Below are 57671 nucleotides of genomic sequence, written 5' to 3'. Positions count from 1 at the left end.
GCCACGTCGCGGTCAACTGGGGCCGGCACAACATCAGGAGCAACGGGGTCATGCCCGGCCTCGTGATGGGCGAGACCCAGGAGCGGCAGAACGACCAGCAACTTCAGCAGGCCTTCCTGACGTTCGGCAAGACCACCCGCCTGGGCAGACCCGACGACCTCGCCGGCGTGGTCAGCTTCCTGTTGTCCGACGAAGCGGAATGGATCACCGGCCAGGTCTGGTACATCGGCGGCGGTTCACACCTGCGGCAGTGACCCACAGCTGTGACTGCCACAACACTCGGGCGGCACACCGGCGTTTCCGGCCGAGTCGGCCGCCCCGGCCGTGGTACGGTTCGCTGCTGTGGTGTCGTCGCTGGTCAGCCTGGGTCGCAGCCCGAGTGGGGGCGTGCCCGGATCACGCGATCGATTGCGGCCGGGAAATGTCTGAGCTGAACCGACGCCGATTTCTCGGGTCGCTCGCCGTCTCCGCAGTGGCCAGCGTGGGTCTGGCCCGCTGCATGGTCGACCCGCAACCGCGAACGTTCGCCCAGACGCCGGCAGCTGCCGTGCCACTGCCCGCCGGTCCGACTGTCGCCGGCCTGCTGCCGCCGCCGCCCCCCAGTGCGCGCATCCGACTCCCCGGCGGGGGTGCGCTCAGCCAGCTGCCCGGGACCGGTGATCTGCTCGCCCTGACGGTCGACGACGGCACCAACAGCGAAGTGGTGCGTGCCTACACGCAGTTCGCCAAGGACACCGGTATCCGGATGACGTTCTTCGTCAACGGCATATACGACTCGTGGACCGACAACGTGGCGATGTTGCGGCCGCTGGTCGAATCCGGTCAGATCGAGCTCGGCAACCACACCTGGTCGCACCCCGACTGCACCTCGATCCCCCCGGGCGAGATCGCCAAGCAGCTCAGCCGCAACGACGAATTCCTTCGCAAGACGTATGGCGTTGGCGCCAAACCCTATTGGCGCCCGCCGTACGCCAAGCACAACGCGGCTGTCGACGCTGTGGCGGCAGACCTCGGATACACCGTGCCGGTGCTGTGGTCGGGTTCGCTGTCGGATTCCACGTTGATCACCGAGGAATACATCGTGAAGATGGCCGACCAGTACTTCACCCCGCAGTCGATTGTGATCGGACACCTCAATCACCTGCCGGTCACCCACGTCTACCCGCAGCTGGTCGACATCATCCGCGAGCGAAAACTACGCACCGTCACCTTCAACGACATCTTCCTGAAGACGCCGTAGCCTTTCCTGTCCACCCTCCCGCACACGGTCGCGGGGACAATTTCATGTCCATTGTCCTCGTCGGCCTCAGCACATGTGCGTATGCCGGTTAGCGGCGGATGCTGCAACATCGTCTGATCGATCAACAACACGTGGGGGCCGCACCAGAAGGCTGGGGCCGGCATCTTGCTGCCCAAACACGCTAGCCCGCAACGCATTCGCAAAGCCGTAGCGGCAACGCTGCACGACCCTCGCTACGAGCAAGCCGCCCGCAGTCTCGGGGTGGCGATCCGGCGCCGCGACGGAGCGCAGTTGGCAGCGGACGCGATCACCCAGTTCGCAGTGACATCGATGTCTCCCTGATCGGATCTCCAAATAGCTTGTCGGACAACAGCACCGTCACTGCGGGCTGATTAAGTTGTGCGAAGGGCACGCTCATGGGCGACCGAATCGAAAAGCCCACGACTCGGTGTTGAGTCGCGTCATCGACAAGAATGGCAAGAATGCCCGCTGCGACCCGGCTCACCACCCGAACTCCCGCCCATGAGTCGAATGAAAAGCGCCGGCAATAGATGGCTGAGAATGTGTTTCGACATCGACGCGCCGTAGGTTCGCTCGTCCTGGCTGGTTTGGCTGGCGCGACATCCCTGCTGGTCAGTTGCCAGGACCACCCGCCGGGACCAGGGGGCCAGCAGTCATCGCCGTCGCGCACCACGAAGCAGGCCGTGCACGGACCGGCCTTCCCGGAATGCGGTGGCGTCAGCGATCAGACCGTCGCGCAACTCACCAACGTGTCCGGCCTGGTCGTCACCGCTCGCAACCCGATGGGCTGTCAGTGGTTGCTGCACGGCAGCATCGACGGGCCGTGGTTCTCCTTCAGCTGGTTTCGCGGCAGCCCGATCGGGCGTGAACGCAAGAACGAGGACCTCACCCGCTCCACCGTCAGCGACGTCACCATCGACGGACACAGCGGCTACATCGCGGCAGGCACCGACCGGCTCGGCACCCGGTTGTGCGACGTTGCCGTCCAGTTCGGCGACGACTTCTTCGAATGGTCGATCCAGTTCACCAGGAAGCCGTTTCCCGATCCGTGCGAGATCGCCACTGAGCTGTCCCGCCGGACCATCGCGGCGGTGAAGTGACGGCGGCCGCCCGGGACCGTCAGCCCTCGAGCATCCCATCGATGATCAGGCGCAGCACCTGGCTGATCTCCTCGCGCGCCCGCTTCTGGTCGGCCGCCGTGGCGATCGCCATGGCGGCTTCGTCGAGTGCGCCGATCAACACGGTGGCCATCGGACGAACCGGTAGCGGTTGCAATTGGCCGGCCTCGATGGCCGCCGTGATCAACTGCTCGGTCATACCCAGGCTGTAACGCTGGGCAACGTCACGGAAGCCGGCCCAACCCAGCACAGCCGGCGCGTCCAGCAGGATCAACTGGCGCGCCTCCGGGTCCCCGGAGACCTCGAGCCAGGCGTCGACCGCGGCGCGGATCGTGTCGGCGGGCGTGGTGGCACCCGATGCAGCAACCAGCGTGGCCATCCGATTCATCAGATCCTGCTCCACCGCTTCGACGACGTCGCGGAAAAGCGCTGCCTTGTCGGCGAATTGGTGATACATCGCGCCTCGGGTCACGCCTGCTTCGCCGGCGATCTCCGGCGTACCGACGTCGGCGTAACCCCGCGATCCCCACAGCTTGCGGGCAGCCGAGACCAGCGCCGCGCGGGTTGCCGCGGAACGCTGTTCCTGAGTGCGCTTCTTGATTTCCATACACCCTGTTGGTAAATTACGAACAGACAGCCTGTTTGTAACATAGCGCGAGTAGGAGCTTGCCACGCCGACGATCGACATTAACGCCGGAACCATCCATTACGAAGCAACCGGACCCGCAGCCGGGCGTCCCGTCGTGTTCGTGCACGGATACCTGATGGGCGGCGAACTCTGGCGCGACGTCAGCACCCGCCTCGCCGAACAAGGACTGCGCTGCATTGCCCCCACCTGGCCGCTCGGTGCCCACACCCAAGCCCTGCGCGCCGGTGCCGACGCCACCATCACCGGCGTCGCCAGGATCGTCGCCGACACGCTGGCGGCGCTCGACCTCGACGACGTGGTCCTGGTCGGCAATGACACCGGCGGGGTGGTCACCCAGTTGGTGGCGGTGCACCATCCCGAACGGCTGGGGGCGCTCGTCCTCACGAGTTGCGATGCGTTCGAACACTTTCCGCCGCCGATCCTCAAGCCGGTGATCCTTGCCGCCAGGTCCAGGTCGTTGTTCCGCACCGCCATTCAAACCATGCGCGCGCCCGTCGCGCGCCGGCGCGCCTATGCGGGATTGGCCCACAACGACATTGACGATCTCACCGCGGTGTGGGTGCGCCCAGCGCTGTCCGACCTCGCGATCGCGGAGAACCTACGCCAGCTCTCGCTGTCGCTGCGCCCCGAGATCACCACCGGGGTCGCCGCACGGTTACCCGAATTCGGCAAACCTGCCCTCATCGCATGGTCGGGCGACGACAAGTTCTTCGACCTCGAAGACGGCCGACGACTCGCCTCGACGATTCCGAATGCCCGGCTCGAGGTCATCGAAGGGGCCCGCACCTATTCGATGGTCGATCAACCCGCGCGTCTCGCCGAGCTGTTGGCTACGGTCGCGGTGCCTGCGTAGCACGAGCGGTCCAGCCACGCTGGGCGCTCACCCGGCCGGGCCATGCGGCGACGGAGCTGATCGTCAGTGGCGGCCAGCACCCCAGCACCAGGTAGGCGGTGATCGGCAGGCCGTTGGTGGTGCGAGCGGGACTCACGGCGATCCGGTGAAGTACGGCAGCGTGACCTCGGAGTCGACCGCGTGGAATTGCACACGCACCCGCATCCCGATCCGCAGTGCATCGGCGGCCACGCCGACGATGTTGGTCAGCAGCTGATAACCCTCGTCCAAGGTGACAATTGCCGGCGCATAAGGCGGTTCGAATTCCGCGGTGACCGGCCTGTGCACGACGGTCCAACTGTAGATTTCGCCGACGCCACCGCCCGGTGTCCACCGCAGCTCGGCCGACAGGCAATGGCGACAGTGCTCGGTCGGTGGGAAGTTGGCCAGGCCACACTGTCCGCAGCGTTGGTAGCACAGTTCGTGACGACGGCATCCCGCCCAGAACGGCACGCTGAGGTGACTGCCAGCGTGCGGCAACGGGCCGGTCTGCGGCAATAGATTCATCGCGGTTCGTCCCCCAGTAGCAGCACTGTGGTGAACATCGCACCCGCTCCCCCGTTGCTGCACAACGCAATACGCGCGTCCGGCACCTGCAGTTCACCCGCCTCGCCGCGCAGTTGCTGCACGGCCCGCACGGCGCGCTGCATCATCTGCGGGTTGGCTCCCGCGTGACTGAACGACATGGTTCCTCCGTCCGTGGTGATCGGGTGACTGCCGCCGATCGCGATGTGACCTTCGGTGACGAACGGTCCGCCTTCACCGGGTGGGCAGAACCCGAACGCCTCCAACTGGCGGATGATCTCGAACGAGAACGGGTCGTAGAGCTCCAGCACGTCGACGTCGTCGCGGCGCAGACCCGAGTGCGCGAAGGCACGGTCGGCAGCCCGCCGGCCCACCACGCCGTTGACGTGATCGCCGCGGCGGCCGACCAGGTCCCACGCCGGCGGATGCTGATAGGACGGCCCGTGAAAGTCTGCGCCACTGCCCAAGATGTAGACCGCACGGTTGCGCGGGTCGACCTTGGCGAGGTTCGCCAGTACCAGCGCACAGCCACCCTCGGACGTGGTGGCGCAATCGAGAAGGTGGAAGGGATCGGCGATCAGCCTGGACGCGGTGATGTCGTCCGGGGTGAACGGACCACATTGGTGATACACGGCTTTCGGGTTGCGCGATCCGTTGTTGCGGATGGTGGCCGCCACGATGGACAGCTGCTCGCGGGTGGTGCCGTAGACGTGCATGTGCCGACGCGCGATCAGCGCGAATTCCGCGGCCGTGAACATGCCCCACGGCGCTACGAATTCGTTCTCCGGTCGCGTCCAGGGCGCGGTGGCTTCGTGGTCGCGATACTCACCGGCCTGGGCGGCGACCAGCACCACCACGTCGGCCATGCCGTGTTCGATAGCAGTGGCCGCCTCGGTGATCATGCCGACCCCGAAGCCCAAGCCTTGCCACGCCGGTCCGAGCCGCAGGTCATAGATCAGTGCGGTGGACTGTGGACCCGCGCTGATGCCGTCCACGTCGTGCAGGCTCAGACCGGCGTCGGCGAGGGCTCCTCGGATCGCAGTAATGGCCAGACTTCGTGAGGTCTCACCTTCCAGCCGGCGGCCCTGCGCGGTGTTGAACACCCCGACGATGGCCGCGGTGCGGTGTGCGCTCAATCCCACTCCACTCTGATGCCGTCAGTTTTCATCAGCGACGACTCTCGACGCCGGTAATGCGATGGCACGCAGTCAATTCCATCACCACCGAATCCTGCCGCAGCAGGAACCGCACGGGTGCGCACAAGTCACCGCAGCGAGGCGGCACACCCAGGGTGACGGCCATGCCACAGCCCTGCCGGTCCTGTGGCGCTGACGCCCGACCGGGAGAGATCCAGCAACTTCTCTGGGGTGCAATGCGATACATCCCGCAGCACTTCCTCCGTGTGCTGGCCGTAGAGCGGTGACACCCTGCCGATCCAGCGTCTCGGCTTGGCGGCGAAAAACCAGGTCAGCTGGCAAGTTCTAGGGTCATCCTTCTCACCAGGTCGCTCGGACGGACACGCTCGATTCTGATGCTATTAGTCTGCCAACAGACCGGATATCCGCGGGAGGGTGCGCTGGCGTGGACACCCCGTGCCACCATGTGGCAGGAGCAGCCCGGGAAGGTGACGCGTGAGCACGGACAAAAGTGTGCGACCCACCACCGCTGACGTGGCTCGGCTGGCGGACGTGTCGACCGCGACGGTCAGTTATGTGCTCAACAAAGCCGAGGGCCGCCGAATATCGGCCCAGACCCGGGACGCGGTCAATCGGGCCGCCAAACTACTCGGCTACCGGCCCAATCTGGCCGCGCGCAATCTTGCCCGCGGCAAGAGCGGAGTGGTGCTTTATGTGGTGCCACACGTGGCGGTGGGCGACATGCCGATGCAGGCCGGCAGCCGGATGACCACCGAGCTCGCGCGACTGGGTCTGTTGCAAGTGCAGATCTTCGAGACCGAAGACGACCACCACGTCGTCGATGCGATCGCCAATCTCGATCCGGTCGCGGTGACCAGCCTGTTCCCCCTCAGCGAAGCCGCCGCCGCGGCGGTGAGCGAGGCGGCCATTCCGCTGGTCGAAATCGGGACCCTGCCGGCGCTGGGTGATCCCCACCTCGCGGTCGGCGAGATGCGGGTCGCCCATCTGGTGTCGCGGGGCCACCGACAGATCGCGTTCGCCAATACGGGAATCGCGAAGTGGCGGGCGCTGGGCGAGTACTGGCTCGAAGGTGTCGTCCGCGCGACACAGGTACGCGACCTCCCGCCGGTGCCCGTCGCCGAAATTACCGTCGCCAACGCCGCCGACGTCGTCACCACGTGGGTGCGCGACGGCGTCACCGCGGTGTGCGCGCAGAGCGACGAAGTCGCCTGCCTGGTGCTGTACGGGATACACCTGGCGGGTCTGCGCTGCCCCGGGGACCTGGCCGTGATGGGCGTGGACGCCAGCACCATGGGCATGGTGAGCACCCCGCCGCTGACCACCGTGCAGTTCGACCCGAACGCGGTTGCCGACGCCGCGATCGCCGCGGTTTACGAACGGCTGGGCTACCCGCCGCCGCCGTCGCCGGATATCACCGACATCGCGCGTCTGATCGTGCGCTCCTCGACCTGACGTGCCCGCCTGCTGACCGAACGTCCCGTGGTTAAGCGCATCACTCGCGGTGACGTGCGGCTGATACTCGAGGAGGAGTACCGATCGCGCTCAGGCAGGTTCGTAGCGCAACATGGTCACGTCGTGCTCGGGATAGTCGAAGAACACCGGACGCACCCGCATTCCGACTTCGAGGTCACCCGGCTCGACGTTGACCATCTCGGTAGAAAACCTTGGGCCCTCGTCCCATTCGACGATGGCCAGCAGTTGTGGCACCGCGTCGGCGAAGTGCGGGCTGACGGGCCGGCGCGCCACCGTGAACGAGTACAGCGTGCCCATACCGGAGATCTCGCGCCATTCCAGATCGTCGGCCAGGGTGCGGGGCGCGCGCACCCGCGGGTAGAACACATAGGCCTGCGACGACGGCGAGTACTGGATCACCACCCGGTGTTCGGCCAGCGCATCCCAGAACGGCGCGGTGGTGGGCATCTTGACCGGCATCGGTCGGTCGAAGCTGATCGCCATGAATCCTCCTGCTGCTCAATCGCCTTCGAGGACCAGCGCGGTCTGTTCGGACAGGATTCCGCCGTTCCCCGACACGAAGGCCCGGTTGCAGTCGCTGACCTGCGCCGCACCCGCACGCCCCATGATCTGCCGGGTGGCGTCGCAGACATGATGCATGCCCCCGGCCAATCCGGCCTGACCGAACCCGAGTTGGCCGCCGGCGGTGTTCAGCGGGAAGTCGCCGCGGAAGGTCAGGTCGTGGCCGGCAACGAATTCCAGGCCCTTGCCCTTCGGGCAGAAGCCCGCGTCCTCCAGGGACAGCATCACGGTGATGGTGTAGCAGTCGTAGATCGAGACCATGTCCATCTGGTCCCGGGTCAAGCCGGTCATTCCGAATGCAGTGTCGGCGGCCTCGACCATCGGTGTCTGCAGCAGATCCTCGGCATAGGTGGGTGTCTTGAACGGCACGTTCTCACCGAACCCCCTGACCCACACCGGACGGTTACGGGCCCGCTTCGCGATGTCGGCGTTGGCGACGACGACGGCAGCGCCGCCGACGCAGGGCATCACGATCTCGAGCATGTGCAGCGGGTCGGCGATGACCGGACTGGCCAGCACATCGTCGACCGACAGTAATTTGTCTTTCCAGATCGCACCGTCGGTGTGGTTGGCGTTGACCCGCTGGTCGACCACGATCTTGGCCATAGCGCGCTCGTCGTAGCCGTAGACCGCGGCGTAGCGTTGCGCTACCTGGCCGTACGGGCCATTCTGACCCAGGTTGCCGTAGGGAATCTCGAATTCGGCTTGCGGAGAGCCGTATTGGTTGCTCGACGAGCCGAAGAACATGGCATCCACCAGCGGCCTGGGCTTCTGCTTCGACGACGGCGTGATGTAGCGGGCCGGCAGGGCACACAGCACCGCGTCACAGATTCCGAGCTCGATCGCCGCGGCGGCCCGCCACACCATGGCGGCGGCGCTGGCGCCGCCGAGATCCACCAGTTCGGCGAATCGGGCCGGCATTCCGAGGTATTCGGCGATGGTGGACGGGACGAAGATCTGTGACTCGGCAAGGTGGGACGTCACGATGCCGTTGACGACATCACCGGACAATCCCGCGTCCTCGAGTGCTGCCGCGGCCAGTTCTGCCCACTGCTCGATGACGAACGGCGCCGGTGCCGCTTTGTTGAGGCGCTCGGGTGGCAGCTCGACGTAGCCGACTATTGCGGCTTCTCCGCGTAATCCCATGTGCGTTCCCTTATTTCCGCGGCAGTCCGAGAATCATTTGAGCGATGATGTTGAGCTGAATCTCACGGGTGCCGCCGCCGATCAACTCCGCCGGCAACCGCAGGTACGGCTCCACTACAGCAGGTTGCGCAGCGGGATCGGGGTCGGCCACCATTGCCAGCCGTCCGGTCAGTTGCAGCGTGGCCGCAAAGGTGCGGCGCAGCAACACATTCATCGCGACCTTGGCGATGCTGGACGCCGGACCCGACGGCTGCCCGTCAAGCAAGCGGATGGTCTCCCGCACACCCAGCGCTTTGATCGCATTGGTGTATGCGTCGAGTTCGCCGAGCGCGCGCAGCGCGTCCGCACGGTCCGGGCCGTCCTCCGACGCCAACCGGCGCAGTGCGGCAGCGCGGTCGAATTTGACGTAACCGCTGATGGCCGAACGCTCTTCGGCCATGGTCGCGATCGCCAGATTCCAACCGCCGACCGGGTCACCGAGCAACATCGCGTCGGGCACGAAGACATCGGTGAGGAACACCTCGTTGAAATGCGCCTCGCCGGTGGCGGTCTTGATCGGCTGGATCTCGATGCCCGGGGATCGCATGTCCAGGATGAAATAGCCGATGCCGCGGTGCTTTGCGGCGTCGGGATCGGTGCGGGCCAGCAGCGCCCCGAAGTCGGCGCGGTGGGCCACCGATGTCCAGATCTTGTGTCCGTTGATCTGCCAGCCGCCGTCCACTTTGGTGGCGCGGGTGGTCAACGCGGCCAGGTCGGACCCTGCTCCCGGCTCACTGAACAGCTGGCACCAGGCGATCTCGCCGCGTTGGGTCGGCGGGATCAGTTTGTCCTGCAGCTCTTTCGGCGCAGCACGTAGCACCGAGGGCAGGATCCATTCGGCAATGCCGAGCGACGGGCGCACCAGGTCGGGCCGCTTGGCGAACTCGTCGTCGATGATGAGCTGGCGTAGTGGCCCGGCGTCGAGTCCCCACGGCGGCGGCCAATGCGGCGCGATCAAACCGGCTTCGGCGATCAGGGTGCGTTGCGGACCGGTCTTGAAGTCGTCGTAGTCACCTTGACGGCCGGGTTGGTCGTTGCTCAATTGCCGTGCCGCGTCCAGGGTCTGGGCCACCTGCGACCGGAACTCGGCATCCGCGTCGCCCAGGTCCACCGACATGTCACGCTGCTGGGTGCAGGTGAGCCGGCCCAGCCGCCGGGCCCAGCGATTCGCCGGACCGATCGATGCGGCCAGGCTGATTGCGCGCCGCCAGTACAGGTGTACGTCATGCTCCCAGGTGAATCCGATGGCGCCGAACATCGTGAGCGCATCCAGCACGAGATCGGGCACCGGCGACACCGCGATCAACGCGGCTCCGGCCGCGGCGATGCGGTGCTGATCGAGTGGCTCATCCACCGCCCGCACCGCGTCCCACGCCGCCGACGTCGCCAATTCGCTGCTGACCAACAGCATCGCCGCGTTGTGCTGCAGGGCCTGGAAGGTGCCGATCACTTTGCCGAACTGTTCCCGGATGCGCAGGTGCGCGGTGACCGCATCCACGCACCACTGCGTGATGCCGGCGGTTGTCGCGGCCACCAGTGCCAACACCACGCATTCGGCGCGTTCCGGCTCGATGCCGGTCAGCACGTCGGTCGCAGCGTAGTCGGTCAAACGCAGGATTCCGGCATCGGTCACCAGATCAGTGCCGTCTGCCGAATCGATTGCTGCCGCGGGGTTTTCGGTATCGACCGGAATCCATACCACGCCACTGTCCGCGGTCCGCACACCGACCAGGACCAGCCGCGCCGAGCACACCCCAGCGGTAACCTCCGAGGTCCCGGTCACCCGCCATCCCTGGCCGACCCGATCGACGCAAAATTCGCCGTTGCCCGGCAGGATGACCGCTGCCGGCGCACCGGCGGCAAGCTCACGCAGCAGCGACTCCGCCATCGGGGTCCGATCTGCCGACAGCGCGACCGCGCCGGTGGCGACCGTCGGCAGCAACGGCCCGGCCAACAACGCTGTGGCCGCGGCCTCGAGCACACATGCGCCGTCGACCAGCCGACCACCCTGGCCGCCGACCTCCTCCGGCAGGTGAACGGCGTGAAAGCCGTTGTCGACCAATGCTTCCCACCAGTCGGGCATCTTCCCGGCGGCGAGCGCGTCCAGGCTGTCCCGGGTGGCGGCAACCGGAGCGTGCCGTGCGGCGAATTGTCCGACAGCGGCGCACAACTCCTGCTGCTCGGCGGTCAGTCCCACGCTCACGACGGCGGCCCAGCCGTGGCAGCTGCGCTCGACAAACTCCACATGGGCGGCACCGGCTGCTATCCTCTCGCTTTACAAGACGAACCGTCTCGTCTTGCAGAGACTAACAAGGCGGACGCCGGAAAGTCGAACAGGACCACCTGACATGTCGACCGATCTCACGCCGCGCCGCCGCAGCGAGAAATCACGTACCGCAATCGTGACAGCAACGCGCGAGTTGCTCCTGGAACGCGGCTTCGATGCGCTGACCATCGAGGCGGTGGCCGCCCGGGCCGGGGTGGGCAAGCAGACCATCTACCGCTGGTGGCGCAGCAGGCCCGAGCTCGTCGCCGACGTCATGCTCGAGGACGCCGACAAGATCCTCGCCGCGATGAACCACACCGACGATCTGGCCGCCGATCTGGTCGAGTGGGTGGGCAAGCTCGCCGCGAGCCTGACCACCGCCCGTGGCTCGGCAATGCTGCGCACCCTGACCGTTGCCGGCATGGAACACCAGGACACCGCGGCCAGACTGCGCGACGGATTCAGTACGCCGCTGCACGACAGCGTCCGCACCCGACTGCTCGCCGCGGGGATCGATCCGGCGACCGCGGACTCGGCGGCCGATGCCGTCGTCGGCGGCGTCGTGTATCCGATTCTGTCTGCCGGACAAGCGTATCCACGACGGCGCGCCGAGCTCACCACCCGGCTCATCGTCGACGCGCTGACACTCAACCGCTAGGAGATCGAAGCTATGACTCGGGTCGACGCACCCCAGGCGGTCGGCGCCTGGAAGTTCTTCCAGCAGATGCTGGCCGACGTCACCACCATCGTCACCCAGGACGCCGAAACCGAACGCGAACTCCTCGAAGGGCTGCGGGTGATCGCCCGGGTGTTGTCGCTGTGTTCGCAGATGGCCGTCGAAGCCGACCTGAGCCGGCCGGTGTTCTTCGACATGTGCTCGCCGAACCGGATGGTCGGCGGCCCGAACCCGGACGGCAACTACTACCTGGCCATGATCCGCGGTGACCGTCGCTATCGGATCACCGGCGCCCGGGGTACGTCGGCCTACCTCGGGATGCAGATCCTGGCCGGCACCGGTCTGACCCCGCGACGCATGTCCGGCTATCTCCGTGACACCGAATTAGACTTGTGCTCAGGACAATTCGCGATCGTGCTGGCCGCACAGCAACCGGCGGACCTCGACGGGGCGCAGTGGTTGCCGATCCCTGGGGACGCGTCGTCGGTGGTGGTGCGGGAGTACATCGGTGACCGCGCCCGCGAGGAACTGGCCACCCTGCACATCGAGGCTCTGGACCCCGACCCGGTGACTGCGCTGACCGACGACGCGCTGGCCGAGCAGTTCACCGCGATGGCGTGGTCGCTGATGAAGCTCGCAACCCTGCACCGCACCATCAAGCCCGAGCTGCTCGATCAGCCCAACGCGCTGTTGACCGCCGAGGCCGCCGACCTGGGCGCGGCGGACACCACGCCGGACAACCTGTACATGATCGGCACCTACCGCCTGGAGCCGGGCCAGGCACTCGTGCTCGACATCGAGCCGCCCGACACCAGGTATTGGAACGTCACCCTGGAGAACATCTGGCACGAGTGTCTGGAACCGCGGCGACGGCACAGCTCGGTGACCAACCGCGGCGTGCAACCCGGCCCGGACGGGCGGGTGCGCATCGCGATCGGTGACCGGGATCGCGGGCTGGGCCACTGGCTCGACACCGGTGGCCGTCACCGCGGGTTCATCGTGCTGCGCTGGCTCGACAACCCGAACCCGCCCCGCGTCGAGGTGTCGGTACAGCGATGACGCCGCAGGAGCGTTTCCAGCCCGCACGTTTGATCGCCACGGCCTGCGCGGAAACCGGGCACGACGACTTCGGAGATGCCGCCCCGGGCTGGGAAGCCGGACTCGAACGGGTGGTGGACGGCCTACTCAACGAGGCCCGGCTGTCGGCCATCGGAGTCGAGATCGCCTATCTGGATCTGATGCGTGCCCTGAAGAACCGGCTGGACGTGATCGACTGGCGCAATCGCAACCCGCAGATAGCGACCGAGCCGGTCGAGGCGCCGATCTTCATCATCGGGCAACCCCGCACCGGAACCACCATCCTGTACGACCTGCTGGCCCAGGATCCCGCCCTGCGCGCGCCGCTGACCTGGGAAGTGGACGCGCCCTGCCCGGTTCCGCAACCGCAGACCTATCACGACGACCCGCGGATCGCCCTCACGCAGGCCAGCCTGGAGATGGCCGAGCAGATCATCCCCGGTTTCCTGAAGTACCACCCGATGGGCGCGCTGGTCGGGCAGGAGTGCGTCCGCATCACTGCCAGTTCCTTCGTCAGCATGATCTTCTCGGTGCAGTACCGCCTGCCCACCTACTACCGCTGGCTGCTCTACGACGCCGACCACGCCGCGGCCTACCGGTTCCACCGGATCTTCCTGCAGCACCTGCAGTCGGGCGTGCCCGGGCAGTGGCTACTGAAGTCGCCGGCGCACCTGTGGCAGCTCGATGCGCTGCTCGCCGAGTATCCCGACGCGCTGATCGTGCAGACGCACCGCGACCCGCTCAACGTCATCTCGTCGATCGCCGCCCTCACCCATCATCTGCGCCGGATGGGCAGCGACGAAACGATATCGGTGAGTGCGCGGCCCAGTCCTACGAGGAGATTGTGGTCGGTCTCGAGCGGGAGATGGCGCTGCGTGACAGCGGCAAGATCGCCGCCGACCGCATCATCGACGTCCACTACGCCGATTTCATTGCCGACCCTTGGACCACCATCGACGGCATCTACCGAAAGCTGGGCCGCGAACTGCGGCCGCAGGCGAAGCAACGCATGCGCGACTTTCTGGCTGCTCACCCGGGAGACGGCGGACGGGGCCGCTACACCTGGTCGGACACCGGTCTGAACGCCGACGAGGTGCGCGACCGGGTCCGCGGCTACCAGCAGCGCTACGCGGTGCCGACCGAGCAGCTGCGCTGAGGCCGCGAATCCGCGAAAAATGCGGGACGGATCTGTCCCCAAAATGTGATGAAGGACATAGACTTCCCGCTTGTGACGACCCCGTCGAACCCCTGGGGCGACGAACGACAGCGACTCGCGCAGCAACTGCAGCTACGCGGCCAGGTTCTCGGCCGCAGGCAGGCACGACGACTGAGCCGGCGCTTCGCAGCCGTCGGAGTGCATATCCCGGCGACCCGCCTCCGCCAGTTGTTCACCGGCTCCCCGGTGGCCGAACGGGAGATGACCAACGTCAATTTCGCGTTGATCGCCACGGAACTCAACCGCGAGAAACAGTCCGCCCGAGTCACACGGCTGCAGCGGCGCTGCAGGCACGCGCTGGTGTGCGCCGGGCTGGTCCTCATCGCCCTGAACTTCTTGTTCTGCCTCGCCTACGTCTTCTTCACCCTGGCCCACCAGGCCTAGTCAGTGGTAGGACTACCCGCCCGGAACGAGTAGTCCTACGCAGGTGCCGGCCCGCACCCACCAGCAATGCTGCAGGAATGACAACTTCCTCGGGCTTGCTGCGCTTTCCGAGCGCCCCTGAACTGGCCGCCACCACGCCGGTCGACCGCGACCGCGCCATCGACGTCATCCGCATCACCGCACTGGTCGGCGTGGTGATCGGCCACACCGTGATGGCGATCAGCACCATCCGCGACGGCGTGTTCATCTGGGACAACCTGCTCACCACTTCGACCGTGTTCCAGGCTTTGACCTGGATTTTCCAGATCATGCCGCTGTTCTTCTTCGCGGGCGCCGCGGCGTGCGTCTCGTCCTGGGGACCGGAGGTCAACTGGGGGGGTTGGCTGTTGAAGCGGTGCACCCGGTTGTTCCGGCCGGTCTTCTACTACCTGGCCTTCTGGGCCGTCGCGTTGGTAATGCTGTATCCCTTCCTGCCCCAACATGTGTACGAACCGGTCGCAGGCATCAGCATTCAGCTGCTGTGGTTTCTCGGCGTGTATGTGCTGGTGCTCGCGGCGATGCCGGCCTTGCGCCGGATCACCACGGCGACCCGCCTGGTCGGCGGCGTCGCCGCCGTCTACGCGATGGTCGCGGTCGTCGACGTGCTTCGGTTGCATTGGCCGGCACTGGCGCCGATCGGCTATCTCAACCTCGCTGCCTGGCTCATCCCCGGCATGTTCGGCGTCGCCTACCGCCGCCAGTTGCTCAGCGGTCGTGTCGCGTTGGGTGTCGCGGCGGCAGTGTTCACGGTCAACATCGCGCTGCTGCAGTGGGGTCCCTACGAGCTGAGTCTGGTCGGTATTGAGGGCCAGCAGCTGCCTAACATGAGCCCCCCCTCGCTGCTGCTCGCCGGACACGCGATCGTGCTCAGCGCCCTGGCGATCGCGGCCGCGCCGGCGATCAACCGCTGGGCGCAACGGCCGCGGGTGTGGTGGTTCACGGCGATCGGCAACTCCGGCGCAATGACGCTGTACCTGTGGCACATGCCGGCGCTGCTGGGCGTGCACCTGCTGTTCGACGCCTTCGGCCACCCGCGCTTCCCGGGTCAGCCCGACTTCCTGGCGATCAGCGTTGCGCAACTCGTCCTCATGATCGCCGTGGTGGCGGTGCTGTTCGTGGCGCTGCGGGTGCTGGAGAACACTCCGCTGCCCGGGTGGGACGGCGCCCCCGCCATTACGTCGGCGTGGCGTGGCGTCAGCGTCGGCGTGTTGCTGTGCGTGGCCGGGGCGGCGATCCTGGCCGCGGTGAAGTGGGGTCTCAAGGACGACGGGCTGGTCTGCGTCTCGGTGATGCTGGCGGCGTTGCTGGGCGCCCGGGGGGTGGCCGCCGTGCGACTGCCGAAGCGGGAAACGGCTGCCCGGGCGCGCCGGGCGCTCGGGCGCGCACTCGGTGTACGTGCGATGCGCTGACGTCTGCTCGGCGACTCAGTCCGACGCGGCCAGCCCCCGGACGCCACCGACACCATCTGGCGGTTCTTCGCCCGGCACCACTCGTAGCGGATCAGTCGCTGCTGAGCTCGCGGTGTCCGATCAGGTCGCGCGGGCCACCTGCGCCGAGACGCTCCCGGAAGGCCTGGGCGGTGTACCCCATCACCTTCGCATCGGTGCGCGCCCGCGCGGTCGCCGAGCGTGGCATGTGGAACAGCACGCCCATCTCCCCGAAGTAGTCGCCCGGCCCGACCACCTTGATCAATTCCTCACCGCCGTCGGCCAATTCATGTACCAGATCGAATTCGCCCTCGATCACCACGTAGATCAACTCACCCATGGTGCTCTGCTCGAACAACACCACTCCGGCCTTCAGTTCGAACAGCTCCGGCGACCTGTTGGTGTCGGCGAAATCCGGAGTCAGTTCGACGACCCGGTCCGCCATCGGCAGCATGCGGCTGTCGTGGGTTGCCACCACCACCACCCGGTCACCGTCGGCCAGTTCACGGATCAGCCGCAGCACCTCTTCGACTTGGATGAAATCCAGGTGTGCGGTCGGCTCGTCGGCCAGGATCAGCGGCGGATCCAGCGCGATCGCCCGAGCGACCGCCACGCGCTGCTGCTGACCGCCGCTCAGATCGCCGGGCCGGTGCTTGATCCGGTCGCCGAGGTTGACCCGTTCGAGCAACTCGGTGGCGCGCTTGCGCGAGGCCGCGCGTGACATCCCGGCGGCCCGCAACGGAATCATCACGTTCTCGAGGGCGGTCAAGCTGGGGACGAGATTGAACGCCTGGAACACGATGCCGACCTTGTCGCGCCGGTACTGCGCCATCGCCTTGCCGTCCAGTGCCGTGATGTCGACGTCGTCGAATTTGATGGTGCCGGACTTGGGCCGCAGGATGCCGCCGAGACAGGACAGCAATGTCGTCTTCCCGCAACCGCTCGGTCCCAACAGGATCACCAGGGATCCGGACGCCACATCGAGATTCAGTCCGTTGATCGGGCGCAGGGCATAGCCGCCGCTGTAGTACTCGACGACCAGATTCTGGATGCTCAGATCGCCCATGATCAGGGACCTCCGAACGCGAGCGCTGGGTCGATGGCGACCACCCGCCGCAACCCGGCCAGGCTGGCCAGCAGGCCGATCCCGGTGGCCACTACCGGTAACAGCACATAGGCGACGGACGGGACCGCGACGACCATCGGGAACAGCGGCGCCAGCAGCTTGGACAGGATCACCCCCACCCCCGCGGCCAGCAGGGAGACGACCAGCGCCTGCAGCGCCAGGCCGGCGAGGATCGAGCGCGTCGGGGTCCCGATCGCCTTGAACACCGCGAAGTCGCGGACCCGTTCCAACGCGGACAGGTACACCACCGAGCCGATGATCAGCACCGCCACCACCCACAGCAACAGCGCAACGATGGTGATGGAGTTCACCGCGACCTTCAACGGCCGGATCAGGTCGGCCACGGCGCCGTCCCGGTCATAGGTCCGGTAGCCGTTCGGCAGCGCCCGGGGGGTGCCGTCGATGCCGATCGAGGTGACCATCGGCTGCCCGTTGTACGCCAGTTGCTGCAAACCCTCGGTGGTCAGAAAAATGTTGGGGATCTTGGCGAGTGCGGTCGAATTGGGCACGATGCCTACGATCCGCAGCGTATGGGCGCCCACCTGCAGGGTGTCGCCCAGCCGGCGCCCCAGCGTGCTTGACGCCGCCACCTCGTCGGGCTTCGACGGGGCCCGGCCCTGCGAAACGGACGGCATGCCGGGACCACGCTCAGGTGCCCCGAAGGCAGTGACGTTCCGGGTCGAGTTGCCGTCCCTCATGATCGTCCCCACACAGCCCAGCGGTGCCGCGGCGGAGACACCCGGTTCGGCGCGCACCCGCGCCAAGTCGACGTCGGGAAATGGCGTCGACCCCAGAAAAGGTCCCGCCGCGCCGTCCTTGACCACAAATGCGTCGACCCCCATGGAATCCACGGTCTGCCGGGCTTCGACGCGAAACCCGTAGGCAAGTCCGCTCATCACGAGCGTCATCCCGAAGATCAGCCCGGTGCTGACGATGGCAATAACCAGGCGACGTTTTCGCCATTGCATATCGCGCAGCGCAGCAAAGAGCATTCGTAGACGCTATCAACCCCGCACAAGGCCTTGACCCCGTTGTGCACCACTGTCGGCGCACGCGGCGCAGGCCGGCCGGAAAAGCGATCGGCCGCCCGCGGTGGCAGAATGTTTACCCGGCGGAACGGTACCCGGCGGGTGTTTCGCGCGATGGCCTAGGATTGGCTTTCGTTAGCTGCCGCGGCGCTGCATTCGGCAAGCAAGTTCGTGGCGGTTTTCCGGCGGGTTGAATCCACAGCCCCGGCATGGCGTGGTTTTCTGAGCACTATTGTTGTCCCCCCGAGGACGGATTTGAGATAAAGCATGGTCGATCAACCCGGCGATCCAATCAACCGAACGGCTTTCGAAGTCGAGCAGTACCAGGCGGACGGTGCCGTGGTACTGGCCGTCTCGGGCGAAGTAGACATGCTGAGTGCTCCTCAATTGGCGGATGCGATGCACACGGCGCTGGCCGGCAAACCCCCGGCGCTCATCGTCGATCTGACGAAAGTGGAATTCCTCGCGTCTGCCGGGATGAGCGTGCTGGTCAACGGGCAAGCCGAATTGGCGCCGCCGACACGGTTGGCCGTGGTTGCCGACGGCCCGGCCACCAGCCGTCCACTCAAACTGATGGGTATCGACAGCGTGCTCTCGCTGCACCGCACCTTGGATAGCGCGCTGAACTGGATCACCGGTGCGTAGCACGGCATCGCCGGGGGTCGGCCAGACACTCTGATTCGGCACCCCGTGACATCCCAGAGCAACGATTGCCCGCGCTTCGTCCGAACCCAGATTGCCGCCGACGCATCGAATGCCACGCGGATTCGGGTCGAGTTTCGCAATTGGCTGAGTCGTCATTTCGCGCTCGACGCCGAGCAGTTCAGTGACCTGGTGCTGGCTGTCAGCGAGGCGCTGGCGAATGTCGCCGAATTCGCCTACCCCGATGAGTGCGGGACCATGGATGTGCGCGCCGCCTACGACCCCGGTTCGGACACCCTCGCGGTGAACATCATCGACCGCGGTCGGTGGCGCCAGCAGCCCAGCGCAGCGAATCTGGCCCGCGGGCGCGGCATCCCGTTGATGCGTGCCCTCGCCGACGAAGCGAGCATCGACGGAACCCCGCACGGCACCGCGGTGAAGTTGACCTGGAATCGCCTGACCGCATCCTGACCCGCCCGTCCGCGCGTCATTGACTCAAGCCACCGGGACGCCTACCGTCGATACATACGCTACTCACCGTAGCGAAATGATCGCACAGCCCTGATTCGCTGCCCTGGAGGCATCCATGTTCGACCTGAAAATCGTCGGTGGGACCGTCGTGGACGGCACCGGCGCGCCACGCTACCGCGCCGACATCGGCGTCAAGGACGGCAAAATCGTCGACGTGGTCCGCCGCGGCGCGGATTCTCCGGAGCTTGCCGGCGAAGCCGCCGAGACCATCGACGCGACCGGACATGTGGTGGCGCCCGGGTTCGTCGACATCCACACCCACTACGACGGGCAGGTCAGCTGGGACAGTTCGCTGGAACCGTCCAGCGGTCATGGAGTCACCACGGTGGTCACCGGCAACTGCGGCGTCGGCTTCGCGCCGGTGCGGCCCGGGACCGAGGACTGGCTGATCAGCCTGATGGAAGGCGTCGAGGACATTCCCGGCACCGCGCTGACCGAGGGCATCACCTGGGGCTGGGAGACCTACCCCGAGTACCTCGACGCCATCGGCAAGCAGAAGTTCTCGATCGACGTGGGCAGCCAGGTCGCCCACGGCGCGATCCGCGCCTACGCCATGGGCGAACGCGGTGCCCGCAACGAACCGGCCACCGCCGACGACATTAAGGCGATGGGTCGCCTGGTCACCGAGGCGATCGAAGCGGGCGCACTCGGATTCTCGACGTCGCGCACGATGGGTCACCGCGCAATGGACGGCGAACCGGTGCCCGGCACCTTTGCCGCCGAGGACGAGTTGTTCGGCCTCGGCCGGGCCATGGCCGCCGGCGGTCAGGCGGTCTTCGAGCTGGCCCCGCAGGGTTCGGCAGGTGAGGACATCATCGCGCCCAAGAAGGAACTCGAATGGATGCGCCGACTGGGCGCTGAGATCGACCGTCCGGTGTCCTTCGCGCTCATCCAGGTCGACGCCGACCCGGGCCTCTGGCGCGAGATGCTGGACCTCTCGGCGGCCGCACACTCCGACGGCAGTCGGCTGTACCCGCAGATCGCGGCCCGCCCGTTCGGCATGATGATCGGGTTCCAGGGCCACCACGGGTTCAGTCACCGGCCCACCTATCGCCGGTTGAAGGCCGAATGCAGCCGGGAAGAGCTGGCGCAACGCCTGGCCGCCCCGGCGGTCAAGGCCGCGATCCTGGCCGAGGACGACCTGCCGGTGGATCCGTCGTTGTTGTTCGACGGCATGTTCGCGCTGGTGCAGCATTCGCTGCACCGCCTCTACGCACTGGGCAACCCGCCGGACTACGAGCCCACCCCGGACCGCACCGTGCAGGCGATCGCGCAGGCGCGCGGCGAGGACCCGCTGTCGACCCTCTATGACCTGATGCTGGAACGGGACGCCAGCGCCATGCTGATGCTGCCGCTGTTCAACTACGCCGAGGGCAACCACGACGCAATTCGCGAGATGCTGCTGCACCCGGCCGGTGTGCTGGGCCTGTCCGACGGCGGCGCACACTGCGGAATGATCTGCGACGCTTCGTATCCCACGTTCCTGCTGACCCACTGGGCGCGGGACCGGCACCGCGGTGACAAACTCTCGCTGGAATATGTGATCCGCAAGCAGGCCCGCGACACCGCGCACCTGTTCGGTCTCACCGACCGCGGCACCATCGAACCGGGCAAGAAAGCCGACATCAACGTCATCGACCTGAACGCGCTGACGCTGCACCCAGCCGCGATGGCCTGGGACCTGCCCGCCGGCGGAAACCGGATCCTGCAGGGCGCCAGCGGATACGCGGCCACCATCGTCAGCGGCACGGTGACCCGGCGCAACGACGTCGATACCGGCGCACGGCCGGGCCGGTTGGTGCGCGGCGCGCGTTAGGCCGCGCCGGTGCAGACGGCCGCGGGCAACCCCGCCCGGACCCGTGCCGAGGACGCGATCGGGGTCCCGCCCGCGTCCCCGACCCTGGTGCCCGCCGAGCGCTACTACTCGCCGGCGTTCGCCGCCCTCGAGATCCAGCGGATGTGGCCGAAGGTGTGGCAGCTTGCCTGCCTGGTCGACCATGTCTCCCACCCGGGCGACTACTTCGAATACCGTTGTGGCCCATACGGAGTCCTGATTGTCTGCGATGACGACGGCGTGCTGCGTGCCTTTCAGAACGCCTGCCGGCATCGGGGGAATTCGCTGTGCGTAGGCAGCGGTTCGGGGTTGCGCGAACTCAAGTGCGGATACCACGGCTGGACCTGGGACCTCGCCGGGGTGCTGAAGCGGGTCCCCAACCGCAAGGGCTTCGGATCGCTGAAGATGTCGGACTTTCCGTTGGTGCCGGCCGCTGTCGACGTTTGGGCGGGGATGGTGTTCGTCAATCTCGACCTCAGCGCGATGCCACTGATCTCCTATCTGGATGGCATCCCCGAGGACATCGCCTGGTGCGATATCGGCGACTTCCGTTGCTACGCAACGCTGACCGTCGATGTCGAAGCCAACTGGAAGACCATTGCCGACGGCTACAGCGAGACCTATCATATCCAAACGTTGCACCCCGAATTGCTGCGCTGCGTCGATGATATCCATGCGCCGCAACAGATCTGGGTGCACGCAGGTAAGTCCGACCAACCGTACGGGGTGCCCAGTCCGCGTTTCGAGGGCACCCTGAGTGACAAAGAAGTCTGGGACGCTTACGTTTACACCCAGGGTGCGCTGATGGGTGCGGCCGAGGGCACACCCTTTCCCGATGACGGCCAGTCGGTGCCGGAGCTGATCGCGGCGCGCACCCGGGAGTTCGCCGCGGGACGCGGGGTGAACCTGGACTGGGCCGACACCGACCGGATCACCCGACTGCACCAGTACAACGTGTTCCCGAACATGACGTTCCTGGTCAACGCCGACCACTTGACGATCATGACGTCGCGGCCCGGCCCGGATCCGGACCACGGTGAGCTGACCATGTTCCTGATGACCCGGATGCCGCCCGGCGCCGACCGCAACAAGCCCGCCGACATGCGCATGGCGGCCGCGGATGCCGAACCGGGAATCGTGCTGACCCAGGACATCCGGATCCTGCCCGGCCTGCAACGCGGCCTGCACCAGCCCGGCTTGACGCATCTGGTGCTCTCCAATGAAGAACGTCGGGTGATCAACATGCACCGCAACCTGGAGCGCTACCTCGACCTACCGGAGTCCGAACGGATGACCGGCGGCGCTAGTGCTGCTTTTCTGGCGCGAGCAGACGCAGAATCGCACTAACACCGTCATTTTCATGCGATTCTGTGTCTGCTCGCCACGGATTTCAGGCGTGGCGGGCGGCTTCCCGGGCCAGTTGGACGCGCGAGGCCAAGCCCAGCTTCGTGTAGACGTGCGTCAGATGTGCCTCGACGGTGCGCGGCGAGATGAAAAGCCGGGCGGCGATGTCTTTATTCCCCAGCCCATCGCTGACCAGGCGGACGACGTCGAGTTCGGCGGGGGTGAGCGAAGCCCAGCCGGACGCCGGGCGTTTGCGTTCGCCCCGACCTCGCTGGGCATAAGCGATCGCTTCGGTAGTGGATAGCGCTGCCCCCTCGGCCCAGGCGGAGTCGAAGTCATTTTGGCCCATCGCATCTCGGAGCGTCGCCATCGAATTCTCATAGGCGGCCTGATGGATCAGGTATCGCACCTCCCCGGTGCGTTGCCGGATTGTCTCTGCGGCACCGAAGAGCCTAGCCGCCTCGGGATAACTCGCGGCTAGCACGGCCAGCCCAGCGAGAAAGTCGAAGACGTCCGGCACTCCCAGCTGTGCCCCGGTATCGGCGGCACGCGTCAGCGCTTCGTGAGCGTCACGCTCGGCCGACTCCGCGTTCCCCTCAGCGAGCGCCACGCGGGCACGGGTGTTCAATGCGAACGTGCCGAAATAACCAGCGGTCGCCGGAACTCCGCGATCGGCCCAGCGGCGGGCCGCCACGACATCGCCTTCCGCGAGCTCGGTTTCGGCTCTCCACATCAAGTTGGTCGACGAAAAGCCGGCGTTCGGTATCTGGCCATAAGCTGTCGTGAGAGCGTCGCGCGCGCCTGCGACGTCTCCCACGGCCAGCCGTGACCAACCCAGTGCGAGATAGCCGAGCCCCTCGATCGCAGCACCTAGCTCAGCGGCGAACTCGACCGCCGTCTCGGCCGCGGCAAGCGCTGCAGTCGTGTTGCCGTGCCTCCCCAGTACAAAGCTCTGCGCCATCAGGGCGTTGAATCTCGTGAGCAGGTCGCCGGCTGCATCGGCCTCTGCGAGCAGATCCCCCAATTCATCCGCGGCGCCCTGGAGCTCACCGCGCATCGCCCGTCCCCCAGCGATACCCCATAACCGGCACTGGCCCGACGCCACCCGGTCGCCGACCGAGTCGGCGAGGTCGCGACCTTCGGCCGCCGCGTGCTCGGTGATCGAGCTGCCGGCCATCACAGCGGCGTATGCGCGGAAGCCGAGCAGCTGGCTCAGTCTCCACTTGTCGCCCAGGGCGCGCGCCAGCTCGATCGCCTCGGCGAAGTACGTTGCCGCTTGTTCGGGATCGAAGGCGGCCGTGCCAATGCAGCCGGTGAGAGCACGGACCAGCAGGACGGGGTCGTCCAGTTGGCGAGCAATGGTCAGCGCTTCGGTGGCTTGCTCCCCGCGTTCCGGCATGCCGACCCAGCCGTCGAGGAGTGCCGCGTCGGCCAGCGCCCGCGCCACCACCGCCGGTGCCACCTCGCCGTCCACGGCGTCCAGATCGGTCAGCGCCTCATCGATCCAGCTCATTCCTTCGCGCAGGCGGCCGCGCGTGAGCCACAGTGGCTGCAGCGACGACGCCAGCTGCAATGCCACTTCCGTGTCACGCCTCTCGCGGCTCCAGGCGAACGCCGCGCGCAGGTTGTCGAGTTCGGTTTCGGTTTGCTCAACCCGCCGCTGGTGTCCGGTGGCGGCTGGCGCGTCGAGCGCGGCCGCCATTGCGGCGTAGTAGTCGCGGTGGCGTGCACGAACCGTGTCCACCTCACCGGATTCGTCAAGTTTTTCCGCGGCGTACTGCCGAACGGTCTCCAGCAGCCGATAACGCGTTCGCCCTACTGTGTTATCCGCCACCACCAGCGACTTGTCCACCAGTAGCGTGAGCTGGTCCAACACCTGGAAGCGCTCCACCTCTGTGCCCCCGGCCACGGCACGCGCGGCGGCGAGATCGAAGCCGCCGACGAATGCCGCCAGCCGCCGGAATAGGGCGCGTTCGGAATCGGTCAGCAGCGCATGCGACCAGTCGACCGACGCCCGCAGGGTTTGCTGGCGGCGCACCGCGATGCGCCCGCCCCCGGTCAACAACCGGAAGCGGTCATGCAGACTGCTCACGATTTCGTCGAGCGAGAGCGCCCGTACCCGGGCGGCCGCCAACTCGATCGCCAGGGGCATGCCGTCGAGCCGACGGCAGATCTCCTTGACCGTCTCGCTGTCGTCGTCGGCGATGTGCAGATCGGTGCGCGCTCGCCGGGCCCGGTCCAGGAACAGCGCAACGGCGTCGTCCTCCAACGACAGGGACGGCACCCGCCAGGTCACCTCGCCGGGTACGTCGATGGGTTCGCGACTGGTCGCCAGCACCGTCAACCCGGGGCAGGCCGTCAGTAGCGCGGCGGTGAGCGCGGCGATCGCGTCGAGGAGGTGCTCGCAGTTGTCCAGTACGACCAGCATCTGACGGTGACCCACGAACCGGATCAACGTCTCGGTGGTGGAGCGGCCCGGCTGGTCGGTGAGCCCCAGTGCGCCGGCCGTCGCGACCGGCACCAGATCGGGGTCGGTGAGCGGCGCCAGGTCGACGTACCAGGCGCCGTCACCGAACTCGGCGGCCTGCTGGCCCGCGACCTGAATGGCCAGCCGGGTCTTGCCCACCCCGCCGGCACCGGTCAGGGTGACCAGCCGGTTGGCGGCCAGGATGCGCCGTACGCCGTCGATCTCGGCGCCGCGGCCGACAAAACTGGTCAGTTGCGTCGGTAAGTGCTCGGCAGCAACGGTTTTCGATGTCCTCAGCGGCGGAAAGTCGTTGGCGACGTCCGGGTGGCAGAGCTGTACCACCCGCTCGGGACGAGCAATTCCGCGAAGTTCGTGGCGGCCGAGGTCGGTCAGCCACGCATCATCCGGGAGCGCGTCGACCACAATGTCCTCGGTGGTGCCCGACAGCACCGTCTGACCGCCGTGCGCGAGGTCGCGCAGGCGCGCCGTGCGATTGATCGTGGAACCGACGTAGTTGCACCCGTCGCGCAGTTGCACCTCGCCGGTGTGCAGACCGATGCGTAACCGGATCGGGGCCAGCGGCGCTCGTTGCAGCGCCAGGGCGCACGCCACCGCGGCGCTGGCGCGCGGGAACGCGACCACGAAGCTGTCGCCTTCGCCTTGCTCGACCGGACGCACCCCGCCATGGGCGGCAAGCAGGTCGCTGAGAGTGCGGTCCAGGCGCGCGAACGCGGCAGTCATCGCGTCGGCTTCGGTCTCCCACAACCGCGTCGAACCCTCGACATCGGCGAGCAACAGCGTCACCGTTCCGGTTGGCAGCTCGCTCACGTCCAACTCAATCCGTCGATCGGTTTTGGTCATGCTAGCCAGGATCTCGGTGCGCGGAGCCGCGAACATCGGGGAAATCCCGTATTCGGACGCGCGGCGCGGCGTTGACCCTGCGGTGGGGGTGGGATTCTCCCCGCTTCTTGCCGCCATAGCCGCAGAGTGAATTCCGAGTACTCCCCGATGATCTGGCCTGCGCGATTCAGCAGAGTCGATCCCATGACCACCACACTCAGCAACTGCCCCAGCGTCTTCGAGGCCGGGCTACCGGCGATTGACTACGCCGACGCCCGACACCCCGATGATGCGCACGCGATCATCAGCCGGGCCCGTGTGAGGGCACCGATCGCGATCGGACCCTACGGGCCCGAGCTACTGAGCTATGACCTGGTGCACACCGCGTTGCGCGACCCCCGCTTCCGCGTGCCGCAGGGCATGTTCCTTGCGGCACAGGGCATTACGTCCGGCCCGCTCTGGGACCGCGTGGCCGCACTCATCATCTGCATCGACGGCGAGCAACACCACCGGCTGAGACGGCTGGTCAGCAAGGCCTTCAGCCCCAAGTCGATCGCGCGGCTGCGCACGACGATCGTCGACATCATCACCGGTTTGGTCGACGGCGTCACTGCGGACGGTCGCTGCGACGTGGTCACCGACATTGCCCGCCAATTCCCCATCCGGGTGATCTGCGCGCTGGTCGGCGCACCGCCGGAGGACTGGGAATTGATCTCGGCCTGGACCGACCATATCATGGAGGCCTTCGGCTGGGACGCCGCGAGCCAGACACCCATGATCCTGCAGGCCTGGGAAGCTCTAGACGCCTATATCGACGAGATGATCGCGCGGCGCCGCCACACCCTGACCGACGACCTCCTCTCGGAGCTGATCCGCGCCGAAGACCCCGGCTCTCCAGGCGACCGCCTCAGCGGGGACGAGCTGCGCAGTATGGTCGCCTCGCTGCTCATGGCCGGCACCGACACCACTCGTCTTCAGCTGTCCGCCGCGGTGCAGGTGCTGTGCGAGCACCCCGACCAGTGGGAACTGCTTGGCCGGCAACCGGAGCTGGCCGTCAACGCCGTCCACGAGCTCATCCGCCACTCACCGATGACGTTCGTCACGCTGCGCATCGCTGGCCAGGACGTCGAACTCGCCGGAGTACGAATTCCCGCCGGCACGATAGTCATCGTCAACACCGGCGCAGCCAACCGGGATCCCGCCGCGTGTGATGACCCGGACCGTCTCGACATCCGCCGGGCAGGCGCCCCGCCGATTCAGACTTTCGGCGGCGGTATGCACTACTGTCTCGGCGCCAATCTCGCCCGCCTCGAGTTGACTGAAGCCCTGTCAGTCATGACCCGACGCATGCCCAACGCCCGCCGCACCGGTCCCGCTCCTTGGAAACCGGTGAACACGCTGGGTGGACCCATCGCCCTGCCCATCGAATTCGAAAGGGGCGTGTGACGTAGACGACGAACCCGGTATCGTGCTGACCCAGTATCCCGGGGGCTGTCCGAGAAGGAGCGGTGCATGACTCAAAGGCATCGCAACGGCGCCCAGTGACGGCGATCCAGCACGCGGGTCTCAGTGATATCGGCCGGCTGCGCGGCACCAATCAGGACCACTGGGGAGCCGACCCGGATCAGTCCCTGTTCATGGTTGCCGACGGTGTGGCGTGCAGCAGCGACGGCGCGCTGGCCGCGCACCTGATCGTCGAGTTGTTGCCCACCTACGTCGCCCGGCACCTGAAGCCGGCCGATGATGCCACGGCGGAGTCACTGGGCAGCGCAGTAACCGACTACTGCAACGACTTTCGCGCATTCGCAGCCACCGACCCCCGTGCCGTCGGAGCCAACACGACGGTAGTGGCCGTGGTGATCGCGGGGTCCCGCGCGCTACTCGTCCACCTCGGGGACAGCCGGGCCTACCTGTTCCGCGACCAGCAGATACAACAACTGACGCACGACCACAGCGTGATCCAGGATCTGATCGACGCGGGCAAGGTATCGGTCGAGGACGCCGAGCACCACCCCTCCCGTGCGACGCTGACCCGGCATGTGGCGATGCTGCCGCGCCCGTTGCCCGAGACCTCCGAGGTGGATCTGCGGCCCGGCGACCGGATCCTGTTGTCCAGCGACGGGTTACACGGTGTCCTCGCTGACGCGTCGCTGCGCCAGATCCTGGCATCGCACCCCGAACCCGCCGACGCGTGTGCGGCAATGATCGATGCCGCCAACCAAGCGGGCGGGCCGGACAACATCACCGCGTTAGTTGTCAATATTCCGGACGACGATCAATAGCGTTGCCTACGGAGTCCGGCCGGGGAAGGGGACACGAATGGCCAGCAAAGATCGTTTCGCGGTCATCGCCGTTGTAGCCGCACTGGCCGCGGCCTTCAGCGGCTGCTCAACACCGGACCGGCCAACTCCCACCACCACCACCACGACCACCACGTCAGCCACTACGACCACTCAGGCCACCACGTCTGCCCCCGACGGTCCCGGGCGGCACGGAACAGCGGACGGCCTGTCCATAACCCTTGCGCCGCAAGCAGGTACAACCGTCACGCCGGGCGGACCGCCGCTGTCCTTCAACCTCGCGCTGCTCAACACGACACCGACTGATATGACTCAGGTCGGGTTGGTGGTCTCACTGGGTCACTGCGGGTGTGGCTCACCCGAACAGCACATGATGCCACTCGGGTCGCTGCGCATGCTGGACCCGAACACCAAGCAATGGGTCGCGGCCCCGTACAACCGGGAAGCGGGCGGGATGGACTTCATCCTGCAGACATTCGCCCCGCCGTTCGGGATCAAGGCCGGGCAGATCATCAACTATCAGTTCGAGTTGCAGCTCGACGCGCAGCAGGACTTCACCGTCGGCAAGGGTGACGGCGCTGTCCACGTCACCAGGACCGACGCCGCCCACAACGCGATCGGCCCCAGTCCCGCAGCGGCTCTTCGGATTACAGTCGAACCCAGGTAACCCAGACATAACCGGGATGGCAGCAATGGCTGATGACGAGCGGTTCGTTGATTCCGCTGACGTCGTAGTGGTCGGTTTCGGTGCGGCGGGAACGTGCGCAGCCATCGCCGCCCGCGAACAGGGCGCCGAAGTCGTCGCCGTCGACCGTGCCAACGGCGGCGGCTCGACCGCGATGTCCGGGGGCATCATCTATGCCGGCGGCGAGACCTGGGTCCAGCAGCAGGCCGGGGTCAGCGACACCTTCGAGCAGATGCTGACCTACCTGCGCCTCGAAGTCGGCGACGCGGTCAGCCCGCAGACCCTGGAATCATTCGTCCACGGCAGCCCCGAAATGATCCAGTGGCTGACCGATTACGGCGTGCCGTTCGACTCCACGTTATGCCCGTACAAGACCTCTTATCCGAACAACCACTACTACCTGTATCACTCGGGCAGTGAGAACGCCGGTGCGTTCCGCCGGGTAACCCCACCCGTGCAGCGCGGGCACCGCGTCAAGGGCAACGGCACCTCCGGCAAGAAAATGTATGGCCCGTTAGCCAAATCGGCAGTGGCACTCGGTGTTCGATTCCACCCGCAGACCAGGGTGACGAAGCTGGTGCAGAACTCCGCTGGTCGGGTCACCGGGGTGGAAGCGATGACGATGCATTACGCGCCGCCCCGCGTCCGCCGGTTGTATGCCCAACTGGCGGATCTGTCGACCAAACCCGGGGTGTACTACCCGCCGCTACGGACCGCAATGGAACGACGGCTGCGCAAGCTCGAACGACGTTATGCCAGAACAGTTCTGATCGAAGCTCGGCGCGGCGTGATCCTCTGCGCGGGCGGCTACATGGCTAACCGAGACTGGGTGCAGCGGTTCGCGCCGCAGTACCTGGGTGGACTGCAGCTGGGCACCAGCGGTGACGACGGCAGCGGGATCGCGCTGGCCCAGAGCGTCGGAGCGGTGACCGAACGGATGGACAACATCTCGGCGTGGCGATTCATCACGCCGCCAAGCGCTTTCCTCAGTGCGATCATCGTCGACGAACACGGGCGGCGAATCATCGACGAGAGCCGCTACGGCGCGGCGTTGGGTCGCGCCATGGTGCGAGACCACAATGCCAAGGGCTGGATCCTGGTCGACGCGGCGCTGATGAAAGAGGCGCGGCGCCAGATGATCAAGCAGCCGCTGTGGTTTCAGCGCGGTCAGTCCGCGGCGCTGATGCTGTTCGACTCGGTTAAGGGCGCCTCGTTGCGCGAGGTCGCGCACGCGGCCGGGATCGATGCCGACGGGCTGGTGGCCACCGTCGCCGCGCACAACGATGCCATCGACGCCGGCCGAGAAGACCCAGCCGGGAAGCATTCCGACTTTGTGCGCCGCATCGGTGAGCCGCCCTACCGGCTGCTGAATATCTCCATCCGGCCCAACCTGCTCAACCCCACTCCGATGCTCACCCTCGGCGGCATCCGCATCGACGAGGGCACCGGCGCGGTACTCGACGGGACAGGCGCGGCGATTCCCGGGCTGTACAGCGCGGGACGCACAGCGACCGGCGTCTGCTCGAATTCCTACGTCAGCGGCTTGTCGTTGGCCGACTGCGTGTTCGGTGGCCGTCGCGCCGGTTCCCACGCCGCCACTCAGCGGTTGGTGGCCGACCGCTGAATCGCCAGCTCGATACCGGCCGCAACCAAATCCGACTGGTGGATCTGAACGAAGTGGTCACTTCCCGTCGCCACCAGGTGCGGCGTCTGCGGTCGCAGCGCGATCAATGTCGACGTGGCGTCCCGCCAGGCCTGTTCGAGCTTGGCTGCTTTGTCCCCGGCGAGGTCCGGCGGTATCAGAAACGGCTCGGTCCGGGTCAACACCACGACCGGGATGGCCGGGAAACCGGGAGCGGCGGCGACCTGCGCGACGCTGGCGTCGATGTCGATCTCCTCGAAGTTCGTGGCATCCCGCAGTTGCGCGGGTGGCGTGTCCAACTCCCGCCGGTAATCGGGCCAGTCCGACCCCATCAGCTCGGGTATCTCCACCCCGAACGCGTCGACGAACACCACCGCCCGCACCTGCTCCGGGTAGGTCTGGGCGTACAGCCGCGCGAACACACCGCCCAGCGAATGCCCGGCGAGCACGTACGGGCCCGGCACGTGCGCCGCGTCGAGCAGCACGTGCAGGTCGGTGACCACGTCGCGCGCGGTGCGCGGCATCGGGAGCGGCGAACTGCTGTCGCCGACGACGGGAGGATCGGCATAGCGCAGCGTGCCGGGTCGGTCGTAGGCGCAGACGCGATGTTCGCGGGCTACGGTGGGCAGCACGGCCGGGCCGGTCGCCGGTGCGGTGGCGTCGGACTTGCTCCACGGGTCGGACGAGTTGTGGTATCCGGATTCCAGAATCACCGTCGGCGTGCCCTGACCGCGGCACTCTAGATACAGATGTCGCCCATTGCCGATGTCGACCGGGCCGGCGATGTCGCCGGGCGCCAGCGGCGGCATCGTCGGGCGACTGGTATGTGAGCAGCCGGCGAGCAGGGCGGCGACCGCCGAGATCACCGCGAGGCGCGCAATACCCGGCCTGGTCTGCGATATGCGCATCGAAACATTGTGTCGCGCCGGTGGGTGATACGGCCGCCCGGATCAGTTGAATCGTGCCGGCCGACCCGCCAGCCAGGTCCGCAACGCGGCGTCGATCGTGTCTTGACGGCCGGACAAGGTCCCGTCGCTGATGTCGAGCCAGTGCACGCGGGGATCCCGCCGGAACCAGGACCGCTGTCGGCGCACATGTCGACGAGTGGCCAGGGATGTTCTGCGCTGGGCCTCCTGTAACGCGCTGGCATCGCCGCCCTCACGCAAGGTAGCGATGATCTGGGCGTAACCCAAGGCACGTGAGGCGGTGACACTTTTGCCCAATCCGCGCCGCAGCAGCGAAACCACCTCTTCGACCAGACCTTGGTCGAACATCTGCTTGGTGCGCAAGGCCAGCCGCTCATCCAGATTCCGGGTGTCACAGTCCAATCCGATGATGACCGTGTCCCAGCGGGGCTTACCGATGCGCGGCGCGTGGGCCGAGAACGGCTTGCCGGTCAGTTCGATCACTTCCAGCGCGCGTACCGTGCGACGCGTGTCGGCAATCGGAATCGCGGCCGCTGCGGCAGGGTCGCGGCGTTCCAACTCCAGGTGCAATTCGGCGGGTCCCACCTCGGACAACCGCTGCTCCCAGCGGGTGCGAACCGCTTGGTCGGTATCGGGAAACTTCCAATCATCAAGCAGCGCTTGGACGTACAGCATCGACCCGCCGACAAGTATCGGCAGCGCACCCCGGGCGAGGATCGCTTCGACATCGGCCTTGGCGGCCTGCTGATACCTCTCGACACTGGCGGCTTCGGTGATATCGAGGACGTCCATCTGGTGATGCGGAATGTTCCGGCGTTGGGCATACGGCAACTTCCCGGTTCCGATGTCCATGCCCCGATACAGCCGGGGTGCCTCCGCGTTCACCACCTCCACAGCACACTTGCCACCGAGTCTTTCGGCGACGTGCAGAGCGAATTCGGACTTGCCAGTCCCTGTGGGTCCGATGATCGCCATCGGCCTCATGCTCGCTCCATCCCGTCGGGACATTCGCCCCTTCGCACCGGCATTCCAGTGGCCTTCCTGCGACGACAGCTATTCCGTGCAGCGCACACACGCCGAATGAGAAAAGGATCGGATGGGTCGTATCGCCAGGCCGTCTCGCAAAAGATCAGGTCCTCGCGCTACCGGAAATCCGGACCCCTTACCCTCTCCAAACGGGTTGCGATGTCAGATGACCCACGACTCACCGAGCAGGTGGTAGTCGTCTATTTCGTCGTCTGCGGCGACCGCGTGCACATACTTTTCGGGCTCGTCGGAATAGATCTCGACGATCGAAATCGCGGGCTCCCTGAAGCCGAAGTCGCCGTCGATGTCGGTGTGCAGTATCTGGAACGTTATTTCGATCATGCACATTTTCTCGACCCCGGCAGGGGTGTTATGCAGGAGGACCATCTGGGAGACCCGCCCGCTGGGATGTTTGGGCGGCTGGCGACCGTTGGCGAACTCGTCTTCGATGTCGTAATAGCCGGGGAACCAGGTGTTGGTGTAGATGCCCATTTTGAGCAGGAGGTTCATCATGGGTATCCCTACGTATCGCGCGGCGAATTCGTAGGGCGCATGGGGCAGGCGCTTGCGGTGGGTGTAGGTATAGCGGTCGTCGGCCCAGAGAAAGTCATGGTATTCACTGCAATAGGTGAAGTATTTACTGTTCCGGAAGTCTGCCAGGCCCTTCTTGAGTGCAGCGCGCAGCTGTGCTTCCAGCTCGACGTAAAACGGGGCTTTGTTCACAAATCACCTTTCTTGACCGCACCGAACAACCCATTGCCGGTGAGCAGTTGATCGGGATCGTATTCACGTTTGAGCTGCGCGAGCCGGGTGTAGTTGGACGCGTAGACGGCGCGCGGATCCGTGCTGCCATAGTTCTGGTAGAGCGATTTGCCCAGCATGTGACCCGACATCGCCTGCCAGCAGTCGTCGGCGTAGCTGACATGTTCCTCGGGCGGCTGCCGCTCCTCCCAGGCCGAGCAGATCAGCAGGTTGTAGGTCGCGCTGCGGTGCGGGAATGCGGTGTCGCTGGGAGCGTGGTGGTTGATCCGACCACCTACGTGTTCCACCGAGACCAGGCTGCGCGGTGAGGTGATGGTGTCCACCTGATCCAGCAGTGTTGCGGCGGCCTCAGCGGTCAGCGATCCCGCGCCCAGATATCCGGCCCGCCAGTAGTAGTGCTTGCCGTGGGGCACATGCGCATCGAGCATGCTCTGCAACTCGGAGTAGCGGATCTTGCCGATCTCGTCGCGCAGGGGTGTGCCCAGTGCGCGCACGCGTGCGACCAGCCGTGCATGGTCGGTGGCAGGCAGGTAGGACAGCAGCGACAGGACGCAGACGCGTTGATCGTCGACCTGCATGAAAGTGAGATACATGGTGACATCGTCACTGCACTGGTCAGTGAACTCGCGGTAGAAGTCGAAGACGGCCTTCGCGTCGGCGATCCCGAAAGTTATTGAGCCACCTGATACTTCGGGACCGACCTCGTGCAATCGGTAATGGAAGGAGGTGGCGATCCCGAAGTTGCCGCCACCGCCGCGCAGGGCCCAGAAGAGATCGGGATGGTTCTCGCGGTCAGCGCGTAGGTATTCACCACGGGCCGTCACGACGTCGACGGCCAGGAGGTTGTCCGAGGCCAGACCGTGGCGCCGGGACAGCCAACCATAACCGCCCCCCAGCGTGAGTCCTGATATCCCGGTGTGCGACACGGTGCCCAGTGGTGTGGCCAGCCCGAATTGCTGAGTCTCGTGGTCGAATTCGCTGCCGAGCAGACCAGCCTGGGCCCAGGCGGTCTTGTCCTCGCGATGGACGACAATCCCTTTCAGAGCGGACAGGTCGATGACGATGCCGTCGTCGATCATCGCGTGTCCGGCGACGCCGTGGCCGCCCGCGCGGACGGCAACCGGCGTTGACCGAGCGTTGGCAAACCGCACCGCCTCGACGATGTCAGACACCCCGCGGCACTGGACGATCATTGCGGGATGTCTGTCGACACGGCCGTTCCACAGGCGCCGCGCCGAGGGGTAGTCGTCATCCCCCTTGACCAGAAGTCGGCCACGGAGATTGCTGCGCAACAGGTCAACACCGGTCATACTCAGGCCTGCTCTGCCGGAGGGCGCCGAACCGAATTTGTGCGTACCGCGTCAGATCGTCGATATGGTCGGGCGCGGTTTTGCCGACGGCGACGGCGCCCTCGAAGTACGCCTCCCGCAATATGTCGCAGAGGTGCAGGGTCAGCATCCGGCCGTAATCTTCGTAGGTGGCAACGCAGGTGGACAGTCGGTCCGCCCAGTTCGCCACACCGGTTGGCTCCGACAGGCAGTCCTTGACGAAGGCAATCATGTTCTTGTGGTGAGAGCTGCACAGGTTTTCCAGAACGTGTTGCTGCGGAGTGTCGATTCCAAGACATTGCGCCAGTTCTTGGCCCCACATCGTCGCTTCGGGCCAGAGCTGAAGTGCGCTCAACAGACCACACGCCTGCACATAGCTGTCGGTCTCGTTGTTCCGGAGAACCTCGGTCTGGGTGACGACAAATGCATTGGTGTACCGGACCACTTTGTAGAGAAAGGCGGTCAGCGGTTGCAGTGACTCGGGCATGGGCGCCACTGCGCCTTCGACGAACACGTCGGGCATGCCGAGCGTCTTGGCTGCCGAGCCGTGCGCAATCTCGAATTCTTTGGTGATGTCGGTCCCGGCCAGCATCGACAAGATGGTGTCACCGCCGATATGGATGGCCAGAAACCCGGTGATGTCGAGGACATTGTTTCGACAGATGACCCGCACCCGGCAACGCGGGTCCGTTGCGGTGGCGACATCCCACGGATACAGGCGGGCCGCCACGGCCGGCCGCGCGCCCGTGGCCGGCTGCACACAAAAATGGAGTCGCCGCTGTTCGCGTAGACGTCGGAACGCGTCGTCCACCAAAGCGGAATGCATGGCGATCGCCGTACGCAATGCGGTGTGAATGCGCCGCACGAACACCGCGTCGCCCAACACGTAGAGGTGCGCCGGGCCGTCGAGTAACTGAAACAACTCGCCCGCGCGCTGCTGCACGAGACCAACCAGGTTCGGATGCGATACCAAGGTCATGTCCCCGTCCACCAGAGCACGCAGCTCAGCGGGGATGTTCGCCCCTTCCAGCCATACTGCGGCGGCGCGGGCATTCTGGTGTTGTCCGAGCGCTATCCCCATGCCAAGGCAGTCGACATCGGAGAAGATGACGACGGGTGAAGGTTGTTTCGGTGGCCGGCAGAACGCACCTGGTTCGCGCTCTACGAAGCGAATCGACGCGATGTCGTCGACCACAGGAGCCCAGAAGATCGTTTCGTTGCCGCCCGGGTCTCGGCGCACAAAATTCGCCAGAAGCGTTGCGCGCGTTCCATCCCGGTGCTCGATACCGATGGCCGCGCGGTCGCCGGGCAGCCAGCCCAGATCGCGTACCGGCAACCTCCACAATCGCGAGGTGCAGCCACCGGTCTGCACCGGGAGCACATGGGCATGAGCACGCCGCGAGCCGCTGAGTCGTTCGGCCGCACTCACCCGCAAGTGGCGGTTCGCCAGTTCCCACCCCGGTGTCGAGGCGTTTCCTTCGATCCCCCCGTTGCTTCTCTCCCGACCACTGAGAATCGCCTGGTAGGAATAGGCGAACACTTTCCGGTGGTGCAACTGGAAGAAATACCCGTAGCTCTCGCACAGGAAGTGGTAGGCCTCGTCGAGTTCGGGGTAGCGCCCGCGATGCGTCGCGACGTACTCGGACACGGGCATATCACCTACGGCGGCAATCAATTCCCGCCACGCGGGCGGCAGCATTGCACGTGTTCTCGTCATGATCTGTCCGAGAAACGAGGTGTACTTGGTGCGCCCGATCAGCTGGTCCATGACGTGCCAGGCGGGCGCGAACAGCCCCGAAAAGCCCTCCTCGCCTTCGGACATCGCTGCTGTCCACCGTGCGGTGGTATTTCCCCACTCGACCGCGCTGACCCGGGTGTCGGCCGAGGCCAGCACTTCCTCGACCAGCGTTTGCCAGATCCGCGCAAGTCGGACCAGTTGTCCTGCCACACCCGCATGATCTTCGGCTTGCATAGCGCGTTGAATCGCCAAGGGAGCACTGACACCGGGGAAACGGGAGCAGATTTCGATGACGGAAAACCAGAACTGGTGTTCGGTCCTCGATAAAAAGAATGGCGCGAGCAACCGGCAGCTGTCGCCTCTGACGCGTTCGGGTGTGTAGCGTTCATCCCCGCCCCACACGAAGTTGGCGACAAACAAGTCACTTTCCACACAGGACCGATGCCGTCCCATTCGCCGCCACACTGCCTGCCAAGGCTGCATCACCTGCGCTTGCACAGGCGCCAGCACACTGTCGCCGACGGTAGGCACCAGGGTGCCCGCATGGAGACGCTGACTGCCTTCGTCCATCTCCTGCCAGCAGTATTTGAACCCGAGGGCAAGGACGCCCAGGACCATGTTCGCCCGAACCAGATACTTGTCCGGCAGCCCGGTGGGATCCAGCGCGGGCAGGCTCATCAAATTCCGGCACACCTGACCGGCGCGATACCAGGAAGGGATTTCAGCCAGGAATTCGTCCCAAACCCGCCATTGGGCAGGCAGACATCGCGGTAGCGGTTCCCGGGGCAGAAACTCGTAGTCCTGGCTGATAAATCCACGGTGGCCGTAAACATCGGTCGCACTGTCTTTCAACAATGATTCGACAGGGGTCAAGGGCGGCACAATAACACCTCTCAGTGGAGACCAGCGGGTGTAAAAACTGCTCGATATCGGTGCTTGCCAAACGCGAGGTCAGGCACTATTTCTGCGCGTGTTGCTACCCAGTTCTGCTGCGGGACCGCATATCTCGTCTCGCTGTCGGTTGCCGGGCGAAACTCTTCATTGGGTGCCGCATTGCTCGAGTATCCAGTACTTAGTGGCGCAAAGTTCTGTCGTCCCGCGAATACTCATAGATTCTTCATATCTGACGCAGCGTTTCCTATCGCCACGCCCGCCGGACCTGCGGAGTTATTTGTTTTCTGGACAAGGGCCGAATAACCTCACTTTCCACGAATAGCAAGTTTTCGGGACACCTGTCCCCCGGAGAGAGGCAGGAAATTCGCGAAGAAATCCCGGGCCTCCTTTTCAGGGAGGGCCGAGTACGCGCAATTCGACCGTCGGCCCTCGTTGAGAGCGGTTACCGACGCCGACGCTGCAGCTGGGATCGGCCTTCCTACGGGGAATGCCGACGTGTCTCGATCTCCTTTAGAGGGAGATTCGAGCGAGGGGTGGCCCCGGCTCAGGTGCTGAATCTGAGCGGGACGGACGGAACTATAAACATGTGGTCCACATCACCGCAACCGGATCTCGTGAATTGCCTGAATGTTTCGCGATCTGGACAGCTGCGCCGACCAGGCCGGCGCACTTCACCAAAAGAGCTGGCGCCACCGTCTTTTGGGCAATGCACCAGCGTTCCGGGTGGGCCCGCCCGGCCCCAGTCCGGCCCGCGGCGCGAGCGGATGCACCTGCCATTGCTGCCGCGGGCTCGATACACCGCCGCGAAGTTCATCGGTGGCCGCTTAGAGTCCCCTGTCGGGGTCGGACCCGGAAGTCGCCCGTACGTTAGGGTCGGTTACGTGGCTGACGATGAACTGAGCCTTTCACAATCTGTCCGACACTGACGCCGGGAGAACACGCATGAGCGCCGAGCAGCCGACCATCATCTACACGCTGACCGACGAGGCGCCTCTGCTGGCGACCTACGCCTTTCTGCCGATCGTGCGTGCGTTCGCCGAGCCGGCCGGCATCACGATCAAGACCAGTGACATCTCGCTGGCGGCCCGCATCCTCGCCCAGTTCCCCGACGAACTCGACGAAGACCAGCGCGTTCCGGACAACTTGGCCGAGCTGGGCAAGCTGACCCAGCATCCCGACACCAACATCATCAAGCTGCCCAACATCAGTGCCTCGGTGCCGCAGCTGGTTAAAGCGGTCAAGGAGTTGCAGAGCAAGGGCTACAAGATTCCGGACTTCCCGCAGAACCCGAAGACCGACGAGGAAAAGGAGATCCGCGCCAAGTACGCCAACTGCCTGGGTAGCGCGGTGAACCCCGTTCTGCGGGAGGGTAATTCCGACCGTCGCGCACCCAAGGCGGTCAAGGAATACGCGCGCAAGCATCCGCACAGCATGGGCGAGTGGTCGATGGCCTCGCGCACACATGTCGCGACGATGAAGCACGGCGACTTCTACCACGGCGAGAAGTCCATGACGGTGGACCACGCATGCGACGTGAAGATGGTGCTGGAGACCAAGAGTGGCGAGACCATCGAACTCAAGCCCAAGGTGTCGCTGAAGGACGGCGACGTGATCGACAGCATGTTCATGAGCAAGAAGGCGCTGTGCGAGTTCTACGAAGAACAGATGGAGGACGCGCACAAAACAGGCGTGATGTTCTCCCTGCATGTCAAAGCGACGATGATGAAAGTCAGCCACCCGATCGTGTTCGGGCATGCGGTGCGCATCTTTTATAAGGACGCCTTCGCCAAACACCAGGAGCTGTTCGACGAACTGGGCGTCAACGTCAACAACGGACTGGTCGACCTCTACGACAAGATCGAGTCGCTGCCCGCGTCCCAGCACGACGAGATCATCCGGGATCTGCACGCCTGCCACGAACACCGGCCGGAGCTGGCGATGGTCGACTCGGCCAAGGGCATCTCCAACTTCCATTCCCCCAGCGACGTGATCGTCGACGCGTCAATGCCGGCGATGATCCGCGCCGGGGGCAAGATGTACGGCGCCGACGGGCGGCAGAAGGACACCAAAGCGGTCAACCCCGAGTCCACCTTCTCCCGCATCTACCAGGAGATCATCAACTTCTGCAAGACCAACGGACAGTTCGATCCGGTCACCATGGGCACTGTCCCCAACGTGGGGCTGATGGCTCAGCAGGCTGAGGAGTACGGCTCGCACGACAAGACGTTCGAGATTCCCGAGGCCGGGGTCGCCAACATCGTCGACCTCGAAACGGGCGAGGTGCTGCTCAGCCAGAACGTCGAAGAAGGCGACATCTGGCGCATGCCGATCGTGCGGGACGAGCCGATTCGCGACTGGGTCAAGCTCGCGGTCAACCGGGCACGTAACTCCGGCATGCCGGTGCTGTTCTGGCTGGACCCCTACCGCCCGCATGAGAACGAGTTGATCAAGAAGGTCAACACCTATCTGAAGGATCACGACACCGAAGGTCTGGACATCCAGATCATGTCCCAGGTGCGATCCATGCGATACACGCTCGAGCGCCTGATCAGAGGCTTGGACACCATCGCTGCCACCGGCAACATCCTGCGCGACTACCTCACCGACCTGTTCCCGATCCTCGAGCTGGGCACCAGCGCCAAGATGCTGTCGATCGTGCCGCTGATGAAGGGCGGTGGGTTGTACGAAACCGGCGCCGGCGGCTCGGCACCCAAACACGTTCACCAGTTGACGGAGGAGAACCACCTGCGCTGGGACTCACTGGGTGAATTCCTGGCGCTGGGGGCGTGTTTCGAGGACATCGGGATCAAGACCGACAACGAGCGGGCCAAGATCCTGGGCAAGACCCTGGACGCCGCGATCGGCAAGCTGTTGGAGAACAACAAGGGCCCGTCGCGCAAGACCGGTGAACTCGACAACCGGGGCAGCCAGTTCTACCTCGCGATGTACTGGGCGCAGGAGCTCGCCGATCAGGACGATGACGAGGACCTGAAGAAGCACTTCGGCAAACTCGCGGAGGTCTTCGCCAAGAACGAGGACAAGATCGTGTCCGAGCTGAACGAAGCTCAGGGTAAAGAGGCCGACATCGGTGGCTATTACTACCCGGATGCGGAGAAGACCGCAGCGATCATGCGGCCGAGCAAGACGCTCAACGACGCGTTGTCCGACGCCCGGGAATGACCGCCGGCCTGCCGCCCGGAGCGATGGAGTTCCGGGCGTCAGCGCGGCGGGTGCGTCTCGTCGGTCCACGTGGTGGGCAGCAGCGGCTGCGGCGGCCCGTTGCCGAATGAGTCGGCGGCCAGTTCGGTCATTCCGGCGGGCTCGATAGCCCCAGACGTATGGTGCGTGCCGGTGAAGCCGAACTCCCTACCGGCACCCCGGTCCGAAGCGGTTGCACCGAGCTCTGTCGGTTCCGGGCCAGCCGGCGTCGCTTCATCGGAATCCAGAAATTCATAGACGTATCCGCGGTCCTTGACGTCGGCCGCGCGACGGCGGCGGGCCTTGCGCCGCTGCGCTGCGGTCGAGACCGCCGTCGCGGATGCCACGGCCGCATGATCCGCAGCGGGTGCCTTTGCCGCCGTGTGGTCGGTCAGGGTCGGGCCGACGCCTTGGTCGGGGTCCATACCGCCGACCGCATAGGGCACTGCCGCCGGCGGCCCCGGCAGCGGTGCCGCGCTGGGACCACCGACACCGGTCAGACCGGTCGGGGTAGTCGCGGGTGCCGCGATTCCGGTGATCGGCGCGATCGACGCCATCGGGAACGGATTGGATCCGGACTGGTGCGGCAGCGAATCGCCCGCGGCATCGGGCAGCACCGATGCGGGTTCCGGCACCGCCAGGGCGGCCAACCCGCTGAGTCCGGCCAGCCCGACCGCGGCGGCCATCAGCAGCGGCGACGCCAGGAGCATCCCGTAGAGCGTCCACCACAGCGGCCAACCCCAGAAGTTGTAGCTGATCACAAAAATTATCGGGCCCCAGGTCGTCAGTGCCACAACCGGATTGGCGGCGAAGTCGACCAGGAACGCCTGAATCAGATTGAGTGGGTTGCGCAAGAAATCCAGGGTTTCCTGCCCAGCCGGAAAGGTCAGGATGGTGGGCGCCAACGCGTCGAGGATGTCGTTCCAGATTTGCGCCAAGGACTGCGCTTCGGCTGCGGCGATCACCGGCGGGGCCGGCGAGTCGGCCGGTATTGCCGCCACCGCGGTCTGGGTCACCGCCTGGTAGGTACTCATTGTGGTGGCGGCCTGGATCCACATTCGCGCGTAGTCCGCCTCGTTGAGTGCGATGGGAATTGTGTTGATGCCGAAGAAGTTCGTGGCCACCAACACGCCGTGCACCGCATGGTTGGCCGCCAGCTCGGCCGGTGTCGGCATGGTGGCCAGCGCCACGGTGTAGGCAGCAGCCGCGACCTCGTGCTGGGCAGCGGTGTTGGCGCTGTTGCTGCTCTGCGCGGCCAGCCAGGCCAGATACGGCGCGTGTGCGGCGAGATATCGCTCGGCGGTCGATCCCTGCCAGGACGAGCCCCCCACCACCTCCAGCAAGGTGCTCAATTCTGTTGCAGCGCCCAGATACTCGCGTGCCAGCGCGGTCCAGGCGGCAGCCGCGGCGAGTATCGCGCCGGGCCCGGGCCCGCTGAACAGCAGCGCCGAGTGCACCTCGGGCGGCACAGCCGCCCACAGCGGCGCAGTCATCGCCGCGATCCGACGAGGAGTCTGCCGGCGACCGCGGAAACATAGAGCCACAGCACGAGGCTGCCGACCCATGTTGGCACGTAATCGAATTCGTCGGCCCGAGCCGAAGCGTTGACACCCAGATAGGCGCAGACCGCGAGCACCGAGATCCCCACCAGTGCCGACAGCGCGGCCCACCGGTGATCACCGGCCCCGGCAAAGTACCGGGCGAAGGCGAAACATGCCACGGTGACCGCGAGAAATCCGATCATGCCGCCGATGCCGTGGATCCTGGCGGACGTGCTCAACGCGTCGTAACCGGGGAACCCGCCGGACGTTCCCGGCGGGAAGCCGAAAGCGGGCTCCGGCGGACATAGACCGACGATGAGGCCGGCGCCCAGACCGTAACCCACCAGCCCGGCCGCAGCCACCACCCCGGAGCGCTGCGGCCACGCGGACCATCCGACACCCACTCCGAAGGCGACCAGCAGCACACCGTAGACCAATATGTCGATGGTCTGCACCCACCCCCAATCACCCAGCACCAGAAGGCTGTTGGGGTGGCGGCGGATGTCGAATCCAGGCCGCACGGCAGCCAACAGGCACGATGTCACGGTCATGCAGACGCCGGCGACCACGCCGGCCCACAACAGGGTCGCGGCCAGGCGCGGGGCGCGGACGGCCACCTCAGCCTGCAACGTCATCGCGGTACCCTCTCGGAATACTTGGTTAGCCAAACCTAACCGAACATAACATGAATGATGTTCATGTTCGACCCTGTGCAACGATATTCCGGTGGCCACCCACAATGCGTTGCGTCGGCGTCAGCCGGTGCAGGAACGGAGCAGAAAGCGCGTCGCGCGGATGCTGGCTGCCGCGCTGGAGTTGCTCGAATCCGGCGGCGAGGAAGCGGTCACCACCCGCGCGATCGCCGAGCGCGCCGGGATCCCGGTCGCCACCGTCTACCAGTTCTTCCCGAACCGGGACGCGATGTTGCAGGAGATCCTCACCGACCTGCTGGACCGCCGCGACGCCGAAGGCAGCATGGTGTTGTCCGCGTTGGCGCCGGCCAGTCTGGGGGAAGTGATCCATGCGCTGTTCGAATTTCACCGCGAGTACCTGGACACCCACCCGCAGCTGGCTAATCTGTTCTACCTCAGTCGTTCCCGGGGATTGATCGCCGACCCGCAGCAACGCCGGGCACGCTTCGCCGAAGCGCTGCACGCCGCCCTCATCGAATGGCGGCTACTGCGCGCCGACACCGACCTCCTGGTGACCACCATGGCCGTCGAACTCGGTGATCACGTCTTGGAGTTGTCGCACCGCGCCGGCCCCGGCCGGGCTCGCGCGGTGTTCGCCGAGGGCGAGCGCGCGCTGACGAAATACCTGGAGCTCTACGCAATGCCCGACGAGACACCGGCTAACTAGCTGGGCAGCGCTTGACATCGGCTACCGACTGCCGACCAGGTACCAGGTGTGCATCACGCCTTTGCCTTTGACGTCGACGTCGCCGCGCTCCTCGAACAGAAACGTGCCGTTGAGCCGCTCGTGGACATCCTGGGGCACCTGAATTCGTCCCTCGACGCCGGTGGTTTCCATCCGCGAAGCCACGTTGACCGCGTCCCCCCACACGTCATAGAAGAACTTTCGCGCCCCCACCACACCGGCCACCACCGGCCCCGCCGCCAAGCCGATGCGCAATGGCACCGCCCTGCCGCGCATGTCGGTCAGATCCGCGACCGCGGCCGCCATGTCCAGCGCCAGGCGGGCCAGCGCCTGCAGATGATCGGGTCGCGGTTCCGGTACACCGCTGACGATCATGTAGGAGTCACCACTGGTCTTGATCTTTTCCAGGCCGTGGCGATCCACGAGTCCATCCAATTGGGTGTACAGGCGGTCCAGGAAGCCGACCAGTTCGGTGGGCGCAGTGTCGCTGGCCTGCCGGGTGAAACCGGCGATGTCAGCGAACAGCACCGAGGCGTCGTCGTATTTGTCGGCGATCACCGGCCGGGACGGATCTTTGAGCCGCTGGGCGATCTGCGCCGGCAGGATGTTGGCCAGCAGCGCCTCCGACCGTTCGTATTCGGCCTCGATGGCCTGCTCGGCACGGGTGACCTCACGTACCGCATACCAGATGGTCGCGACCACCATGACCCACGATGAGATCACGGTGATGACGAATCCGAAGGTGTAGGCCCAATCCGGTTGTACGCCGGTTCTTTCCGGCACCAAGAGTTCGGTTGCGACGGTCAGGACCGCGCCCAGCGCCGCCATCAGCACGGCCAGTCTCAGATGGTCGACGGCGAGCACCAACACGATCAACGTCGCCGCCACCAGGAAGTAGAACTGCATCCCTGATCCGGTGCCGACACGCAAGGTCACGATGAGGATCAGCAGGTAACCCACCATGAGAAAGGTCAGCGGGGCGACCAGCGTACCGAACCGGTACAGCAACGGGATCGACAGATAGAGCGCGGTGCCGATCGCGCTGACGACGCCGATCCACAACCCACCGTGACCGATGAAGATCGACAGCACACTGAAGAAGCCGCTGACCATCGCACCGATCCGGGTCGCCACGGTCAGCACCCGCTCTTGTCGGGCAATACGTTTCGACGAGGGCGCAACATCCGGCGGCGTACCGTGCTGCCGGCCCAGACCAGGCACGACCAGCGATCGCGGTCCGAGCGTCATGGTGGCAGCGTAACGCCGTCGACACGGCGGAGACCTTCGATTCAACGGGTCCACGGTGTTGCCGGTCAACCCTGCACCACCTCGGCCGCAGCAGGATCCGAAGACTGGCGCACAATGCAATCACCGGCACTTCGTGAGGAGTTCTCATGTCCCTGTTCGATATCTCCGAACGCGCCCAGCAGTACCAGGCCGATCTGCGCGAGTTCATGGATTCCCACGTCTACCCGGCGGAGACGATCTATGACGAGCAGATGCGGGAGGCCGGTGACCCGCACTTCCACCCGCCCGTCCTGGAGGATCTCAAGTCCGAAGCGCGAAAATGGGGATTGTGGAACCTGTTTCACCCGCACCCCGAGTGGGGACCGGGGCTGACGAACCTCGAGTACGCGCCGTTGGCCGAGATCATGGGCCGCAGTCATCTGGCGTCCGAGGCGTGCAACTGCAGCGCCCCGGACACCGGGAATATGGAGGTGCTCACGCTGTTCGGCACCGACGAGCACCGGGAGCGTTACCTCAAACCGCTGCTGGACGGCAAGATCCGGTCGGCGTTCGCGATGACCGAGCCGGCGGTGGCGAGTTCGGACGCCACCAATGTCGAAATGTCGATGGTCCGCGACGGTGACGGCTATGTGCTCAACGGCCGGAAGTGGTTTGCTTCCAACGGAATGCACCGTAACTGCAAGGTGCTGATCGTGATGGGTAAGACGGATCCGGACGCCGCCCCGCACCGGCAGCAGTCGATGATGGTGATGCCGATTGACGCGCCGGGCATCACGGTGCGACGCAACTTGTCCGTCTTCGGTTACCAGGATCGTGAGGGACATGCCGAGATCGACTTCGACGATGTGCGGGTGCCGGCCACCGATGTGCTCAAGGGGGAGGGCGAGGGTTTCGCGATCAGCCAGGCCCGGCTGGGCCCCGGCCGCATCCACCACTGCATGCGGGCCATCGGCATGGCCGAGCGCGCGCTGGAGCTGATGTGCCGGCGCGCCCAGTCTCGCGTCACCTTCGGAAAACCGATCAGCGACAACGCCAATATCCGGGACTGGATCGCCGAGGCGCGTATCGACATCGAAATGATCCGTCTGCTCACGCTCAAAGCCGCGCATCTGATGGACACCGTCGGCAATAAGGAGGCGCGCACCGAGATCGCGGCCATCAAGGTTGCCGCCCCCAACATCGCGTTGAAGATCGTCGACCGCGCCATCCAGGTGCACGGCGGTGGCGGTGTCACCGACGATTTCCCACTGGCGATGGCGTGGGCGCATCTGCGCACACTGCGACTGGCCGACGGCCCGGACGAAGTGCACAAGCGGGCCATCGCAAGTCAGGAATTGCGCAAGTACCGCAACGATGTCTGAGGACATCCCGGGCGTCGACGCCGCGGCGGTGTCGCGCTGGCTGGTGACCCTGGGCATCGACGCCACCGGTCCGCTGCGCTTTCAGCGGATCGGACTCGGGCAGTCGAACCTGACCTATCGCGTCAGCGATGCCGACGGGCAGGCCTGGGTGCTGCGCCGCCCGCCGCTGGGTCACCTGCTGGCCTCGGCCCACGATGTGGTGCGCGAGGCGCGGATCATGGCGGCGCTGGCCGACACCGACGTGCCGGTCCCCCGAATACTGGGCGTGACAACCGATCCGGAGTTCACCACCGCACCGTGGGTGTTGATGGAGTTCGTCGACGGTTTGGTGGTGGACACGATGGCGGTCGCGGCGGCGCTGACACCGCAGCAGCGCCGCCAGATCGCGCTGTCCCTGCCGCGCACCCTGGCCAAGGTCCACGCCGTCGACCTCGCGGCGGTGGGCCTACAGGATCTGGCCAGCCACAAGCCGTATGCGCAGCGCCAGCTCAAGCGCTGGGCCGGACAGTGGGAGCTGTCGAAGACGCGCGACATCCCCGAACTCGACGATCTCACCGCCCGTCTCTCGGCCTGCATTCCCGAGCAACGCGAAGTCAGCCTGGTGCATGGTGATTACCATCTGCGCAACCTGATCACCTCGCCGCAGACCGGGGCCGTGATCGCGACTCTGGACTGGGAGTTGTCCACGCTGGGTGATCCGCTCGCGGACATGGGCAGCCTGCTCACCTACTGGCTGGAGCCCGGGGAAACGACCAAAAACGACTTCGAGCCGACCACACTGCCGGGTTTTCCCGATCGCGCGGAGATGACCCGGCTCTACATCGACGAGACCGGCCGCGACCCCGCCGCGGTGCAGTACTGGCACGCGCTGGGACTGTGGAAGCTGGCGATCATCGCCGAAGGCGTCATGCGCCGGGGCATCGACGAGCCGCAGAACAGGGCCGCCTCCGGAGCACCGACCACCGACCGGATCGACGCGACCGTGCGCATGGCATGTGAAATCGCCGCTGCGGCAGGGATCTTCGGGCGCTGACTACCGGCCTGAAGTCTGCGCAGCCGGACGACCGGCGTGCTGCCCGTCGCACCACTGGTCAGGAGGCACCGACTGGCGTACCTCCGCCACATGCTCCCCACACCCCTCCCACGTGGTCTTTCCACAGACCGGGCATTGCACCGCACGACACATAGAATCTCCTTGAAACGCGTTGGCGCCACCGCTACTCGATAGACTAATGCGCCCTACTGGCGCTGCTGCGTGCCGTTCAGTTAATCGACGAGGTCACGCAGCGTCTCGATCAGCTTGACCCGCTCGGCGGGCGTGCCGGCCAACGGCATCACGTTCAGCGTGGTCACCCCCGCGGCGCGATACGCGGCCACCCGTTCCTTCACGAATTCCTTTGTGCCGATCAGGTTTACGTTGCGCACCAACTCGTCGGGAACGGCTTTGGCGGCCGCGTCCTTCTCCCCGGCCAGGTAAAGCTGTTGAATCCGATCGGCTTGCGGGCCGTAGCCGTACCTGGTGGCCAGGGTGTGGTAGAAGTTCTTGCCCTTGGCCCCCATGCCGCCGATGTAGAGCGCCAGGTGCGGTTTGACGAATTCGAGCATCGGCTCGACGTTCTCACCGATCGCCAGCGCCGGTCCGGCGTACACCTCGAGTGCGCCGAGTGCCGGATCGCGCTTCGCCTGCCCGGCGGCCAGGGCCTGGCCCCACACGTCAGCCGCCTTCTCCGGCAGATAGAAGATGGGTTGCCAGCCCTCGGTCAGCTCGGCGGCCAATTCGACGTTCTTCGGGCCCAGCGCCGCGATCAGGATCGGAATGCGTTCCCGGACCGGATGATTGATCAACTTCAGCGGCTTGCCGAGTCCGGTCCCCTGTCCGGCGGGCAACGGGACGGTGTAGTGATTGCCCCGGTACTGCACGGTCTCGCGGCGCCACACCTGGCGGCATATCTCGATGATCTCGCGGGTGCGGGCAATCGGGGCGTTATAGGGCACCCCGTGAAAACCCTCGACCACCTGCGGACCGGACGCACCCAGCCCCAGGACGAACCGACCGCCGGAGACGTAGTCGAGGCCCGCCGCGGTCATTGCGGTCAGGGTGGGCGTGCGGGTGTAGAGCTGCAAAATGCCCGATGCCAGTTCCACCCGTTCGGTGCTGGCCGCCAGATAACCCAGCGCACTCACCGCATCGAACGAATACGCCTCGGGCACGAATACGATGTCCAGCCCCGCGTGTTCGAGGTCGGCCACCTCGGCAGCCACTTCCTTGAAGCCGCCGGCGTAGTTGATGCCCAGTCCGATGCGCACGATCAGCCGTTCTGGGCGCCGGCGAACTCGACGGCCTCCTGCTGGATGCGGTCGAACTGGGCGCCCATCGCCTCCGACAGCGCCTGCGCGCCGGACAGCGGCCGCACCATCACGGTGAAGTCGTCGATCAGGCCGTCCTCGTTGAAGTGCAGGAAGTCGCAGCCGGTGATCTTCTTTCCGGACACCACGGTTTCGAACACGAACGCGTGGTCCCGCCCGTTCTCGTCGTGAATTTCCCGGATGTAGCGAAAGTCCTGGAAAACCCGCAGCACACCGCGCAGGATGGCGGCGGTGATCGGTTTTCCGACATACGGCTTGAAGGCCACCGGGCTGGTGAACACCACGTCGTCGGCCAGTAACGCCTGGATGGCCGCTTCGTCGTGGTCTTCGACCGCTTTCCGGAACGGATGCATGAGAACCTCGCAATAGTCAATTTGTTGAGTAGACCCGATCGACGCTAGAGCGTCCCTGCCCCGCCTGTCTATAGGTAACTAATAACCTTGTTGAATAGGTGCTTCGTTGTACGATGCGTCGATGTCGCTGCGTGACGCCGTGCTGACGGCACTTCTCGACGGTGAGTCCTCCGGCTACGACCTGGCCAAGGAGTTCGACGCGTCGGTGGCCAACTTCTGGATGGCCACCCCGCAACAGTTGTATCGCGAACTCGAGCGACTGGCCGAGCAGGGTCTGATCCAGGCGCGCGTCGTGCACCAGGAACGGCGACCGAACAAGCGGATGTACTCACTGACCGACGCGGGCCACGAGTCGATTCGGCACTTCACCGCACGGGCGCCCAAGCCGGCGGCGATCCGCGACGAATTGATGATCAAGGTGGCGGCCGCCGATGCCGGCGACACATCAGCCGTCCGTGCTGCGATCGCCGAACGGCGGGATTGGGCGACGGCCAAACTCGAACGCTACGAACGGCTGCGCGCCCGCCTGCTGGCGGGACGCACCGAGGAGGAGTACGTCGCCCACGCCGAACGGGTGGGCCCCTATCTGACGCTGCTACGCGGAATTTCGTTCGAGGAAGAGAATATTCGCTGGGCCGATCATGCGCTGACCGTCATCGGCCGTCGTCTTCCGGCGCGCGCATGAACCGCGGTCCCCGGGTGGTGATCATCGGAGCTGGGCTCGCCGGAATCACTGCGCTGCACACCTTTATCCAACGCGGGTTCTCCGATGTCACGGTGTTCGAGAAGGGCGGTGCCGTCGGCGGTGTGTGGCACTGGAACCGGTATCCCGGTCTCACCTGTGACGTGCCCTCCCAGCTCTACCAATTCGGGTTCGCGCCGAAATCCGACTGGTCGCACATCTGGGCCGACGGGGCTGAGATACAGCGCTATCACGATGACGTGGTGGCCTCACTCGGCCTCGGCGAGCATATCCGGTTGAACACCGAAGTCGTTGCGGCACAGTGGGATGAAGAAACCTCCAGCTGGACGTTACGCACCGCCGCCGACGAGCAGATCGTCGCCGACGTCGTGGTGTGCGCCACCGGCGTGCTGCATCATCCGGCCGTACCCGACATCACCGGACTCGACGAGTTCCGCGGGCCTGTGGTGCACACTGCCCGCTGGGACGACGCCGTCGACACGCACGCCAAGAACATCGCGGTCATCGGCACCGGCTCAACGGGCGTGCAGATCATCTCCGCGCTGCAACCCGCTGCGACCGCGATCACGCATTATGTGCGCTCCCCGCAGTGGATACTGTGGGCGCCGATGTCGTTGCGGCAGAGCGCGGTTGTCACCGCGACGTTGCAGCGCTTTCCGCGCGTCCAGCACGGGTTGTACCGAATGATGTTGTGGGCGTCCGGGATTCTCGCCGACATCACCACCCGCCCGTCCTGGCGCCGGCGCGCGGTGCAGAACTATGCGCGCCTGTGCCTGCGCCTGCAGGTCCGCGACACCGCGCTACGGGTCAAGCTCACCCCGGACTACCAGCCGTTGTGCAAACGCCAGGTGGTGTCCGGAACCTATTACCGCGCAATCCAAGCCGACAATGCCGAGTTGGTGACCGACGGCATCGACGAGGTGACGCCCACCGGGATACGGACCGCCGACGGCCGGCACCGGCCGGCCGACGTGATCGTGCTGGCCACCGGCTTCCATTCGCACAACTACATGCGGCCGATGCAGATCACCGGCCGCGACGGCCTGACCATCGACAAAGCGTGGGCCGGCGGACCGCGGGCCTACCGGATGACCGCTATCCCGGGTTTTCCCAACCTGTTCACAGTGCTGGGGCCCAACTCTCCGACGGGGTCCATCTCCCTGCAGTATTCCGCCGAGCGGACCGCCCGCTACATCGCGCACTTCCTGGAGATGCTGCGTACCGGCGCGGCGACCTCGATCGAGGTCACCCAGGACGCGACCGACGAGTTCAACGCCGATGTGGCAGCGGCCATGGCGCCGACCGTCTGGAACACCGGCTGCAACTCGTGGTACCGCACCGACGACAACACGATCGATCTGTGGCCGTACGACCGGGCGACCCTGACGTCGATGCTGGCCGCCCCGGAACCGGCGCACTTCGACATCCGTTAAGGCACGGCCCCGGTCAGGTAGTGCGCAAGTACCGGCCGGAGCCATTCGGTGAGGGTCGCGTCGTCCATCTCCACCAGCGCTGGGATACGCAGCACGTAGCGGGCCGTTGCCAGACCGAGCACCTGCGATCCCACCAGTGCGGCACGCTCGGCGGCACGGTCGGGAACGGCTGCGGCCAGGGCCGGGGCGACCCGGTCGACGAACACCTCGAGCAACGCTTCGGCGGCCGCCTGGTTCGTCGCGGCCGCGCGCAGCAACGGCAGGAACGGCCCCTGTGATCCCCAGATCGCGACGAACATCGGCAACAGCACGTCGGCGAGTTGGTCAGCGGCCACTCCGGACAGGTCGGGGAAATCGATATCCAGGCGGGACGCCGCGGCGAACAGTTCGGCTTTGCTGCCGAAGTAGTGCATGACCAGCGCCGGATCGACGCCGACGGCCGATGCCACCGAGCGGATGGTGGTGCGTTCAAAGCCATGGTTGCCGAACTGTGATCGCGCGGTCGCCAGGATCGCGGCTCGGGTGGCTTCCCCATCGCGTGTCTTCCGCGGCATAGCCGACAGTGTATTTCAACAACTGTTGACAGGGCTACCGGCTCGGACTACTGTCCATTTCAACGGTTGTTGAAATCCGCGAGGAAGGTTGTCGCCATGACCATCACCGCCATCCAGATCGGTCTCGACCCCGACGTGATCGAATACTCGTCGCCGGAGTTCGCCCGGTTTCCGGGGCTCAGCAGAAGAACGCTGCGGGCGGCCAACGACGACAACGTCGCGGCACTGCGGGCGGCCGGCTACCGCGTCGACAACTGCCTGATCGACTTCGGCGACGCCGGCCTGCAACAGGCCCGAAATTGGCTGGAAGCCAACCGATATGACGCCGTGCTGATCGGGGCGGGCGTGCGGCTGGTCGCGAGCAACACCCTGCTGTTCGAGGCGATCGTCAACGTCGCACACACCACCCAGCCCGGCTGCCGATTCGTCTTCAATCACGCAGCGACGTCGTCCCCGGACGACATTCGTCGCTGGTTCCCGCATCCGGGGGCGGTGCGGGCATGAACACCCACGACTGCGACGTTCTGATCGTCGGCGCCGGTCCCACCGGACTCACCGCCGCGGGTGACCTGGCCCGGGCGGGTCACTCGGTGTGCGTGCTGGAACGCCGGCCATCGGTGAACCCGTCCAGCCGGGCGTTCGCCACCATGGCGCGCACCCTTGAGGTCCTCGACGCGCGCGGACTCGCCGAGGACCTGCTCAGCCGGGCACACCGGGCGCCGGGCGTCACGATCTTGCGCGGCGCACGCATCGACCTCACTCACCTCGATTCGCCCTATCGCTTCGTGATGGTGACGCCGCAGACCAACGTCGATGCGGCGCTGCATGATTACGCTGTCGCACAGGGGGCCGACGTCCGGCGCGGCGTCGAAGTCGTCGGCCTGCAGCAGGATGATGCCGGCGTCACTGTGCAGACCGCAGACGGCGACCGGTGGCATGCCCGTTACCTGATCGGCGCCGACGGAGCGCACAGCGCGGTCCGCACGCTGATCGGCGCGGATTTCCCGGGCGAGACGATCTTGTCCTCGGTCGTGCTCGCCGATGTCAAACTGGCGCAGGCGCCCACCGGCGACGGCCTGCGGGTCGGCAGTACCCGAACCAGGTTCGCATTCCTGGCCCCCTACCAGCGGCGCGACGGTGACGGCTCGTGGTACCGCGCCATGACCTGGGACCGCGGTTACCAGGTGGCCGATCACGTGCCGGTGACCGACGACGAGATCGTCAACGTGCTCGACACCGCCATGGGCGCCGAATTGACCGTGCAGGAAGTGCGCTGGAAGTCCCGGTTCCACTGCGAGGAAAGGCAAGTCACCAGGTATCGGCACGGGCGCGTGTTCCTGGCCGGCGACGCCGCCCACGTGCACTCGCCGATGGGCGGCCAAGGCATGAACACCGGGATCCAGGACGCAGCGAACCTGGCTTGGAAGATCGGCGCGGTGCTCGCCGGTGCCGACGACGCGGTGCTCGACACCTACCACGACGAGCGCCACCCGATAGCCAAGCGGGTGCTGTTCCAGTCTGGGCTGTTGGCCCGCGGCGTGACACTGCACCCCCGGGTGGCCCGGGGTTTGCGAAACATATTGGTACCCAACCTGCTTCGCGTCCCGCGGGTACGCGATGCGATCGCCGGCAGCTTCGCCGGGACGACGTTGCGGTATGCGCGGCACCGCGGTGAGCATCCGTTGGTGGGTACCCGTGCGACACAGGTGCCGTTGACGGCGGGCCGGCTGACCGAACTGCACCGCAGGTCACCCGGCTTCGTGCTGATTCGGGAGCCCGATGCCGCCCCGGCCACTGCGGTCGCTCTGCAGCAGGCGCAACGCACCGACGCCGGCCCGGCGGTCCTCGTGCGGCCGGACGGCTACGTCGCCTGGGCCGGGGACTCCGCGGACCGGGCGGGGTGGGTTGCCACCCTTACCCGATGGGTTGGACCTCGAGCGACATCGCTGCCGGCCACCGCGTGAGTCAGGTCTGGAGGGGATACCGGGGATCCGGGGCGTTTGCCGGCATTGCTGACCGGCCGCTGCGGCGCACGGGTTCGCCGGCGCCCGGCATGATGGCCGGGTGACCACCGAGATCCGCGTGCTCGACGACGAGGGTGACCTGCTGGCGGCGTCGAACGTGTTCCGCGCCGCCATGGTCGGGTTCCCACCGCTGAACCTGGCGCCCGGCCGGATCACCAGAATGCTCGAGCCGGGCCGGACCATCGGGGCATTCGTCGACAACCGGCTGGTCGGCACCGCCGACGCCGTCACCAGCCGGCTGACCCTGCCCGGTGGCGCGCTCGTCGGACACGCAGCGGTTACCCACATCGGGGTGCTGCCGTCCTTCACCCGGCGTGGGGTGGCGACCGAGCTGGTGCGCCATCAGCTGCAGGACATCGCCGCTCGCGGCGAGGTGGTGGCGACGCTGCGTGCTTCGGAGGCGACGATTTATGGCCGGTACGGATACGGGGTGGCGAGTTCGGTGCAGAGCGTGGAGGTGCACACGGCGCGGGCGGCACTGCGGCCGGGCGTCCCGTCCGGCGGGCCGGTGCGGTTGCTCGACCCGGCCGACGCGTGGGAGCTGCTGCCGTTCGTCTACTCCGAGCATCGGCCGGCGCGTCCGGGCAGCATCGACCGCCCCCCGGTGTGGTGGGAAAGTTTGCGGTCGCGCAGTGAATCGGCGGCGGGCGCTTCGTATGTGGCGGTGCACGGCGACCCCGGATCCGAGTCCGGGTTCGCCCGCTACCGCCCGATCGACACCGACCGGTGGTTCGTCAGCGATCAGCGCACCATCGTGGTGGAGGACTTCTTCGCGCCCACCCCCGATGCCTACCTGGGACTGCTGCGCTTCCTGTTCGGACTGGACCTGGTCGATCGGGTGATCTTCTGGATGTTGCCCGTCGACGATCCGCTGCCCTTGCTGCTGCAGGATCGGCGCGCGGCGAAGATCACCGCTCGCTACGACGAAACCTGGTTGCGGATCATCGACGTTCGGCAGGTGCTCACCGCCCGAAGCTACGCCGGTGCCGAATCGGTCAGCATCTCGGTGAAAGACCCTCTGTTGACGGACAATTCAGGTGTTTTTCGGATCAGCGGCGATGGTGCTGCGCCGGTCGAGGAGGGTGCGCAGTTACACGTTGACGTGGAGGGCCTGGCCACCGTCCTGCTGGGCGGTGCGACATGGCACAGCCTGGCCCTCGCCGGACTGGCCCGCGCCGACGATCCCGCGGCGCTCGCCGCCGCCGATCAGCTCTTCAGCGTGCCCGAAGCCCCTTACGCCGGCTTCTACTTCTAGCGATGATCGTCGTCGTCGGCGCCGGCATCTGCGGGCTGGCAGCTGCGCACGAACTATCGCGCCGTGGCGAACGGGTGATCGTGGTGGAGCGAGGCGAGCCGTTCGCCGAGCAATCGGTGGGACTGGCCCGGATATTCCGCATCGCGCACCGACGACCGCAGTTGTGCCGGCTGGCGCTGCACGCCCGGAAGGGTTGGCAGCGCTGGGAATCCGAGTTCGGTGCCGGGCGACTACTGGGCACCGAGGGGTTCATCGCCGCAGGCGCGGACGCTGAGGTTGCCGCGGCAATGTCGCACGCGGGTGTTGCATTCTCCCGGTTGGACCCCGACGAGATCGCGGCCCTCCTGCCATTCGCTGACGTGCCTTGGGAGACAGCGGTTCTCGATCCGCTCGGTGGCAGCCTGCGGATTCGCCGCGCATTGTCCGCCCTGGCGAAGCGCGTGAATATTCAGCGCGCGCGGGTTATTTCGGTCAACGACGACGGTTCGGTCCACTTGGCCGACGGCGCCGTGCTACCCGCCGACCGGGTGCTGATCTGCGCAGGGGTGCAGACCCAGGCGCTGTTCGGCCCGCTCGGAATCGAGTTCGGCCCGCACACCCGGTTCACCTACCAGGGTGCTGACGCCCACGGCGCCGCCTGTCTGTCTTCCCCCGAAAAGGTTACGGATTGCCGATCGGCAGCACCGGCCGCTGGGCCTTCGGGCAGGACGTGCCGGACCCGGCGACGGTACGCGCGTTGTTCCCGTCGTTGGCAGCGGTCAGTCGGGTCGATTGTGTGACTGCGCGCGCAGCCTGGCTCGACGAGGGCGGGGACGGCTGGCAGGTGGCCCGGCGCGGCAACGTGATCGGGTTCGTCGGCAGCAACCTGATGAAATTCGGCCCGCTGCTCGGCGAACTGCTCGCCGACGCCGTGCTCAGCGAACACCTTCCCGCTGCGCTGGTCCTCGAGTAGGTGCGACGGGTTCGACCAGGGAGTTTGGCGGCGATCGGGGTGAGTGAGTACTCTCTCACCTATGGTCGCCTCGGGACGCGATCGGCTGTTGGCCGAAGCGTTGAAGCTGTTCGCCGCCAAGGGTTACGCGGCGACCTCGGTGGCCGATATTCAGCGGGCGTCCGGTCTGGCGCCGGGATCGGGCGCGCTCTACAAGCACTTCGGTTCCAAACGCGAGCTCTTGGAGGCCGCTGTCGCGCACCGCATCGACAGCATTGTCGCCGCCCGCGAACAGTACGACGCCAAAGAGCCGCACAGCGTCGAACATGCGGTACGCACCGCGGGGCAGTTGATCTGGAGCAGCTTCAAGCAGAGCGAGGACCTGCTGCAGGTCATGCTGCGCGAGCCCGACGAGCTCGGCGACCTGGACGAGAAGACCTGGCAGGTCATCACCGACAACGCCTATCAGCGCTTCGCCGACGAGCTCGCCGCGTCCAACCGTAGCGGTCGCACGCAGATCCCCGACCCGGATGCCGCGGCGGCGGTGGCGATCGGCTCGTTGTCCTACGCCGCGACGCTGCAGGCTCTCACCGGTCGGCTGCCCGGCAACATCGACGAAGAGCGTTACTTCGAGGCGTGGGTGAACCAGACACGCGCCGTGCTCGCCCAGTACAGAACCCCGAAAAACAAGTAGTACCAACATATTTCAGGAGTAGATCCGTGACATTTTCGATGCAGCTCAGCGACGACGTGATCGAGGTGCGCGACTGGGTGCACAAGTTCGCCGCCGACGTCATCCGGCCGGCCGCGGCCGAATGGGACGAACGCGAGGAAACCCCTTGGCCGGTGATCCAGGAAGCCGCCAAGGTCGGCCTGTACTCCCCTGACTTCTTCGCCCAGCAGGCGGCCGAAGAGACCGGCCTGGGCATGTTGACGGCCTTCGAGGAGATGTTCTGGGGCGACGCCGGCATCGCGCTGTCCATCATGGGCACCGGTCTGGCCGCAGCGGCGTTGGCGGGCAACGGAACTCCCGAACAGCTGGGTCAATGGCTACCGGCGATGTTCGGTACCGCCGAGGAACCCAAACTGGGCGCGTTCTGCTCGTCCGAACCCGACGCGGGATCCGACGTCGGTGGCATCCGGACCCGGGCACGCTACGACGAGGCGGCCGGCGAGTGGGTGCTCAACGGCACCAAGACCTGGGCCACCAACGGCGGAATCGCCAACGTGCACATTGTGGTGGCGTCGGTCTATCCCGAGCTGGGCACCCGCGGCCAGGCCAGCTTCATCATCGGACCGGACACCAAAGGTCTCTCGCAGGGTCAGAAGTTCAAGAAGCACGGCATCCGCGCGTCCCACACCGCCGAGGTGGTGCTGGACAACGTCCGGTTGCCCGAGGACGCGATCCTCGGCGGTCGGGAGAAGTTCGAGGCGCGCGTCGCCCGGGTCAAGTCCGGGGCTTCCGCGCGTGGCCAGGCGGCGATGAAGACGTTCGAACGCACCCGGCCGACCGTCGGGGCGATGGCGGTCGGCGTGGCCCGGGCCGCTTACGAGTACGCGCTCGACTACGCCTGCCAGCGTGAACAATTCGGCCGCAAGATCGGCGAGTTCCAGGCCGTGGCGTTCAAGCTGGCCGACATGAAGAGCCGGATCGACGCGGCGCGGCTGCTGGTGTGGCGGGCCGGCTGGATGGCGCGCAACAACCAGAACTTCGAAGCCGCGGAGGGTTCGATGGCCAAGCTGGTGGCGAGCGAAACCGCCGTCTACGTCACCGACGAAGCCATCCAGATCCTCGGTGGTAACGGTTACACCCGCGATTACCCCGTGGAGCGGATGCACCGAGACGCCAAGATCTTCACCATCTTCGAGGGCACCAGCGAGATCCAACGGCTGGTGATCTCGCGCGCCCTGACCGGACTGGCCATCCGCTGACGCCGGGCCGACACGGCGTGCGTGAGCGGCTCGCAGCTTCAGCTTCGGTGGCGCGGCTGACATGATGTCACCCATGGCGACTGCGTTGGATTCGGTGCTTGCCGCCGACAGTGAATCGACCGCTGGTTCGATCGCGGTCCGTGGCAGCATCGCAGTTGCCGGATCGACCGCGATCGCAGGCAGCGTCGCCGTTGCCGGATCGACGACGGCGGCGGCCAGCGTCGCAGTCGCCGGGTCGGTCGCGACGGCGGGCGGCATCGCGGTCGCCGGATCGGCCGGAACGGCCGGCGGAGTCGGGGTGATCACCAGCCTGCTCACAGTGATCTGTATCGGCGTTCGGGAATGCGTGGCATGCCTGGCATGTATCGCCTGCGC

Annotated in this window: 50 protein-coding genes and 2 pseudogenes (2 of these 52 running past the window's edge); 31 read left to right on the top strand and 21 right to left on the bottom strand. The window is 66.1% G+C overall.

Annotated elements, in window-relative coordinates:
• The 3 genes from AC5Y5Z_RS20680 to AC5Y5Z_RS20670 all read left to right on the top strand — a co-directional run.
• Positions 1-254 carry the final stretch of an SDR family NAD(P)-dependent oxidoreductase gene (locus AC5Y5Z_RS20680; RefSeq protein WP_499927224.1) on the top strand. The gene continues 517 nt to the left of window position 1, outside the view, so 254 of the gene's 771 nt are visible here — the last part of the coding sequence; its start codon lies off the left edge, out of view; its stop codon occupies positions 252-254.
• 176 nt (positions 255-430) lie between these two features.
• Positions 431-1240: a polysaccharide deacetylase family protein gene (locus AC5Y5Z_RS20675; protein ID WP_463828013.1), complete on the top strand. Its 810-nt coding sequence runs from the start codon at positions 431-433 to the stop codon at positions 1238-1240.
• Between the two features lie 551 nt (positions 1241-1791).
• Positions 1792-2361, top strand: coding sequence for a DUF3558 domain-containing protein (locus AC5Y5Z_RS20670; RefSeq protein ID WP_499927222.1), 570 nt, complete (start codon positions 1792-1794; stop codon positions 2359-2361).
• A gap of 19 nt (positions 2362-2380) precedes the next feature.
• Here AC5Y5Z_RS20670 and AC5Y5Z_RS20665 read toward each other — a convergent pair whose 3' ends face one another.
• Positions 2381-2986, bottom strand: a complete 606-nt coding sequence (locus AC5Y5Z_RS20665) for a TetR/AcrR family transcriptional regulator (RefSeq protein WP_463827831.1) — start codon at positions 2984-2986, stop codon at positions 2381-2383.
• A 73-nt stretch (positions 2987-3059) separates the two neighbouring features.
• Here AC5Y5Z_RS20665 and AC5Y5Z_RS20660 point away from each other — a divergent pair, with 73 nt between their 5' ends.
• Positions 3060-3881: an alpha/beta fold hydrolase gene (locus tag AC5Y5Z_RS20660; protein ID WP_499927256.1), complete on the top strand. Its 822-nt coding sequence runs from the start codon at positions 3060-3062 to the stop codon at positions 3879-3881.
• A gap of 132 nt (positions 3882-4013) precedes the next feature.
• On the opposite strand, the gene AC5Y5Z_RS20655 is transcribed toward AC5Y5Z_RS20660, so the two are convergent.
• Together AC5Y5Z_RS20655 and AC5Y5Z_RS20650 are read right to left on the bottom strand one after the other, a co-directional pair.
• Positions 4014-4427, bottom strand: coding sequence for a Zn-ribbon domain-containing OB-fold protein (locus tag AC5Y5Z_RS20655; protein WP_463827829.1), 414 nt, complete (start codon positions 4425-4427; stop codon positions 4014-4016).
• A complete protein-coding gene (locus tag AC5Y5Z_RS20650; protein ID WP_499927219.1) occupies positions 4424-5581 on the bottom strand; it encodes a thiolase family protein in 1158 nt (385 codons plus the stop codon). Before AC5Y5Z_RS20650 ends, AC5Y5Z_RS20655 begins: the two co-directional genes overlap by 4 nt.
• A 495-nt stretch (positions 5582-6076) precedes the next feature.
• On the opposite strand from AC5Y5Z_RS20650, the gene AC5Y5Z_RS20645 reads away from it, so the two are divergent.
• Positions 6077-7054: a LacI family DNA-binding transcriptional regulator gene (locus AC5Y5Z_RS20645; protein WP_499927217.1), complete on the top strand. Its 978-nt coding sequence runs from the start codon at positions 6077-6079 to the stop codon at positions 7052-7054.
• A 90-nt stretch (positions 7055-7144) separates the two neighbouring features.
• On the opposite strand, the gene AC5Y5Z_RS20640 is transcribed toward AC5Y5Z_RS20645, so the two are convergent.
• The 3 genes from AC5Y5Z_RS20640 to AC5Y5Z_RS20630 are packed head-to-tail and all read right to left on the bottom strand — an operon-like array spanning position 7145 to position 11024.
• Positions 7145-7558: a Zn-ribbon domain-containing OB-fold protein gene (locus tag AC5Y5Z_RS20640; RefSeq protein ID WP_499927215.1), complete on the bottom strand. Its 414-nt coding sequence runs from the start codon at positions 7556-7558 to the stop codon at positions 7145-7147.
• 15 nt (positions 7559-7573) lie between these two features.
• A complete protein-coding gene (locus tag AC5Y5Z_RS20635) occupies positions 7574-8782 on the bottom strand; it encodes a thiolase family protein (RefSeq protein WP_463827825.1) in 1209 nt (402 codons plus the stop codon).
• A 10-nt stretch (positions 8783-8792) separates the two neighbouring features.
• Positions 8793-11024: an acyl-CoA dehydrogenase family protein gene (locus tag AC5Y5Z_RS20630; protein WP_499927254.1), complete on the bottom strand. Its 2232-nt coding sequence runs from the start codon at positions 11022-11024 to the stop codon at positions 8793-8795.
• 145 nt (positions 11025-11169) lie between these two features.
• Between AC5Y5Z_RS20630 and AC5Y5Z_RS20625 the strand changes: the two genes are divergently transcribed.
• The 5 genes and pseudogenes from AC5Y5Z_RS20625 to AC5Y5Z_RS20605 all read left to right on the top strand — a co-directional run bounded on the left by AC5Y5Z_RS20625 (position 11170) and on the right by AC5Y5Z_RS20605 (position 15888).
• Positions 11170-11745: a TetR/AcrR family transcriptional regulator gene (locus tag AC5Y5Z_RS20625; RefSeq protein ID WP_499927212.1), complete on the top strand. Its 576-nt coding sequence runs from the start codon at positions 11170-11172 to the stop codon at positions 11743-11745.
• Positions 11746-11757: 12 nt separating this feature from the next.
• Positions 11758-12822: a DUF1214 domain-containing protein gene (locus AC5Y5Z_RS20620; protein WP_499927210.1), complete on the top strand. Its 1065-nt coding sequence runs from the start codon at positions 11758-11760 to the stop codon at positions 12820-12822.
• Positions 12819-13996, top strand: a pseudogene (locus AC5Y5Z_RS20615) (sulfotransferase family protein). The gene AC5Y5Z_RS20620 and the pseudogene AC5Y5Z_RS20615 overlap by 4 nt, the downstream one beginning before the upstream one ends.
• Positions 13997-14068: 72 nt before the next feature.
• Positions 14069-14440, top strand: coding sequence for a hypothetical protein (locus tag AC5Y5Z_RS20610; RefSeq protein WP_463827821.1), 372 nt, complete (start codon positions 14069-14071; stop codon positions 14438-14440).
• 77 nt (positions 14441-14517) lie between these two features.
• A complete protein-coding gene (locus AC5Y5Z_RS20605; RefSeq protein WP_499927208.1) occupies positions 14518-15888 on the top strand; it encodes an acyltransferase family protein in 1371 nt (456 codons plus the stop codon).
• A 91-nt stretch (positions 15889-15979) separates the two neighbouring features.
• Here the strand turns inward: AC5Y5Z_RS20605 and AC5Y5Z_RS20600 are convergent, their stop codons facing one another.
• On the bottom strand, positions 15980-16972 hold the full coding sequence (locus tag AC5Y5Z_RS20600; RefSeq protein WP_463827819.1) for an ATP-binding cassette domain-containing protein: 993 nt from the start codon (positions 16970-16972) through the stop codon (positions 15980-15982).
• Positions 16973-16974: 2 nt separating this feature from the next.
• Positions 16975-18024, bottom strand: coding sequence for an ABC transporter permease (locus tag AC5Y5Z_RS20595; protein WP_463827818.1), 1050 nt, complete (start codon positions 18022-18024; stop codon positions 16975-16977).
• Positions 18025-18327: 303 nt separating this feature from the next.
• Here AC5Y5Z_RS20595 and AC5Y5Z_RS20590 point away from each other — a divergent pair, with 303 nt between their 5' ends.
• The 4 genes from AC5Y5Z_RS20590 (at position 18328) to AC5Y5Z_RS20575 (ending at position 22414) form a co-directional block, all read left to right on the top strand.
• Positions 18328-18705, top strand: coding sequence for an STAS domain-containing protein (locus AC5Y5Z_RS20590; protein WP_463827817.1), 378 nt, complete (start codon positions 18328-18330; stop codon positions 18703-18705).
• Between the two features lie 45 nt (positions 18706-18750).
• On the top strand, positions 18751-19173 hold the full coding sequence (locus AC5Y5Z_RS20585) for an ATP-binding protein (protein ID WP_463827816.1): 423 nt from the start codon (positions 18751-18753) through the stop codon (positions 19171-19173).
• A 115-nt stretch (positions 19174-19288) separates the two neighbouring features.
• On the top strand, positions 19289-21049 hold the full coding sequence (locus AC5Y5Z_RS20580; RefSeq protein ID WP_499927205.1) for an N-acyl-D-amino-acid deacylase family protein: 1761 nt from the start codon (positions 19289-19291) through the stop codon (positions 21047-21049).
• A 9-nt stretch (positions 21050-21058) separates the two neighbouring features.
• Complete coding sequence (locus AC5Y5Z_RS20575) at positions 21059-22414, top strand: aromatic ring-hydroxylating oxygenase subunit alpha (RefSeq protein ID WP_499927203.1); 1356 nt, start codon at positions 21059-21061, stop codon at positions 22412-22414.
• 43 nt (positions 22415-22457) lie between these two features.
• Here AC5Y5Z_RS20575 and AC5Y5Z_RS20570 read toward each other — a convergent pair whose 3' ends face one another.
• Positions 22458-25739, bottom strand: a complete 3282-nt coding sequence (locus tag AC5Y5Z_RS20570; protein ID WP_499927201.1) for a helix-turn-helix transcriptional regulator — start codon at positions 25737-25739, stop codon at positions 22458-22460.
• 183 nt (positions 25740-25922) lie between these two features.
• On the opposite strand from AC5Y5Z_RS20570, the gene AC5Y5Z_RS20565 reads away from it, so the two are divergent.
• The 4 genes from AC5Y5Z_RS20565 (at position 25923) to AC5Y5Z_RS20550 (ending at position 30327) form a co-directional block, all read left to right on the top strand.
• The gene (locus tag AC5Y5Z_RS20565; protein ID WP_499927199.1) at positions 25923-27164 is read left to right on the top strand and encodes a cytochrome P450; all 1242 of its coding nucleotides are present in this window, start codon (positions 25923-25925) and stop codon (positions 27162-27164) included.
• A 62-nt stretch (positions 27165-27226) separates the two neighbouring features.
• Positions 27227-28000 (top strand): PP2C family protein-serine/threonine phosphatase, encoded by a 774-nt coding sequence (locus AC5Y5Z_RS20560; protein ID WP_463827812.1) that lies wholly within the window; start codon positions 27227-27229, stop codon positions 27998-28000.
• Between the two features lie 37 nt (positions 28001-28037).
• On the top strand, positions 28038-28685 hold the full coding sequence (locus AC5Y5Z_RS20555; protein ID WP_473138791.1) for a hypothetical protein: 648 nt from the start codon (positions 28038-28040) through the stop codon (positions 28683-28685).
• A 25-nt stretch (positions 28686-28710) separates the two neighbouring features.
• Complete coding sequence (locus tag AC5Y5Z_RS20550; protein WP_499927197.1) at positions 28711-30327, top strand: FAD-binding protein; 1617 nt, start codon at positions 28711-28713, stop codon at positions 30325-30327.
• Here the strand turns inward: AC5Y5Z_RS20550 and AC5Y5Z_RS20545 are convergent.
• The 5 genes from AC5Y5Z_RS20545 to AC5Y5Z_RS20525 all read right to left on the bottom strand — a co-directional run bounded on the left by AC5Y5Z_RS20545 (position 30303) and on the right by AC5Y5Z_RS20525 (position 36998).
• Positions 30303-31253 (bottom strand): alpha/beta fold hydrolase, encoded by a 951-nt coding sequence (locus tag AC5Y5Z_RS20545; protein WP_499927195.1) that lies wholly within the window; start codon positions 31251-31253, stop codon positions 30303-30305. The two genes, AC5Y5Z_RS20550 and AC5Y5Z_RS20545, sit on opposite strands and share 25 nt — an antisense overlap.
• 42 nt (positions 31254-31295) lie before the next feature.
• Positions 31296-32255, bottom strand: a complete 960-nt coding sequence (miaA, locus tag AC5Y5Z_RS20540) for a tRNA (adenosine(37)-N6)-dimethylallyltransferase MiaA (RefSeq protein ID WP_499927193.1) — start codon at positions 32253-32255, stop codon at positions 31296-31298.
• 204 nt (positions 32256-32459) lie between these two features.
• The gene (locus AC5Y5Z_RS20535) at positions 32460-33020 is read right to left on the bottom strand and encodes a hypothetical protein (protein ID WP_463826411.1); all 561 of its coding nucleotides are present in this window, start codon (positions 33018-33020) and stop codon (positions 32460-32462) included.
• Entirely contained in the window at positions 33017-34369 is a 1353-nt protein-coding gene (locus AC5Y5Z_RS20530; RefSeq protein ID WP_499927191.1) for an FAD-binding oxidoreductase, read from the bottom strand. Before AC5Y5Z_RS20530 ends, AC5Y5Z_RS20535 begins: the two co-directional genes overlap by 4 nt.
• A complete protein-coding gene (locus AC5Y5Z_RS20525) occupies positions 34356-36998 on the bottom strand; it encodes a cytochrome b5 domain-containing protein (RefSeq protein ID WP_499927189.1) in 2643 nt (880 codons plus the stop codon). The genes AC5Y5Z_RS20530 and AC5Y5Z_RS20525 overlap by 14 nt, the downstream gene beginning before the upstream one ends.
• A 963-nt stretch (positions 36999-37961) precedes the next feature.
• Between AC5Y5Z_RS20525 and AC5Y5Z_RS20520 the strand changes: the two genes are divergently transcribed.
• Positions 37962-40199, top strand: a complete 2238-nt coding sequence (locus AC5Y5Z_RS20520) for an NADP-dependent isocitrate dehydrogenase (RefSeq protein ID WP_463826408.1) — start codon at positions 37962-37964, stop codon at positions 40197-40199.
• Positions 40200-40237: 38 nt separating this feature from the next.
• Here the strand turns inward: AC5Y5Z_RS20520 and AC5Y5Z_RS20515 are convergent, their stop codons facing one another.
• A complete protein-coding gene (locus tag AC5Y5Z_RS20515) occupies positions 40238-41710 on the bottom strand; it encodes a PPE family protein (protein WP_499927187.1) in 1473 nt (490 codons plus the stop codon).
• A complete protein-coding gene (locus tag AC5Y5Z_RS20510; RefSeq protein ID WP_473138783.1) occupies positions 41707-42393 on the bottom strand; it encodes a DUF998 domain-containing protein in 687 nt (228 codons plus the stop codon). Before AC5Y5Z_RS20510 ends, AC5Y5Z_RS20515 begins: the two co-directional genes overlap by 4 nt.
• 91 nt (positions 42394-42484) lie before the next feature.
• On the opposite strand from AC5Y5Z_RS20510, the gene AC5Y5Z_RS20505 reads away from it, so the two are divergent.
• Entirely contained in the window at positions 42485-43117 is a 633-nt protein-coding gene (locus AC5Y5Z_RS20505; protein WP_499927185.1) for a TetR/AcrR family transcriptional regulator, read from the top strand.
• A gap of 21 nt (positions 43118-43138) precedes the next feature.
• Here AC5Y5Z_RS20505 and AC5Y5Z_RS20500 read toward each other — a convergent pair whose 3' ends face one another.
• A complete protein-coding gene (locus tag AC5Y5Z_RS20500) occupies positions 43139-44383 on the bottom strand; it encodes an adenylate/guanylate cyclase domain-containing protein (RefSeq protein ID WP_463826404.1) in 1245 nt (414 codons plus the stop codon).
• A gap of 146 nt (positions 44384-44529) precedes the next feature.
• Here AC5Y5Z_RS20500 and AC5Y5Z_RS20495 point away from each other — a divergent pair, with 146 nt between their 5' ends.
• Both AC5Y5Z_RS20495 and AC5Y5Z_RS20490 read left to right on the top strand, forming a co-directional pair.
• On the top strand, positions 44530-45744 hold the full coding sequence (locus AC5Y5Z_RS20495; protein ID WP_499927183.1) for an acyl-CoA dehydrogenase family protein: 1215 nt from the start codon (positions 44530-44532) through the stop codon (positions 45742-45744).
• On the top strand, positions 45737-46777 hold the full coding sequence (locus AC5Y5Z_RS20490; protein WP_473138779.1) for a phosphotransferase family protein: 1041 nt from the start codon (positions 45737-45739) through the stop codon (positions 46775-46777). Before AC5Y5Z_RS20495 ends, AC5Y5Z_RS20490 begins: the two co-directional genes overlap by 8 nt.
• On the opposite strand, the gene AC5Y5Z_RS20485 is transcribed toward AC5Y5Z_RS20490, so the two are convergent.
• The 3 genes from AC5Y5Z_RS20485 to AC5Y5Z_RS20475 form a co-directional block, all read right to left on the bottom strand.
• Positions 46778-46930 carry a DUF8730 family Cys-rich protein gene (locus AC5Y5Z_RS20485; RefSeq protein ID WP_499918733.1) on the bottom strand — a complete coding sequence of 51 codons (153 nt, stop codon included), beginning with the start codon at positions 46928-46930 and terminating at the stop codon, positions 46778-46780. It abuts the gene before it with no gap.
• Positions 46931-47010: 80 nt separating this feature from the next.
• On the bottom strand, positions 47011-48051 hold the full coding sequence (locus AC5Y5Z_RS20480) for an LLM class F420-dependent oxidoreductase (RefSeq protein WP_473138778.1): 1041 nt from the start codon (positions 48049-48051) through the stop codon (positions 47011-47013).
• 2 nt (positions 48052-48053) lie between these two features.
• Complete coding sequence (locus tag AC5Y5Z_RS20475; RefSeq protein ID WP_463826400.1) at positions 48054-48464, bottom strand: nuclear transport factor 2 family protein; 411 nt, start codon at positions 48462-48464, stop codon at positions 48054-48056.
• A gap of 121 nt (positions 48465-48585) precedes the next feature.
• Here AC5Y5Z_RS20475 and AC5Y5Z_RS20470 point away from each other — a divergent pair, with 121 nt between their 5' ends.
• Both AC5Y5Z_RS20470 and AC5Y5Z_RS20465 read left to right on the top strand, forming a co-directional pair.
• Positions 48586-49149 carry a PadR family transcriptional regulator gene (locus tag AC5Y5Z_RS20470; RefSeq protein ID WP_463826399.1) on the top strand — a complete coding sequence of 188 codons (564 nt, stop codon included), beginning with the start codon at positions 48586-48588 and terminating at the stop codon, positions 49147-49149.
• Complete coding sequence (locus AC5Y5Z_RS20465; protein WP_499927179.1) at positions 49146-50600, top strand: flavin-containing monooxygenase; 1455 nt, start codon at positions 49146-49148, stop codon at positions 50598-50600. The genes AC5Y5Z_RS20470 and AC5Y5Z_RS20465 overlap by 4 nt, the downstream gene beginning before the upstream one ends.
• On the opposite strand, the gene AC5Y5Z_RS20460 is transcribed toward AC5Y5Z_RS20465, so the two are convergent.
• Positions 50597-51154, bottom strand: a complete 558-nt coding sequence (locus tag AC5Y5Z_RS20460) for a TetR/AcrR family transcriptional regulator (protein ID WP_463826397.1) — start codon at positions 51152-51154, stop codon at positions 50597-50599. The genes AC5Y5Z_RS20465 and AC5Y5Z_RS20460 overlap by 4 nt on opposite strands.
• 96 nt (positions 51155-51250) lie before the next feature.
• On the opposite strand from AC5Y5Z_RS20460, the gene AC5Y5Z_RS20455 reads away from it, so the two are divergent.
• The 7 genes and pseudogenes from AC5Y5Z_RS20455 to AC5Y5Z_RS20425 form a co-directional block, all read left to right on the top strand.
• The gene (locus AC5Y5Z_RS20455; RefSeq protein WP_499927177.1) at positions 51251-51658 is read left to right on the top strand and encodes a hypothetical protein; all 408 of its coding nucleotides are present in this window, start codon (positions 51251-51253) and stop codon (positions 51656-51658) included.
• Positions 51655-53118: an FAD-dependent oxidoreductase gene (locus AC5Y5Z_RS20450; RefSeq protein ID WP_499927175.1), complete on the top strand. Its 1464-nt coding sequence runs from the start codon at positions 51655-51657 to the stop codon at positions 53116-53118. The genes AC5Y5Z_RS20455 and AC5Y5Z_RS20450 overlap by 4 nt, the downstream gene beginning before the upstream one ends.
• 100 nt (positions 53119-53218) lie before the next feature.
• Positions 53219-54433 carry a GNAT family N-acetyltransferase gene (locus AC5Y5Z_RS20445; protein ID WP_499927173.1) on the top strand — a complete coding sequence of 405 codons (1215 nt, stop codon included), beginning with the start codon at positions 53219-53221 and terminating at the stop codon, positions 54431-54433.
• Positions 54434-54435: 2 nt separating this feature from the next.
• Positions 54436-55385: pseudogene (locus AC5Y5Z_RS20440) on the top strand (NAD(P)/FAD-dependent oxidoreductase).
• 61 nt (positions 55386-55446) lie between these two features.
• Entirely contained in the window at positions 55447-56058 is a 612-nt protein-coding gene (locus AC5Y5Z_RS20435; RefSeq protein WP_463826392.1) for a TetR/AcrR family transcriptional regulator, read from the top strand.
• A gap of 26 nt (positions 56059-56084) precedes the next feature.
• Positions 56085-57296, top strand: a complete 1212-nt coding sequence (locus AC5Y5Z_RS20430; protein ID WP_463826391.1) for an acyl-CoA dehydrogenase family protein — start codon at positions 56085-56087, stop codon at positions 57294-57296.
• Positions 57297-57369: 73 nt separating this feature from the next.
• Positions 57370-57671, top strand: partial view of a hypothetical protein gene (locus AC5Y5Z_RS20425; RefSeq protein WP_463826390.1) — the 5' portion only. It continues 127 nt past the right edge of the window; 302 of the gene's 429 nt are visible here — the first part of the coding sequence; the start codon lies at positions 57370-57372; the stop codon falls past the right edge of the window.

Source organism: Mycobacterium sp. NGS29 (assembly GCF_059812965.1).
Note: the sequence above shows the minus strand (reverse complement) of the source record. Positions and strands in the feature narration are given on the sequence as shown.

What these genes read in the sequence shown, in the direction of transcription:
- AC5Y5Z_RS20515 (WP_499927187.1), bottom strand. Translation starts at nt 41,710, where the DNA reads ATGACTGCGCCGCTGTGGGCGGCTGTGCCGCCCGAGGTGCACTCGGCG.
- AC5Y5Z_RS20565 (WP_499927199.1), top strand. Translation starts at nt 25,923, where the DNA reads ATGACCACCACACTCAGCAACTGCCCCAGCGTCTTCGAGGCCGGGCTA.
- AC5Y5Z_RS20545 (WP_499927195.1), bottom strand. Translation starts at nt 31,253, where the DNA reads ATGCGCATATCGCAGACCAGGCCGGGTATTGCGCGCCTCGCGGTGATC.
- AC5Y5Z_RS20605 (WP_499927208.1), top strand. Translation starts at nt 14,518, where the DNA reads ATGACAACTTCCTCGGGCTTGCTGCGCTTTCCGAGCGCCCCTGAACTG.
- AC5Y5Z_RS20510 (WP_473138783.1), bottom strand. Translation starts at nt 42,393, where the DNA reads ATGACGTTGCAGGCTGAGGTGGCCGTCCGCGCCCCGCGCCTGGCCGCG.
- AC5Y5Z_RS20635 (WP_463827825.1), bottom strand. Translation starts at nt 8,782, where the DNA reads ATGGGATTACGCGGAGAAGCCGCAATAGTCGGCTACGTCGAGCTGCCA.
- AC5Y5Z_RS20500 (WP_463826404.1), bottom strand. Translation starts at nt 44,383, where the DNA reads ATGACGCTCGGACCGCGATCGCTGGTCGTGCCTGGTCTGGGCCGGCAG.
- AC5Y5Z_RS20600 (WP_463827819.1), bottom strand. Translation starts at nt 16,972, where the DNA reads ATGGGCGATCTGAGCATCCAGAATCTGGTCGTCGAGTACTACAGCGGC.
- AC5Y5Z_RS20620 (WP_499927210.1), top strand. Translation starts at nt 11,758, where the DNA reads ATGACTCGGGTCGACGCACCCCAGGCGGTCGGCGCCTGGAAGTTCTTC.
- AC5Y5Z_RS20460 (WP_463826397.1), bottom strand. Translation starts at nt 51,154, where the DNA reads ATGCCGCGGAAGACACGCGATGGGGAAGCCACCCGAGCCGCGATCCTG.
- AC5Y5Z_RS20450 (WP_499927175.1), top strand. Translation starts at nt 51,655, where the DNA reads ATGAACACCCACGACTGCGACGTTCTGATCGTCGGCGCCGGTCCCACC.
- AC5Y5Z_RS20465 (WP_499927179.1), top strand. Translation starts at nt 49,146, where the DNA reads ATGAACCGCGGTCCCCGGGTGGTGATCATCGGAGCTGGGCTCGCCGGA.
- AC5Y5Z_RS20485 (WP_499918733.1), bottom strand. Translation starts at nt 46,930, where the DNA reads ATGTGTCGTGCGGTGCAATGCCCGGTCTGTGGAAAGACCACGTGGGAG.
- AC5Y5Z_RS20455 (WP_499927177.1), top strand. Translation starts at nt 51,251, where the DNA reads ATGACCATCACCGCCATCCAGATCGGTCTCGACCCCGACGTGATCGAA.
- AC5Y5Z_RS20470 (WP_463826399.1), top strand. Translation starts at nt 48,586, where the DNA reads ATGTCGCTGCGTGACGCCGTGCTGACGGCACTTCTCGACGGTGAGTCC.
- AC5Y5Z_RS20655 (WP_463827829.1), bottom strand. Translation starts at nt 4,427, where the DNA reads ATGAATCTATTGCCGCAGACCGGCCCGTTGCCGCACGCTGGCAGTCAC.
- AC5Y5Z_RS20595 (WP_463827818.1), bottom strand. Translation starts at nt 18,024, where the DNA reads ATGCTCTTTGCTGCGCTGCGCGATATGCAATGGCGAAAACGTCGCCTG.
- AC5Y5Z_RS20625 (WP_499927212.1), top strand. Translation starts at nt 11,170, where the DNA reads ATGTCGACCGATCTCACGCCGCGCCGCCGCAGCGAGAAATCACGTACC.
- AC5Y5Z_RS20435 (WP_463826392.1), top strand. Translation starts at nt 55,447, where the DNA reads ATGGTCGCCTCGGGACGCGATCGGCTGTTGGCCGAAGCGTTGAAGCTG.
- AC5Y5Z_RS20520 (WP_463826408.1), top strand. Translation starts at nt 37,962, where the DNA reads ATGAGCGCCGAGCAGCCGACCATCATCTACACGCTGACCGACGAGGCG.
- AC5Y5Z_RS20670 (WP_499927222.1), top strand. Translation starts at nt 1,792, where the DNA reads ATGGCTGAGAATGTGTTTCGACATCGACGCGCCGTAGGTTCGCTCGTC.
- AC5Y5Z_RS20590 (WP_463827817.1), top strand. Translation starts at nt 18,328, where the DNA reads ATGGTCGATCAACCCGGCGATCCAATCAACCGAACGGCTTTCGAAGTC.
- AC5Y5Z_RS20580 (WP_499927205.1), top strand. Translation starts at nt 19,289, where the DNA reads ATGTTCGACCTGAAAATCGTCGGTGGGACCGTCGTGGACGGCACCGGC.
- miaA (WP_499927193.1), bottom strand. Translation starts at nt 32,255, where the DNA reads ATGAGGCCGATGGCGATCATCGGACCCACAGGGACTGGCAAGTCCGAA.
- AC5Y5Z_RS20495 (WP_499927183.1), top strand. Translation starts at nt 44,530, where the DNA reads ATGTCCCTGTTCGATATCTCCGAACGCGCCCAGCAGTACCAGGCCGAT.
- AC5Y5Z_RS20475 (WP_463826400.1), bottom strand. Translation starts at nt 48,464, where the DNA reads ATGCATCCGTTCCGGAAAGCGGTCGAAGACCACGACGAAGCGGCCATC.
- AC5Y5Z_RS20640 (WP_499927215.1), bottom strand. Translation starts at nt 7,558, where the DNA reads ATGGCGATCAGCTTCGACCGACCGATGCCGGTCAAGATGCCCACCACC.
- AC5Y5Z_RS20555 (WP_473138791.1), top strand. Translation starts at nt 28,038, where the DNA reads ATGGCCAGCAAAGATCGTTTCGCGGTCATCGCCGTTGTAGCCGCACTG.
- AC5Y5Z_RS20490 (WP_473138779.1), top strand. Translation starts at nt 45,737, where the DNA reads ATGTCTGAGGACATCCCGGGCGTCGACGCCGCGGCGGTGTCGCGCTGG.
- AC5Y5Z_RS20665 (WP_463827831.1), bottom strand. Translation starts at nt 2,986, where the DNA reads ATGGAAATCAAGAAGCGCACTCAGGAACAGCGTTCCGCGGCAACCCGC.
- AC5Y5Z_RS20530 (WP_499927191.1), bottom strand. Translation starts at nt 34,369, where the DNA reads ATGACCGGTGTTGACCTGTTGCGCAGCAATCTCCGTGGCCGACTTCTG.
- AC5Y5Z_RS20570 (WP_499927201.1), bottom strand. Translation starts at nt 25,739, where the DNA reads ATGACCAAAACCGATCGACGGATTGAGTTGGACGTGAGCGAGCTGCCA.
- AC5Y5Z_RS20550 (WP_499927197.1), top strand. Translation starts at nt 28,711, where the DNA reads ATGGCTGATGACGAGCGGTTCGTTGATTCCGCTGACGTCGTAGTGGTC.